Source organism: Serratia sp. Nf2 (assembly GCF_003028435.1).
Taxonomy (GTDB): domain Bacteria; phylum Pseudomonadota; class Gammaproteobacteria; order Enterobacterales; family Enterobacteriaceae; genus Serratia; species Serratia marcescens_L.
Map to the genome: position 1 here is coordinate 113,467 of NZ_PYTW01000003.1, position 55,465 is coordinate 168,931.

Below are 55,465 nucleotides of genomic sequence, written 5' to 3' on the forward strand. Positions count from 1 at the left end.
ATATCGAAACCCAGCTGGCGATCGTAGGGAAACAGCGGCACCACGCGCATATCGGCGTTGTCCTGATCGTACACCGGCAGATCGCCGTAGCGGTGCAGCGTCGCCTGCTGCTGCGCGGGGGAGGCTTCGAGAAAAGCGGAGAACGCCACGTTGAAACCGGTGGCGATCTTCCACAGCGTCGCCACCGTCGGGCTGGATTCGCCGCGTTCGATCTGCCCGAGCATCGCCTTGCTGACGCCGGTGTATTCCGCCGCCTGCGTCAGGCTCCAACCGCGCTGTGCGCGCAGCGTGCGAAGGGTGTGTGCCAAATGGCCGGCAAGTTCCTGCATCCAGTTCTCCTCTGCGTGTCGAGCCCAATTATACCCGCTTGTGCGCTATAGCGCACGGTGCTATGCTGATTTCTCAACGTGCGTTATAACGCACAACCACCGATTGGAGCTTCTCATGCGCCCAGCCCTCTCCCTGCGCCATCTGACCCTGCCCGCCGTCATGGCCGGCTTTGTCGCCGTTCTGGTAGGTTACACCAGCTCTGCCGCAATCATTTTCCAGGCCGCCGCCGCCGCGGGTGCCACGCCGGCGCAGATCGGCGGTTGGCTGAGCGCGCTGGGGATCGCGATGGGCGTCACCTCGCTGGGATTGTCGCTTTACTATCGCACGCCGATCCTCACCGCCTGGTCGACGCCCGGCGCGGCGTTGCTGGTCACCAGCCTGCCCAGCACGCCGATCAACGAGGCGATCGGCGTGTTTATCTTCGCTTCCGCTCTGATCCTGCTGTGCGGCATCACCGGGCTGTTCGCCCGCCTGATGGACTACATTCCGCAGGCGATTTCCGCCGCGATGCTGGCGGGGATCCTGCTGCGTTTCGGTCTGGACGCCTTCGCTTCGCTGCAGCTCAATTTCCCTCTTAGCGCCGGCATGGCGCTGGCCTATCTGCTCAGCCGCCGTTATCAACCGCGCTACGCTATCGTGCTGACGCTGGCGGCCGGGCTGGCGATCGCCGCGCTGCAGGGCAATATCCAGCTGACACAGCATGCGCCGGCGTTCGCCATGCCGGAATTTATCGCGCCGCACTTCAGCTGGCCGACACTGCTGGGCATCGGCGTACCCTTCTTCGTGGTGACCATGGCTTCGCAGAACGCCCCCGGCATCGCCACGCTGCAGGCGGCGGGCTACCGCGTGCCTACGTCACCGCTGATCGCCTGGACGGCGCTGACCGCGTTGCTGCTGGCGCCGTTCGGCGGCTTCTCGGTGTGCATCGCCGCGATCACCGCCGCCATCTGCATGGGGCCGGACGTGCATCCCGATCCGCAGCGGCGCTATATGGGCGCGGTGGCCGCCGGCGGTTTCTACCTGCTGGCCGGGCTGTTCGGCGGCGCCATCGGCCTGCTGTTCAGCGCGTTGCCGGTCGCCCTGATCCATACCATCGCCGGGCTGGCGCTGCTCGGCACCCTCGGCGGCAGCCTGCAGCGCGCGCTGCATGATGAGAAACAGCGCGACGCAGCGCTGATCGCCTTCCTCATCACCGCCTCCGGCGTCACGTTACTGGGCATCAGTTCGGCCTTCTGGGGCATTGTCGGCGGCGCCATCGCCCATCTGCTGCTGTCGCTGCCGCGGCGAGGAACGGCAGCATAAAATGCCAAACGCACGCCGCGCATTGACAAGCTCGGCGGCGACGCCTTCACTTTCTCTGTCGTCTGAATGTCAATTCACATAATAAGTGACATCGTCACCAAGGAAGCCTATGACTGAGAAAGCCGCGCTGTTAGCTCAGCGCTTGATACGCAATATCGAACGGGTAGATAAGCAACACGATCGGCGGCTGCCGCTGTATGACAGCGTTGGCGCTCGCCTCGGCACCGGCACCGCCGCCGACAAGCTGGGCGCCTCCTTCGATTGCGTGGCGCCGGGCATGCGTTCCTGCCCCTATCATTTTCACTACGCTCAGGAGGAAATGTTCATCATTCTGGAAGGCAGCGGTACGCTGCGGGTGGCCGGAGAAATGCTGCCGCTCGTCAGCGGGGATGTCATCTTCATTCCGCCGGGCCCGGAATATCCGCACCAGATCATCAACACCTCCGATGCGCCGCTGAAGTACCTGTCCGTCAGCACGCGCGAGCAGCCTGAGCTGGTGATGTATCCGGATTCCGGCAAATACCAGGCGATGGCGCGCAGCGCAGACGGTGAGCAGGTACGCTACCTGCAGCGCCCTTCAACCTCGCTCGATTACTGGCAGGATGAACCCTGAATCGCCGTCCGGCAGCGGGAGATCCAATGCGCGCGCCGCCAGCTCGGCCACGCGGAAGTCGATATCCGCCGCCTGCCCATCTTCCATAAACCAGGCGGCGGAGAGCCCCGACCAGGCCAGGATCCATTGCAGCAAGCGCCGGCGCTCCAGCCCGGCCAAGCGGCAGACCTGTTCCACGCGCCGCTGGAAAATGGCCGGATCGGTGGCGATGCCGTAGTTGGGATTACAGAAGATATTGGCGTAATCGAAGCCCCGTTCGCCGTACAAGCGTTTGGGATCGATCGCCAGCCAGCCGCGTTCGCCGAAGTCCAGCACGTTGTCATGGTGGATATCGCCGTGCAGCACACTCTCTTCTCGCGGGCTGCTCAGCAGCTCCGCTGCCGTCGTGGCGCTGAGACGCAGCATGCCGCCATGCGCCTGCGCCGCCGGCCACAGCGAGCTGAACCACTCCTGCAGCGGGATCAGCTCGGGCAACGGTTCCGCTCGCGGCGCATGCAAGGCGGCGATCGCCCGACAGAGGATCTGCGTGGCCTGTTCATCGTCGCCGTCTCGCACCAGCTGCGCCAACGAGCCTTCACCCTGCGCGCGCTCCAGCAGGATGCCGTCGTCGTGCCACGCCAGCACCTGCGCGGCGCCTTCCCCGCGCCACCAGCACATCAGCTGGCCGCCGAAGCGCTCTTCCTGCTCGCGGGCGATCTTCAGCATGGCCGCCTCGCCCCGGTAACGCACCGGCATCAGCAGACTGCTGTGGGTTTCGAAGGCTTTGCCGTCCTGTTCCAGTTGCCAGCGTTGCAGGTAGGGAGTAAAAAGCGGGTTCATCGTCTCATGCGTCCTTGTGGCCGATCTGCGCCGCACTGTCACATTCGCGTGAGAGACGACGTATAAAATAAAGAGGGATGATACTCTCAAATATCATCGGTGTGCGGCGTCTGGCCGCCGTTTCCCCAGTATCCTAACCAAGTTTGTCGATTTTATTAACCGGTCTTGCGCGGGGTTTGATCATGACATCATTAAAACGCACGAATTATCCGCAGTTGCCTACGCCGGGCGGCCCCTATGTACATGCGGTGCGCCACGCCGATCGCCTGTACGTGTCGGGATTGACGGCCTTCGCCACCGACGCGCAAGGCTTGAGCGCGCCGGAACAGACGCAGGAGATCCTCGAACAGCTGGCGACCATCGCCGCCAGCGAAGGCGTGAATCTCAAGGCATTGATTAAAATCAGCGTGTTCCTGACCGACATCGCCGATCTGGCGGGCGTGCGCCCGGTGCTGTTTGACTATTTCGATGGCGCGCTGCCGGCCTGTTCATTGGTGGCGGTCAGCGCGTTGTTCTCACCGCAGGTGTGCGTAGAGATAGAGGCGGTGATGGCGTTGCAATAATGCGCGGCTAGAGCGCACCCTCATCCGGCACGCAGGGGCCGATCTTGAACCAGGCTTTGGCGATCCGCCCCTGTTCCACTTCGTAGATGGCGATGACATCCATTTTGCCGCGCCCCTGCGGGAAGTTGCGCGTCACCACTTCCTGATCGACCACCATGTTCCCCACCGCCATGCGTTTTATCCGTTCGCCATACAGACTCGGCTCCTGGAAACGCACCAGATGCCGTTCGCGGATCGCCGCCTTGCCGCTGGCCAGCAGCGTGTCGGGATGCTCGAAATACTGCGCGTCGTCCGCCCAGCAGGCCATAAAAGCGTCGATGTCGCGGGCGTTATAGGCGTCAAGCTGTTGTTGAACCACATCCTGCGGGCGTGCCGTTCTATCGTTCATCACATCCTCCTGCCGAAGTTAACCGCCGCATGTATCGAACCCATCACGTTAACCGCCCAGTGCTGCAGCTTGATGACACGGCGAATATTGAATAAAAACCCAAAAATAGCGAATAAATAACCTACCACGCCCAATGGACAATTCAAGCACCCGCGCACAAATTTTCTGCGCCGCGCCAGGGGCGGGGAAAACCGCATGACGCCACGCGTTAATCTTTGCGACGGTGAGGGAAATTCTGCTAATTTAGCGTGAACAGCCTGATGATAACGAAACGCTATGCAGCAAAAACCGGTGTTGGACGAAGCCAGACAGTTAAAGCGACTCAATGCCGCCACGCGGCGTCAATCCCATATGTATAAATGGATCGCGCTGATTGCGGCGCTGGATGCGCTGCTGGTGTTTTGGTATGACCGGGATATGCGCAACGTCACCTTCTCGGGAGCGGTTGCGTTGGTGTGCGGCTATCTGTGGATCCGCGATCGCAACAAGGCTCGGGGTTACCGGCGCGAGTTCGACCGCAAATTCGGCAAGCGCGGCGGCGATTAAGGCTGCATCGCTTCCAGCACTTTAGCGCTGTCGACGATCTGCACGAACTTCACGATTTTGCCGGCGCGCAGCGTATAAATATGCGCAAAAGAGGCGCTGAAGGATTTGCCGGTGGCCCGGTAGGTGCCGTGATAAAAACCTTGCGCGATCACATTGTCGCCGGCGTCGTAAAAGTGATCGACGTCGGCGCGGTAACCTTGCCATTCGCTACCCAGGCGCTGATGCACGTTCTTGATGATGTTCTCCGGGCCGATATAGGTACCGGCGTAAGGGAAACCGGCAGCCTCGGTCCACTCGGCATCGGGGGCCAGCGCCGCCAGCAGATTACGGCCGTTTTCTTCGGAACTGCCTTCATAGGTTGCGCGCACTATCTCAAGAGGGGTTGGCATGTCTCTTCTCCAATGGCTGATGAGGATATTCCGGCCATCTCCGCGGACACAGGCTCTCACCAAGCGGAGACGGCGGAATGCGGCTATTCTAGGTTGCTTGTTTCGCTGCAAAAACCGCAGTTATGACAATAGTGGGTTGCACTTTAGTAAACAATAGCCGTTTTTCTGTCATTCTCCCGGCATCCGACGCGGCTATGCTGATTGACCGATTTCCCCAACAGGAGCTGAACGTGTCTTTACCCTCACTGACGCAAGAGCTGTTACAACCTTTCTCCCCCTACCAGGCGCTGGCGCAAACGCTGCTGCCGCTTACCCTCGAGTCGGACGACGGTTCGCATGACGTCGCACATCTGCACCGGGTCTGGAAGAACTGCCGTCGGATCAGCAAGCTGGAAGGCGGCGACCGTCGCATTCTCTGTGCGGCGGTGCTGCTGCACGACGCCGTCGCGGTGGAAAAAAACTCACCCCAGCGCCATCTGGCCTCGCGCATGGCGGCGGAGCAGGCCACGCTGACGCTGACCCGGCTGGAATGGGCGCCGGCAGATATCGCGGCGGTGGCTCACGCCATCGAAGCGCACAGTTTTTCCGCCGGCATCCCCCCGCAAACGCTGGAAGCGAAGATCCTGCAGGATGCCGATCGCCTCGACGCCATCGGCCTCATCGGCGTGGCGCGCTGCTTCTATATCGGCGGCCGCATGCGCAGCGCGCTGTATGATGCCGCCGACCCGCGGGCCGAACATCGTCAATATGACGACAAGCGTTTCAGCCTGGACCACTTCGAAACCAAGCTGTTCAAACTGCAAGACGGCTTCCAGACCGCCGCCGGGCGACACATGGCCGAGCTGCGCACCGAACGCATGCGGCGCTTTGTCGACGATCTGCTGGAAGAGGTGTAACGTGGGCTTAGCGGGCATTTTCGTTATGCCCGTAACATTTTCGGTCACATAACACCGTTAAACTGAAAGCCAACTTCACCGAACGGGCGGCACAGATGAAAAAGTTGACGTTGAAAGAGATGACGGAAAGCGAACAGCGGGAAGTGAAAACCGAACTGGACAAGGCGCGCAAAAGCCATGGCAGGCCGCTGACCAACGCCGAACAGCACAAGGTCAAGGATGAAGTGGTGGCGCGCATCATGGCCGCCAGAGCGAAGCTCGCCAAGGCGGAGCGTGCAGAACGCAAGGCCAACCGCTACCGGCCGAGCGGCGACACCTTCAGCTGGTCCGCCACCATCGGCTCCCGCCCGCCGCGCTGAGCCGGCCAAACCCTCCCCGCCGCTGCGGGGATTTTTATTTATTAGCCAAACTCATCCCCGCTGACGAATCATGAATAACAATGTTATCAATCTGTTGTAAATTGACAGCCTGATGAAGACTATTCATTATCACCCCACTTCCCCTTTTCACGAGACCGCCATGGCCTACCCACGCAACGCTGACATGCTGATGATACCTGCGTTGCCCGTTGGCGGTTTGGCGGCGGTTAAATCGAAGAAACAGACGCTCATTTGACCGGGGCGAGCTGTCCCGTCAGATGAGCTGACTGGATGGCACGCAACGCCCCGCCTTCAATTTTCTCATCTGGCTTCTCTGTCGGTCACACAGAAGGAATATTTTATGGCCTCATTTTCGGGTATTTGGGTGGCGATGGTTACCCCTTTCAATCAGGATGCCGTCGATCTGCCGGCGGTGAAACGCCTGGCGCGGCACCTGCTCGACGCCGGCATCGAGGGTCTGGTGGTCTGCGGCTCCACCGGTGAAGCCGCCGCGCTGAGCAAAGAAGAACAGCTGGCGGTGCTCGACGCCGTGCTGGACGTGGCGCCCGCCCATCAGGTGGTGATGGGCCTGTCCGGCAATAACATGGCCGCCACGCTGCAGATGCAGCAGGCCATTCAGCTGCGCGACATCGCCGGCGTACTGATCCCGGCGCCTTACTACATCCGCCCTTCGCAATGCGGCCTGATCGACTATTTCACCCAGTTGGCCGACGCCTCAACCGTCCCGGTTATCCTGTACAACATTCCGCAGCGCACCGGCATCGCCATGGAACTGGCCACGCTGCGCCGGCTGGCACGCCACCCGCGCATCACCGCCATCAAGGACTGCGGCGGCAACCCTGACGCCACCATGGCGCTGATCGCCGACGGCGAAATCGATGTGATGACCGGGGAAGACAATCTGATCCTCACCACGCTGTGTCTCGGCGGCACCGGCGCCATCTCCGCCGCCGCGCATGTTCACCCGGAACGTTTCGTCCAGTTGACGCAGCAGGTCGCCGCCGGCGATCTGGCCGCGGCGCGCAGCAACTTCTACGAGCTGCTGCCGATGATCCACCAGATGTTCAGCTTCCCCAATCCGGCGCCGGTCAAGACGGTGCTGGCCCAGCAGGGGCTGATCGCCAACGAGCTGCGCTCGCCGATGCAGGTGGCGCCGCAGGCGCTGCAACAGCAGATCGCCGCAACGCTGGCGCAGCTGCAGCCCGCCGAGGCGATCATCGGTTAAATATGTTAGCTAAGCCGCTGTAATTTTGGCGCTATGGGACTACGATGAGAGGTTAAGCATGCCCGTCATTCGTCATCAACAAGGAGCTTCCGATGAAACTGTTCTATAAAGCCGGCGCCTGTTCGCTGTCCCCGCATATCGTGCTGCGTGAGGCAGGGCTGGATTTTACGGCGGAGAAGGTCGACCTGGCGCAGAAGAAAACCGAGAGCGGCGCCGATTACCTCGCTATCAACCCCAAAGGACAGGTACCGGCGCTGCTGCTGGATGACGGCAGCCTGCTGACCGAGGGCGTGGCGATCGTGCAATACCTGGCGGACCGCGTGCCGGATCGCAACCTGATCCCGGCGGCAGGCACCCTGTCGCGCTACCACGCGATCGAATGGCTGAACTACATCGCCACCGAGCTGCACAAAGGGTTCAGCCCGCTGTTCAACCCGAAAACGCCGGAAGAATACAAAACCATCGCGCGTGCCAAGCTGGAGCAGCAGTTCAGCTATCTGGATTCGGTGCTGGCGAAGCAGCACTTCCTGTTGGGAAGCCGTTTCAGCGTGGCCGACGCCTACCTGTTCACCGTGTTGCGTTGGGCGTTCGCTTTGCAGTTTGACGTGCGCAAGCATGCCCATCTGGCGGCCTGGTTCGATCGCGTTGCGGCTCGCCCGGCAGTGGATGCGGCGCTGAACGCCGAGGGATTGAAGTAAACATCGGGCCCCGGCGGCTGTCGCCGGGGCCGAATGCCACTTACAGTTTGACCGCTTTGAACTCGCTGCGCGGCTGCACGATCCGATCCTGTGCCGCCACCACCTGCAGTTCGTACTCGCCCATCTCCTGCGTGGTCAGCATCACCTCATACACGGCGGCGGTGACGTGCTCCAGCGCTTTATCCAGCGCCTCGCCCTTCAGCAGATCCACCAGCAGCAGACCGCTGGTCAAATCGCCGACGCCGACCGGCTGACGCGCGCCGAAATCCACCAGCGGCCGGCTGATGTGCCAGGCCTCGTCCGCCGTCACCAGCAGCATTTCGAAACAGTCGGCGTGATAGCCGGCGCGGGCCAGGTGCTTGACCAGCACCAGCCGCGGCCCTTTGGCGATCAGCGCTCGGGCGGCCTGCACCGCATCGGCCACGTCGGCGACGGCCATCTGGCTCAGCATCTCCAACTCCAGCAGGTTCGGCGCCATCATGTCGCTGCACGGCAGCGCCTGGCGGCAGTGAAACTCGGCCACGCCCGGCGCCACGATGCAGCCCTTTTCCGGATGCCCCATCACCGGATCGCAGAAATACCAGGCATTCGGGTTCGCCTGCTTAACCTGACGCACGATCTCCAGAATATGGTCGCCCTGCTCCGGCGAACCGATATAGCCACTCAACACCGCATCACAGCGTTTCAGCTGATCGATATTGGCGATGCCCTGCGCGATCTCGGTCAGATGGCTGGCCGGCATGACGCAGCCGGTCCACTGGCCGTATTGCGTATGGTTGGAGAACTGCACCGTGTTCAGCGGCCAGACGTTGACGCCCATGCGGCGCATGGGGAACTCCGCCGCACTGTTGCCGGCGTGACCAAACACCACGTGCGACTGGATAGAAAGAATGTTTTTCATCGACAGAACTCGTTCGGAATACCGCAGCCTGGCGGCTGCGCAAAAATAAAGGGGCCGCCAGGGCCCCTTACCGTTATTATTCGCTTACTGCCAATCCACCAGGCAGTAATGTTTCTTGCCGCGGCGCAGCAGCGTGTAGCGGCCGAACAGACGGTCTGAATCGCTGAAGCGGTATTCGGCATCGGACTGTTTCTCGCCGTTGATGGTCACCGCGTTGGAACCGATCATGGTGCGCGCCTGGCCGCGTGACGGCACCAGCTCGGCATTCACCAGCGCCTGCTGCAGGTCGGCGTCGCGGTCCAGTTTGATGGTCGGCATGCCGTCCTGCGCCAGCTGGGCGAAGTCCGCTTCGGTCATGTCGTGCAGCGCGCCGGAGAACAGGCTCTGGGTGATGCGCTTGGCGGCCGCCAGGCCTTCCGCACCGTGCACCATGCCGGTCACTTCTTCCGCCAGCACGTACTGGGCGCGTGGCGCCTTGCCGCTGTTCTTGTCTTCTTCTTCCAGCGCGTTGATGTCTTCCAGGCTCATGAAAGTGAAGAACTTCAGGAAACGGTAGACGTCGGCATCGGCGGTGTTGATCCAGAACTGGTAGAACTTGTACGGGCTGGTTTTTTCCGGCGCCAGCCAGACCGCGCCGCCCTCGGTTTTACCGAATTTGGTGCCGTCTGCTTTGGTGATCAACGGCACGGTCAGGCCGAACACCTGCTTCTGGTGCTGACGACGCGTCAGATCGATACCCGAGGTGATGTTGCCCCACTGATCGGAACCGCCGATCTGCAGCTCCACCTGGTGGCGGTTGTACAGCTCGGAGAAATCGTAGCCCTGCAGCAGGTTATAGGAGAACTCGGTGAAGGAGATACCGGAGTCGTCGCGGTTCAGGCGCTGCTTGACCGCTTCCTTGTTGATCATCTGGTTGACGGAGAAGTGCTTGCCGATGTCACGCAGGAAGGTCAGCACGTTCATGCCGCCGAACCAGTCGTAGTTGTTGGCCGCGATGGCGCTGTTGCTGCCGCAGTCGAAATCGAGGAACGGAGAAACCTGCTTGCGGATCTTCTCGACCCACTCGTTCACCGTATCGGTGGTGTTCAGCTTGCGCTCCGCCGCTTTGAAGCTCGGATCGCCGATGAGGCCAGTGGCGCCGCCCACCAGTGCCACCGGCTTGTGGCCGGCCAGCTGGAAGCGCTTCAGGCACAACAGAGGAACCAGATGGCCCAAATGCAAGCTGTCAGCGGTCGGATCGAAACCGCAATACAGTGCAATTGGCCCTTGCGCCAGTCGCTCCGCTAACGCTTCCTCATCCGTGACCTGGGCAACGAGGCCCCGCTCTTGCAGTTGTTTAATCAAGTTGCTGCTTGCCATCAATGACTCCATGTATAAACGAATGCACCTTTGCCGGTACACGGCCTTTCGCCCAGTGGCGAAATAAAAATTCAGGGTAGCGCATAGAATAAAGCGCCGGCGGCGTCAGCACCAGCGCTTAGAGGGGATTTTCCGTCTTCAGGGTGCCAGTCGGTCAATTTTCCAGTCATTCCCGTCCCGCTGATACAGGAAACGGTCATGCAGGCGATGGGCGCCGCCCTGCCAGAACTCGACGGAGTCGAATTTCACGCGGAATCCGCCCCAGAAACTCGGCAACGGCACCTCGCCCTGCTGGAACTTCTGCTTCAGCTCGAGGAATTTGCTTTCCAGCACGCCACGTGCGGAAATGCGCGACGATTGCTGCGATACCCAGGCGCCGATCTGGCTGTCTTTCGGGCGACTGTTGAAATACTTCAGCACGTCGAGGGTCGACAGACGCTCCACCTGGCCAAGGAAAATCACCTGACGATCGAGCATGTGCCAGGGGAACAGCAGGCTGATATGCGGGTTGTGCGCCAGCTGCTGCGCCTTACGGCTGCCGAGGTTGGTGTAGAACACCAGCCCCTGCTCATCGAAATGCTTCAGCAGCACGATGCGTTGATAAGGCTGGCCGTGTTCGTCGACGGTCGCGACGCACATGGCGGTGGGATCGGCCAGGCGCGCGTCGCAGGCCTGTTTCAACCAACGCTCGAACAGTTCGAGCGGATTGGCGGTCAGATCGTTGCGGCGCAGGCCGCCTCGGGTGTATTCACGGCGCAGGTCCGCAACATCAAACTCATTCTTTTCAATCATCTGGGTTATCGACCAACTGAAAAATCCGTCGTTACATTCTGCGCCTGCGGCGTCAGGAACTCAATCGCTCCGACGCCGCCGCCGACCTTCACTCCGTCAACACGCAGTCGCTCATGACTACCTTGCCGTTGCGCTCAAGATAGGCGTTACGGTCTTTCGACCAAAAAGTGTATTTGCCGTCGCTGTATTTGGCACCGGTCAGCGCCAGCACCTGCTTAAGATGCAGCTGCTCGCCATCCATCAGCAGGCTGACTTCGCTCGCCTTGCCGTCGAGCGCCACCGTCAGCGGCGTAGTGCCGCACTGGTAGTGCATCGTCTGGCTGCTTTGCGGCAGGATATAGCTGCAGCCGGACAGCGCCAGCGCGCCGGCGACGAAAATGACTTTTTTCATGCTGTTGCTCCTTAGAAAAATCCTTCACAGGCTATCCTAACAGAGCTAACGGCCCCCCAATGGCAAAACCGGATAAATCCCACCCAGCACCGTTTCACGGCTGGCGCCGGTCACTGAAGGCAGATTGCCGGGCTGGCCGGACAAGGTGCGAAACGCCAGCCAGGCGAACGCCAGCGCCTCCATATCGTCGCCGCTGACGCCGAAATCGTCGGTCAGACCGACCTCCGTACCCGGCAGCAACGCAGACAGGCGCGCCATCAGCAGCGTGTTGCGCGCTCCGCCGCCGCACACCAACAGACGCTCGCACCCACCGGCCAGCAGCACCTGTTCGCTGATGCTGACGGCGGTCAGCTCCGTGAGCGTGGCCTGCACGTCGACCGGCGCCATCGCCGGCAATCCGGCCAGCTGCCGCTCCAGCCAGGCGATATTGAAATACTCGCGGCCGGTGCTTTTCGGCGCCGGCAGCGCGAAGTATGGATCCGCCAGCATCTGCTGCAACAGCGGTAAACAAACCCGCCCCTGCATGGCCCAGCCGCCGTCCTGATCATAAGGTTGCGCGCGGTGGCGCCACACCCAGGCGTCCATCAGCATGTTGCCCGGCCCGGTATCGAAACCGCGCACCGGCGTACCGGGCAACAGCAGAGAAAGGTTGGCGATGCCGCCGACGTTCAGCACCATGCGCCGCTCGACGGGATGCCCCAGCAGCGCCTGATGAAACGCCGGCACCAGCGGAGCGCCCTGCCCGCCGTAGGCCATGTCGCGCCGGCGGAAATCGCCGACGGTGGTGATATTGGTCAACGCGGCGATGCGGTTGTTATCGCCGAGCTGCATCGAGAAACGCGCGTCGCCTTCCGGCTCGTGCCACACCGTCTGGCCGTGGCAACCGATGGCGGTGATCTGTTCGGCGTCGATACCGGTTTGCTTCAGCAGGCCGAGTACCGCCTCGCCGAACAACGTGCCCAACTGCGCGTCCAACCGGCCGACGGCGGCCAGCGTGGTTTGCTGCCCCTGGCACATGCCCAGGATCTCTTTTTTCAACGTCATCGGCATCGGATGGCTATAGCTGGCCTGCTGCGCCACCATGCGATCGTCGATCGCGGCCAATACCACATCGATTCCGTCCAGACTGGTGCCGGACATGACACCTATATAGCGGCCTGACTTCATAGCAACATCCTCTAACCCGCGCGGTAAGCAAAATTTATCCTGACAAATAAACCAGAATTTCCGGATTAACGCCATGAATTATGATGCTTTTTTTACGCTCCGTGAGCCAGATGCCCCCTTGGCGCCGCTGTGGCACGGGTGATGTGTTAAACCGTGCCATAACAGGCGACGGAATGTCGCCAAGGCTGTCATAAAGGTAAACCGCGGTTTATTATTGGTTGAACAGAGAAAAGTTAAGCTGCATACAGCGATGAAGCATGGCGGTGCGTCAACTTTCAGCCATACTTTGTCTATCATTTTCACTGAATCTTGCCTGGAGAGCATTGCCAGGTTATGGACTACTACCATCAGGAGTTTTATATGATCAAGCGTCTTCTCGTCGTTGCCGTCGCCGCCGTTACGCTGGCTGGCTGTGCCAATGAATCCATGTCCGGCGATGTCTACTCGTCCTCGCAGGCCAAACAGGTGCAAACCGTCACCTACGGGACGCTGGTTTCCGTGCGTCCGGTTAAAATTCAGGGCGGCGAAGGCTCCAACGCCATGGGGATGATCGGCGGCGCGGTGATTGGCGGGCTGTTGGGCAACACCGTTGGCGGCGGCACCGGCCGTACGCTGGCTACCGCGGCGGGCGCTATCGCCGGCGGCGCGGCGGGCAACAGCATCGGTGAAGTAGCTGGCCGTACCTCCGGCTACGAGCTGGAGATCAAAACCGACCAGAAAGAGAACATCGTGGTGGTACAGAAAGCGGGCGACACCAAGTTCAGCCCAGGCCAGCGCGTGCGCATGGCGCGCATGGGCGACACCATCACCGTCTCTCCGCTGTAAGCCAGTCGGCGACAAACGACAAACCGGAGGCAATCGCCTCCGGTTTTATTTCTGATGCTGTGAAACTGTAATCGTAGAAAAATAAGAATATTATTATTTGTTCTGCAGTTCGGTGATATTTTGTTCTAACTTGCCAATCAGCCCTACCAACAGATGCACTTCATCGGCGGTAATGCCGCTTAAAATCTCACTGCGTGTAGACGTGATCACACTGTCCACTTCCCTGATGATCGGATCGGCCGCGTCGGTCAGCTTGATGCGCTTCGCGCGGCGATCGTTGGCACAGGTGTGGCGCGTGATCAGCCCTTTCTCCTCCAGTTGGTCCAGCGTACGAACCAGTGACGGCTGCTCGATACCGATCGCTTTGGCCAGCTGGATTTGCGACTGCTCCGGCGGCAAACGATTGATATTGTGCAAAGTGACCCAGTGCGTTTGGGTCAGCTCCAACGGCTTGAGCCGATGATCGATGAGCGCGCGCCAAACACGAACTAATCGTGCTAAATCTGAACCTAATGTTGACTCCACTTCCCCCTCCTTATAATTAGCATGCTAACATTACCTCCCAGAGTTTAGACTATTTTGGGTAACTCACATTAAAAACACAAATGTATATAATGTATATTGTGGAAATAGCCACTATTTTTAGCCGCTATTGTTTAATCGTTATGCAAATATTCAACATATTCACCCTTAGGGATTGTTAATGTGAATACATCATGGTTACACACCTCATCCCCCTTGCCCGATTTGGTCCTGGGGGCATCGCTTTATTTTCCACCTATATTTAAAGCTTTTTTACTAGGACTGGTCTTATGGCTGCTGATTCATCAGGTGCTGAGGGACTGGATGTATTCCGGTGAAATCTGGCATCCCATGTTGATGGACCTGTCCATTTTCGTTCTGACCGTCAGCGGTTCCTTATGGATTTTAGCGAGTTGGTAACCCATGCAGCGTAAAACATTAAAATACTTCTCTACGGTGATCGTCTGCGCCATTGCCGTCTGCGCCGGTTGGTGGCTCTGGAATTATTATATGCAATCCCCATGGACCCGTGATGGAAAAGTGCGCGCCGAACTCGTCAATATCACCCCTGAAGTCTCTGGAAGATTAGAGAAAATAAGCGCGAATGACAATCAGTTCGTACCTGCGGGAAGTCTGATTTTTACCCTCGACCCGGTGCCCTACCAGATTGCGCTGGACAATGCCGAGGCCGCGGTGGCAAAAGCGCAATCCGATCTGGCCAAAGCGGACCACGAGGCCGCCCGCCGTCGAGGTTTGCCGCGTAACGTTATTTCCGCTGAAGATTTGGACGCGTCGAATTTAGCCGCTCAGGCAATGAAGGCCGCCTATAAAGCCGCCCGGGCCAACCTGGAACAGGCCAAATGGAATTTGAGCAAAACCAAAATTTATGCGCCAACCGACGGTTATATCACCAACCTGCAAGCGCGAGTCGGAAACTACGCCAACGCCGGTACGCCCCTGGTGGCGTTGGTGGATGTGCATTCGTTTTATGTGCTCGGTTATTTCGAAGAAACCAAGCTGAAGCATATAAAAGAAGGCAATAAAGCGGACATCGTTTTATATAACGGCAACACGCCGCTGCAAGGGGAAGTAGAGAGCATCGGCCGCGCCATTTACGATCAGAGCGTCGACAGCAGCAACGATCTATTAATGGACGTTAAGCCTAATGTTCCCTGGGTGCGTTTGGCTCAGCGCGTGCCGGTACGGATAAAATTGCTCAACGTGCCCGCCGATTTGACGCTGGTCGCCGGCACCACCTGCACCATTTCGATTCATCAGCGGAACTAAAGTGTGAACCTGCCTTTTCTGGAGTGGAGCCGCACCCCCTGGGGTAAGGCGACCGGCGGCCAATGGCGCTATGCGCTGCGCAACTCGCTGGCGATGTGTCTCGCGCTGTGGGTGGCGTTCGTGCTCGAGCTCGACGAACCCTATTGGGCGCTCACCTCCGCGGCGGTGGTGAGCTTCCCCACCATCGGCGGCGTGATCAGCAAAAGCATCGGCCGCATCTTCGGCAGCCTGATGGGTGCCGCCGCGTCGATGGCAATCGCCGGCCACTGCCTGAACGATCCCTGGCTGTTTACGCTGTTCATCGCCGCCTGGATCGGGCTGTGTACCTATATCTCCAACCATTACCAAAACAACGTCTCTTACGCATTCGCGCTGGCGGGCTATACCGCCGCCATCATCGCCTTCGGCACGGTCAACGTCACCGATACCCAGCAGATCTTCGACATCGCGCAGGCGCGGGTTTGCGAAGTGATCACCGGCATTCTGTGCGGCGGATTGATGATGATGATTCTGCCCAGCACCTCGGACGGCGAAGCCCTGCTGACCTCGCTGCGGCGTATGCAGCTACGCCTGCTGGAGCACGCCGCCATGCTGTGGCAGCCGGAGATCACCGCGCAGATGCGCACCTCGCACGAGGGGGTCATCGGCCAGATCCTGACCATGAACCTGCTACGCATTCAGGCATTCTGGAGCCACTACCGGCTGCGGCGGCAAAACAACCTGCTCAACTACCTGCTGCACCAGCAGCTGCGCATTACCAGCGTCATTTCCAGCCTGCGCCGCATGCTGCTGAACTGGCCGGATCACCCCGCCAATCTGATGCCGGTGCTGACACAACTGCTGGACGAGCTGCGCGATCCCGCCACCGATAAATACCGTTTGGCGCGGCTGCTCCAGCAGATCGCGCCGCAAGATGCTGCGGACTACCGCCATCGCGCCTTCTGGCTGCGGCTGCGCGATTTCTGCTGGCTTTACCTGCGCTGCAACCGCTGGCTGCTGCGATTGGAAAGCGCCACGGCGGTCAGCGATCTCCAGCCGCCGCGCGTCACCTCGCTGGCGCGCCATACCGACAGCTACGAAGCCGCTTATAACGGCCTGCGCACCTTTTTATGCATCGTGATCGGCTGCGCCTACTGGATCAACACGCAGTGGGACGCCGGCAGCGCGGCACTGACGCTCACCGCCATCAGCTGCGTGCTCTACTCCTCCACGCCTTCGCCGATCAACAGCGTCAGCACCTTGCTCAAGGCGGTGCTGCTGCTCTCGGTCGCCTGCTTTGTGGTGAAATTCGGTTTGATGATCCAGATTGACGACTTCTGGGTGTTCTGCGCCTTCCTGTTCCCTATCCTGGTGACCATGCAAATGCTCAAGCTGCAGAATCCGCCTTATGCCGCGCTCTGGGGGCAGCTGATCGTTTTTATGGGATCGTTCCTGACCGTCAGCAATCCGCCGAGCTATGACTACCAGTCCTTCATCAATGACAACATCGGTAAAATCGTCGGCGTACTGCTGGCCGGGTTGGCGTTTCAGATCCTGCGCCCCAGTTCGGACAAGCGCAAAAGCCGCCGCATTATCCGCGCGCTGCGGCGCGATTTTATCGATCAACTGAGCAAACGGCCGCAGCAGAGCGAAAGCCAGTTCGAATCGCTGATCTATCATCGCATCAGCCAGCTCAATCAGAGTCAGGATCAGGAGGCCCGCACCTGGCTGCTGCGCTGGGGCGTGGTGCTGCTCAACTGCAGCCATATCGTCTGGCAGCTGCGCGACTGGCAGACCCGTTCCGATCCGCTGTCGGCGGTGCGCGACGTCTGTATCCACTGCCTGCGCGGCATCATGACGGAGAAAGGCGTGCAGCACAGTTCGCTGGACGCCACGCTGCAGGAGCTGCTGCGCATGAGCAACGCGTTGGCGCACCACCCGGAACTGGCGGCGCGCGATCTGGCCGGCCTGATCTGGCGGCTCTACTGCTCGCTGCAGCAGTTGCAGCAGGCGATGGGCCAGCCCGCCGCCGTACCGGCCGTTAGCGGCGGATGATCACTTGATCACCCCGCAGGCGAAACGCTCACCGCCGCCGCCAAGCGGCTGTGGATGATCCGAATGGTTATCGCCGCCGGCGTGCACCATCAGCGCCTTGCCCTCAATGTCGCTGATTTTTTTCAGCCGCGGCGCCAGCACCGGATAGTTTGCCATGCCGTCGGCGGCCACATAGATGGCCGGCAAATCGCCCAGGTGCCCGTCGGCATACGGCCCGAGGTGTTTCCCGGTCTTTTGCGGATCAAAATGCCCGCCGGCCGCCAGCGCCGCCACCGCTTTGCCGTCCTTCATGCCCGGTTCACAGCTGCCTTTCTCATGCACGTGGAAACCGTGTACCCCGGCCGGTAACGCTTTCAGGCTCGGCGTGAACAGCAGGCCGTAGGGCGTTTCGCTGATGACCACCTTGCCGATATCCTGACCGATCCCCTGCCCGGTCACCAGGTGCATCTCGACGTCGGTTGTCGCCGCCTGAGCCGCGCCACACGCCATCAGGCCGAGCGCTGCATACCAATAACGTTTCATCAATCAGTCTCCTTAATGACTATGTTGAGTTTTCAGTATAGAAGCCCCAACAGCGGCGCTGTTAGTCAACGCACAATCTCGTCAATTTGATTCGCATTATTAATACTTGGTGCTAATAATAATTTTACCGATGTTGGTCCTCTGACCAGCTGTCGTTCGGCTAACGTTGTTTCCCTGTTTCCACCGCCGACGCATGAGAGTTCACTTCCAGGCCAGGCGGCATACGTCATAAGGAACTGATATGGGCATCTTTAGCTATAAGGATCTGGACGAAAATGCGTCGAAGGCGCTGTTTTCCGACGCCTTGGCCATCTCTACCTACGCTTACCACAATATCGATAACGGCTTCGATGAGGGCTATCACCAGACCGGTTTCGGACTGGGCCTGCCGCTGACGCTGGTCACCGCGCTGATCGGCAGCACTCAGTCGCAGGGCGGCCTGCCCGGCATTCCCTGGAACCCCGATTCCGAACAGGCCGCGCAGGAGGCAGTGAATAACGCCGGCTGGTCGGTGATCAGCGCCGCGCAGCTGGGTTACGCCGGCAAAACCGATGCGCGCGGCACCTACTACGGCGAGACCGCCGGTTACACCACCGCTCAGGCCGAGGTGCTGGGCAAATATGACAGCGAAGGCAATCTCACCGCCATTGGCATCTCATTTCGCGGCACCAGCGGCCCGCGCGAGTTGTTGATCGGCGATACCATCGGCGATGTGATTAACGATCTGCTGGCCGGTTTCGGGCCAAAAGGCTACGCCGACGGCTACACGCTTAAAGCCTTCGGCAATCTGCTGGGCGACGTGGCGAAGTTCGCGCAGGCGCACGGGCTGAGCGGCGAGGACGTGGTGGTCAGCGGCCATAGCCTCGGCGGGCTGGCGGTCAACAGCATGGCGGCGCAGAGCGACGCCAATTGGGGGGGCTTCTACGCGCAGTCCAACTATGTCGCCTTCGCCTCGCCGACCCAGTACGAAGCCGGCGGCAAGGTGATCAACATCGGCTACGAGAACGATCCGGTGTTCCGCGCGCTCGACGGCACCACGCTGACCGGGGCGTCGTTAGGCGTACACGATGCGCCCCATACCTCCGCCACCAACAATATCGTCAACTTCAACGACCACTACGCATCGGACGCCTGGAACCTGCTGCCGTTTTCCATTCTCAACATTCCGACCTGGCTGTCGCACCTGCCGTTCTTCTATCAGGACGGTCTGATGCGGGTGCTGAACTCCGAGTTTTATTCGCTGACCGACAAAGACTCGACCCTCATCGTCTCCAACCTGTCGAACGTGACACGCGGCAATACCTGGGTGGAAGACCTGAACCGCAACGCGGAAACGCACAGCGGGCCGACGTTTATCATCGGCAGCGACGGCAATGACCTGATCAAGGGTGGTAAAGGCAACGACTATCTCGAGGGCCGCGACGGCGACGATATCTTCCGCGACACAGGCGGCTATAACCTGATCGCCGGCGGCAAAGGGCACAATATCTTCGATACCCAACAGGCGTTGAAAAACACCGAGGTCGCCTACGACGGCAGCACGCTTTATCTGCGCGACGCCAAGGGTGGCATTACGCTGGCGGACGACATTGCTACCCTGCGCAGCAAAGAAACCTCCTGGCTTATCTTCAACAAAGAGGTGGACCATCAGGTGACCGCCGCCGGATTGAAATCGGACTCTGGCCTCAAAGCTTATGCCGCCGCCACCGCCGGCGGCGACGGCGATGACGTCCTGCAGGCCCGTAGCCACGACGCCTGGCTGTTCGGCAACGCCGGCAACGACACGCTGATCGGCCATGCCGGCGGCAACCTGACCTTCGTCGGCGGCAGCGGCGATGACATCCTGAAGGGCGTCGGCAACGGCAATACCTTCCTGTTCAGCGGTGACTTTGGCCGCGATCAGCTGTATGGCTTCAACGCCACCGATAAGCTGGTGTTTATCGGCACCGAAGGCGCCAGCGGGAATATCCGCGACTACGCCACGCAGCAAAACGACGATCTGGTGCTGGCCTTCGGCCACAGCCAGGTCACGCTGATCGGCGTCTCGCTCGAACACTTCAGCACCGATCAGGTGGTGTTGGCCTAAAGATCGGCGTAAAAAAAGCCGGGCGCTTTCGCCGCCCGGCTTTCCTCTTTTCTGCTCCGCCTTAAGGCACGTCATACCCCAGCGCCGCCTTGCGAATGCGGAACCACTGCTGGCGAGTCAGCCCCAGTTTCTGCGCCTTCAGCGCCGAACGCACCCGCTCAATCTTGCCGGAGCCGATAATCGGCAGCGGCGACGACGGCAGGCGCATCACCCAGGCGTACACCACCTGCTCGATGGTCTCGGCGCCGATCTCTTGCGCCACCCGCTGCAGCTCGTCGCGCAGCGGCTGGAACTCGGCATCGTTGAACAGACGCCCGCCGCCCAGGCAGGACCAGGCCATCGGCTTGATGCGCAGTTGCTGGCACTGATCGAGCGTGCCGTCGAGAATGGCCGGTTGATGAATCGGCGAGATCTCCACCTGGTTGGTCGCCAGCGAGAACGGCAGACGCGACTGAAGCAGCTGGAATTGCGCAGGCGTAAAGTTGGAAACGCCGAAATGGCGCACCTTACCGCTTTTATGCAGCGCGACGAAGGCTTCGGCCACGTCGTCAGCGTCCATCAACGGATCCGGCCGGTGAATCAGCAGCAGATCGAGGTAGTCGGTATGCAGATGGCGCAGCGACTGTTCCGCACTCTGCACGATATGATCGCGGTCGGTGATGTAATGCCCGATCGGGTTGCCGGGCTTGGCGGTGGTGGCGATGCCGCATTTGCTCACCAGCTCCAGCGACTGGCGCAGCGCCGGCTTCAGACGCAGCGCGTCGCCGAACGCCTGTTCGCAGGCATAGCCGCCGTAGATATCAGCGTGGTCGGCGGTGGTGACGCCCAGTTCGACATGCTGTTCGATGAACGTCAGCAGCTGCTGCGGCGACATGCCCCATTCCATCAACCGCCAGTAACCGCAAATCATGCGGGAAAATTCAGGCCCCTGCGGCGCGAGACGAATACGTTCTACCATTGCGAAAACCTCATGACATTAGTTGTCAGCCAGCATACACAAGCCGGTGAGGCACAGGGAAGCGGTAAGCCACACGAACGTGCGGCAGATCAGGAAAGGTTAAAACAGCGACGGCTGTTCCGGCAGCGGCTCGTCGGGCGCTTTATTGGCGCGTTGCAGGCGCAGGAAACGTTGACGGCACAGGCGCAGCACCTCGCGCTTCTGCGCGTCGCTCATGCTCATCCAGCCGAAGCGCTCCTCGCGGCTGCGCAGGCAGCCACGGCAGAATCCGCGATCGTCGGCCTGGCAAATGCCGCGACACGGGCTGGGGATGTCGAAAAATTCAAGCTGCTGCGCCACGGGGCCTCCTGCATTCTCTTGCTAATTGAAGACGCCATCGCCGCCGCTGGCAAGTCCCTTTTCGCCATTGCGGCGAAAATAGTCGCGCAAATAGCGCAGCGCCTGGCGACTTTTCTCCGGCACGTTGCGCTCGAGCGTCAGCGCGTGCAGCCGCAGCGCCGCCGGCCGCCACTCTGGCAACAGCAGCAACAGCTCGCCGCGCTGCAGCTCGTCGCCAATTTCATACAGCGGCTGAATGGAAATGCCCAGCCCGGCGCGGGTAAAGGCGCGCATCACGTTCATGCTCTCGCTGACGATCTGCCCTTCCGCCAGCCGCAGCTTAACCTGCTGACCGGACTGGTGCAGCAAGTCCAGATGGGACCCGCTGTAGCCACTGGAGATCCAGCGGTGCTGCACCAAATCCTGCGGTTTTTCCGGCACCCCATGCTGGCTGAGATAACGCGGCGCGGCGCACAGCACCATCGGCCACGCCGTCAGCGGGTGCGCGATCATATTGGCGTCCGCCAGCTGCCGGTTGGCCCGCAGCGCAATGTCGACCCGCTGCTCTATCATATCGACGATGCGATCGTCCGCCAGCACCCGCAGCGTCAGCTTGGGGTGCGCCTGCAACAGCGGCGCCAGCGCCTCCGCAAGCGATCGGCCGCCGATGCCGACCGGGGTGGCGATGCGCAGCTCGCCCACCAGCGTATCCCGCAGCTCCGCCAGCCGCTGCTCCGCCTGCTGTGCCTGCTGCAGCATCGCCTCGCAGCCGGGGTAAAACGCCGCCCCCGCCTCGGTCAGCGCCAGACGGCGGGTGGAACGGTGCAGCAGCGGCACCCCGAGCGCCTTCTCCAGCGAACGCATGTGCTGGCTGACCGCCGACGGCGTCATGCCCAGCCGCCGCGCCGCGCCGGCCAACGACCCCTCCGCCACCACGGTGGCGAACACCGCCATTCGATTGAGTTTATCCACAATTATGAAGTTTTACTTAATCAAGAAAGCATGAATATGGCACTAATCACGGCTATTGTTAAGGACTAGAGTAGATCCTACGCAGCAGGCACATCGGCCTGCATGACGAGACTGACCCATTCCTGAAGGAGCATACAGATGAAAGTAGCCATTATTGGAGCAACCGGTTTTGTTGGCCGCCGCGTGGTGGATGAAGCGCTGGCTCGCGGCATTCAGGTGACGGCGATCGCCCGCCAGAAAAAAGATTTGCCGGAGCACGCCAATCTGACCGTCGCACTGGGCGACGTTGCCGATACCGCCTGGCTGGCGGGGCAATTGCGCGGTCAGGATGCGGTGATCAGCGCCTACAACCCCGGCTGGGGCGAAGACAACCTGTATGAGAAAACCACCCGCGGCGCCCAACAGATCCTCACCGCGGTCGAACAGGCCGGCGTCAAGCGCCTGCTGGTGGTCGGCGGCGCCGGCAGCCTGGAAGTGGCGCCGGGCGTTGAACTGGTGGATACGCCGCAGTTCCCGGACAATATCCGCCCCGGCGCGCAGGCGGTGCGCGATCTGCGCAACACATTGCGCAACGAATCGGCGCTCGACTGGACCTATCTCTCGCCGGCTGCCCTGCTGGAGCCGGGCAAACGCACCGGCCAGTTCCGCCTCGGCACCACACAACTGCTGATGAACGGCGAAGCGCCGGCCAGCATTTCGGTGGAAGACCTGGCGGTCGCCATCGTTGATGAGATTGAAAAACCTCAATTTATTCGCGCGCAATTCACCGCTGCCTACTAAACCGTCCCACCGCCAGGCCGCCCGGCCTGGCGGTTTTCGCGTATTCTCCGCCGCCAGTATTCTGAATTTCTAAGGTTTTCTTAAGTTTCATCCGGTAGATTTCACGACATTATCTACTTTCAGGATCCCGATTTGGCAATGTGGTTACGTCAACGCTTACAGTGCAACAGCCTCGGTTTTACCCTCGCCACCGCCCTGTTCTTCACTCTGTTTCAGAACGCGTTATTCCTGCATCGCGCCTGGTCGTATATCACCTTCGATAGCGTCCACAGCGTGATTTTCGCCGCCAGCATGCCGGTGGTGATCTTCTGTGCGCTGAATATCATCTTCAGCGTGTTGACTGTGCCCTACCTGCGCAAGCCGCTGATCATCTTTTTCTTGCTCGGCAGCGCCGCAGCCAACTATTTCATGTTCAGCTATGGTGTAGTGATCGACGGCAACATGATGCAAAACGCCTTCGAGACTAATCCTCAGGAAGCGACGGCGCTGCTGACGCCGCGTATGGGATTATGGCTGGCACTGCTTGGCATTCTGCCGGCGGTGGCGGTCTGCTTCACCCAAATTCGCCAGACTCGCCCCTGGTGGTACATGGTCGGACTGCGCGCCGCCAACGTCATGCTGTCGTTGGTGGTGATCCTGATCGTCGCCGCGCTGTTTTACAAAGACTACGCTTCGCTGATCCGCAACAATAAAAGCGTGGTGAAGATGTTGACGCCTTCCAACTTCGTGGCCGGCACCATCAAGTTTACCGAACAGCGTTATTTCACCCGCAATCTGCCGTTGGTAAAAATCGGTGAGGACGCGCGCAAAGGGCCGCTGATCGCCGGGCAGGCCAAGAAAACGCTGGTGATCCTGGTGGTAGGCGAAACCGCCCGCGCCGAAAACTTCTCCCTCGGGGGCTATGAACGCGAAACCAACCCGCGCCTGAAGCAGGATGACGTGGTCTACTTCAAGAACGCCAGCTCTTGCGGCACCGAAACGGCGATCTCCGTGCCCTGCATGTTCTCCAACATGCCGCGCAAGGAGTACGACGCGACTCAGGCAACGCATCAGGAAGGTGTGCTCGACGTGCTGGCGCATGCCGGCGTCAGCGTGCTGTGGCGCGATAACGACGGCGGCTGCAAAGGCGCCTGCGACCGGGTACCGCACATCGATATGACCAAGCTGAAACTGCCGCAGGACTGTGACGGCGAGGTTTGTATGGATAACGTGCTGCTGTACAAGCTGAACGACTATATCAATAGCCTGAAAGACGACGGCGTGATCGTGCTGCACCAGATGGGTAGCCACGGTCCGGCTTACTACCGCCGCAGCACCCCGGCGTTCCAGGCGTTTTCGCCGACCTGCAACAGCAATCAGATCCAGGATTGCAGCCATGAACAGCTGGTGAACACCTACGACAACTCCATCCTGTATACTGACGCGATGCTCGATGCCACTATCAAGCTGCTGCGGCAGTATGACGACCGGTTCAATACCGCGCTGGTCTATTTGTCCGATCACGGCGAATCGCTGGGGGAAAACGGCATGTATCTGCACGGCACGCCTTATGTCTTCGCGCCAAGCCAACAAACGCACGTGCCTTTCCTGATGTGGATGTCGGCCGACTATCAGCGCAACTTCGGCGTCGATCGCCAGTGCCTGAATACGCTGGCGGAAAAGGACGACGTGTCGCAGGACAACCTGTTCCACACCCTGCTGGGTATGCTGAACGTGCAGAGCCGCGAATATCAATCCCAGCTGGATATCCTGCAGCGTTGTCGCAACGCGGCGTAAGCGCTTAACTTCCGCGTGCCGCTGGGGCACAATAGTTTGTAGACCACCGGCGTTTTGTGCGCCGGTTTTTTTATTCCCATTGACCTAGACCAATCGGTCTATTATGCTCGGCACCATGATGACCAAATCAACGCATTGCAACGTGGACACACGTGAACATCTGCTCGCCACCGGCGAAACCCTCAGCCTGCGTCTGGGCTTTACCGGCATGGGGCTGAGCGAACTGCTGGCCACTGCGGGCGTGCCGAAAGGCTCGTTCTACCACTATTTTCGCTCGAAGGAAGTCTTCGGCGAAGCGATGCTGCAACGCTATTTCGCCCATTATGATGCAGAAATGCAGGCGCTATTTGCCGACAGACGCGGCGATGCCCGCCACCAGCTGCTCGGCTATTACGCTCAGGCCATCAGCTACCACTGCCGCAGCGAATGCCACAACGCCTGCCTGGCGGTGAAGCTTTCCGCCGAGGTGAGCGATCTGTCGGAACCGATGCGCCATGCGCTGGAAACGGGCACCGCTCGCGTGATCGGCCACCTGCAGGAGGCCATCGAGCGCGGTATCGCCGAGGGCTCGCTGTCGGTGGCCATGAGCCCCGCGGCGACCGCAGAAACGCTGTATTCACTGTGGCTCGGTGCCTCGCTGCGCGCCAAGATACGTCACTCGTTGGCACCGCTGACCAGCGCGCTGGAAAGCATCGAGTTGCTGCTGCGCCCGCCGCAACCGTAACGGTAACAATTTCTTTTTATTGAAAAATGCAGTTCGTGGTTTTTTATCGCCCATTACTAGACGACCGGTCTATTAAATACAGGATGCACTATGAAGACTGAAAAATTGCTCTCTCCGCTGAAGGTTGGCGCCATCACCCTGCCCAACCGCGTGTTTATGGCTCCGCTGACGCGTCTGCGCAGCATCGAGCCGGGCGACATTCCTACGCCGCTGATGGCGGAATATTACGCACAGCGCGCCGGCGCCGGCCTGATTGTGACCGAAGCGACCCAGGTTTCCTTCCAGGCGAAAGGCTACGCCGGCGCACCGGGGTTGCATACCCCGGAGCAGATCGCCGCATGGAAAAACATCACGCAGGCAGTGCATGATAAAAACGGCCATATCGCCGTACAGCTGTGGCACGTAGGCCGCATCTCCCACGCCAGTCTGCAGCCGGGCGGGCAAGCACCGGTCGCGCCTTCGGCAATCAACGCCGAAACTCGTACCACCGTGCGTGATGAAACCGGCGCCTGGGTGCGCGTACCGACCTCCACGCCGCGTGCACTCGAAACCAGCGAGATCCCGGGCATCGTCAACGATTTCCGCCAGGCGACCGCCAACGCACGGGAAGCCGGCTTCGACTTCATCGAACTGCATGCGGCCCACGGCTATCTGCTGCACCAGTTCATGTCACCCGCTTCCAACCAGCGTACCGATCAATACGGTGGCAGCATTGAGAACCGCACCCGCCTGACGCTGGAAGTGGTCGACGCCACCATCGCCGAATGGGGTTCCGAGCACATCGGTATTCGTATCTCGCCGCTGGGGCCATTCAATGGGCTGGACAACGGTGAAGATCAGGAAGAAGCGGCGCTGTATCTGGTGGAAGAGTTGAATAAGCGCAACATCGCCTACTTGCACATCTCCGAACCGGACTGGGCCGGCGGCAAACCGTATTCCGACGCCTTCCGCGATTCGGTACGCGCCCACTTTAAAGGGGTGATCGTCGGCGCCGGCGCCTACACCGCCGAAAAAGCCGAAGCGTTGATCGAAAAAGGCTTCATCGACGCGGTGGCCTTCGGCCGCAGCTACATCGCCAACCCGGATCTGGTCGAGCGCTTCCGCCAGCATGCGCCGCTGAACGAGCCTAAGCCGGAAAGCTTCTACGGCGGCGGCGCCGAAGGCTATACCGACTATCCGTTTCTGGCGAAGTAACCCGTTCTGACCCCCAACGGCCACGCAACCGCATGGCCGTTTTTTATGCGCCGCGCACAAAAAGGCCCGCACAAGGCGGGCCGGGGTTCCCTGGTGTTGATCTCTATTGCCGTTCGATTTTTACACGATTGCCGCTGGAATAGATAATTGATTGTGCAGATCAATTACTCTGTATCGATCGGTACGCTCGATCAATATTTAGACACCACCGTCGCGAGATCGGCAAGTGACATCGTCACTTACTCGTCACGTTGAATTCCCTTGCGGGACAAGGCTATACTCGCTTGTGCTTCAATCCACCCGCCGTCTGCCACGGCACAGTCAATTCAGAGGAATTATGCGCTTACTCCATACCATGATCCGCGTCGGTGACCTGCAACGCGCCATCGACTTCTACACCAAGGTATTAGGCATGCGCCTGCTGCGCACCAGCGAAAACCCAGAGTACAAATACTCGCTGGCTTTCGTCGGCTATACGGAAGAGAGCGAAGGCGCGGTTATCGAACTGACCTATAACTGGGGCACCGACAGCTACGACATGGGCACCGCCTTTGGCCACCTGGCGCTGGGCGTGGACGACGTTGCCGCCACCTGCGACAGCATCCGCCGCGCAGGCGGCAAGGTCACCCGCGAAGCCGGCCCGGTGAAAGGCGGCACCACGGTCATCGCCTTCGTCGAAGATCCGGACGGCTACAAAATCGAGCTGATCGAAAACAAACACGCCGGTCAGGGCCTCGGCCACTAACCCCCCCCTTCAGGGCGCGCTGCGCCCTGCTGATTCTCCGCGCGATAGCGCCTGCAACCGGGCGCAAAATTTGCCATAATGCGCGCTGCATTCGATGAAGATAAGAAACTGATGGCCGAAAAAAGTGATCTTAACGCCCTGAGTGGTCGTTTTCGTGGGTTTTATCCCGTAGTAATAGATGTTGAAACCGCCGGCTTCAACGCCAATACCGATGCGTTGCTGGAGATCGCCGCCGTCACGCTGAAAATGGATGAAGATGGCTGGCTGCAGCGGGACGAGACCCTGCACTTCCACGTGGAGCCTTTCGAGGGCGCCAACCTGCAGCCGGAAGCGCTGGCGTTTAACGGCATCGATCCGCACAATCCGCTGCGCGGCGCGGTCAGCGAATATGACGCGCTGCACGCCATTTTCAAAGCGGTGCGCAAAGGGCTCAAGGATCGCGGTTGCAACCGGGCCATTATCGTGGCACACAACGCCAACTTCGATCACAGCTTCCTGATGGCCGCAGCCGAACGCGCCGGCCTGAAGCGCAACCCGTTCCATCCGTTCGCCACCTTCGACACCGCCGCGCTGAGCGGCCTGGTGCTGGGACAAACGGTGTTGGCGAAAGCCTGTATCGCCGCCGGCATGCCGTTCGACAGCAGCCAGGCGCACTCTGCGCTGTACGACACCGAGCAAACCGCCCTGCTGTTTTGCGAGCTGGTTAACCGCTGGAAACGTCTCGGCGGCTGGCCGCTGCCCGTCGCCGATCTCGCCGAGTAAACCAACAAAAAAGGCGGCCCAGTTTGCACTGGCGCCGCCCGTTACGCGATAACCGCAAGCCTGTCGATTAAGACTGCTGGTCTTCCTGCGCTTTATACTTTTCTGCCGTTTCTTTGATCAGCTGCTGCAGTTCGCCGCGCTGATACATCTCGATGATGATATCGCAACCGCCGACCAGCTCACCGTCTACCCACAGCTGCGGGAACGTTGGCCAGTTGGCGTATTTTGGCAGCTCGGCGCGAATGTCCGGGTTTTGCAGAATGTCCACGTAGGCGAAACGTTCGCCGCAGGCGGACAGCGCTTGCACAGCCTGTGCGGAGAAGCCGCAGCTCGGCAGCTTTGGCGAACCTTTCATGTACAGCAGAATCGGGTTTTCAGCGATCTGGTGCTGAATTTTTTCAAGTGTCGTCGTCATTTATTGCTTCCTCAAGCCACATTTCATGGCTACAACATGCATCACGCGGGCTATTGTAGCGGCTGGAACAGTCGCAAGAAAACGCCATCTTTTGAAAGGATATTCGCCCGCTACCGATCGCGTTTCACCGGCCACGTCATTCCGGTCAAAACATACGTTGAGAATAACATTTTTAATCCGACCATTTCACTAATATATTGCTTGGCGATGACGACGGGGATTAATTATATCCAAAGCCACCCGGCGGTGCTTTTTTATACACCAACAGACTGATTTTGAACCAAAAAAAATGTCATTAACGTTTTCTCACAATATGGATTATTATTTATGAGTTCTTCGCTGTTTTATATGGCGAAATTCGGGAATACTGTAACTCTTTCGATATCCGCTTCGGGGCCAAGGTTGGTGACGTCGACATGCGTTTAATTCTTACGCTCTTTGCGCTGCTGTTTACGCAGCTCTTCTTCAATTTGGCGCACGCTGCGCCACAGGCGCGTGTTGCCGCCGAGCAGCGTAAAAGCCATGCTAATGAAGCGCGGCCCGATGACCGCAGAAAAAAGAAAGCGGACAAAGCCGCTAAAAAAGCCAAAGTGACGGCCCCTGCGAAAAAAACCAAGACCGCCAAGGCGAAAAGCGAGAAAAGCGCGAAAAAGATCGCCAGCGCCAAACCCAAGGCCAAAGCACAGAAAACCGCCAAGATTAAAGTCACCCCGCCGAAAAAGGGCTATAAAAAAGGCTATGGTCGCCACCGCGAAGCCGGTATGGCCACCGCCAAACTGGCGCGTGACGAAAAGCCGTTAAAACTCAGCCCGGCGCACAAAAAACGCTACCAGCATGCCAAGCAGACCGCGATGGCCAAGCTGATGGATCAGATGGGCAAGCCTTATCGCTGGGGCGGCAGTTCGCCGCGCACCGGTTTCGACTGCAGCGGCCTTATCTATTACGCCTATAAAGACGTGGTGAAAATCAAAATGCCGCGCACCGCCAACGAAATGTATCACCTGCGCGACGCGGCGCCGATCAAGAAAAGCGAACTGGAAAGCGGCGATCTGGTGTTCTTCCGCATCAACAACCGCGGCGTGGCGGACCATGTTGGCGTCTACCTGGGCAACGGCAAATTCATCCAGTCGCCGCGCACCGGCGAAGAGATCCGCATCAGCCAGCTCGACAATGACTATTGGCAGAACCACTACATCGGCGCACGCCGCGTAGTGACGCCGAAAACCATTCGTTAATGCCCTGCTCTGCGCGGTTGCGGCCTGGGTCGCAACCGCCTGTTCAAGCTCTCGCCCATCGCACCACCCCACGCGCATTTCTCGCTTTTCTTCCTGTTTTTTATGATGAAAATTGTTAAGATTGAAAGACCACAATAAAAAACGGCCCATATGACTCTCGCCCCGGCGGGAAGCGAATGGCGCTGTAAAGGAGGAAGCAATGTCGTTTGAATTACCTGCATTACCGTATGAGAAAAACGCGCTCGAGCCGCACATCTCCGCCGAGACCCTGGAATACCACTACGGCAAACACCACAACACCTACGTGGTTAACCTGAACAACCTGGTGAAAGGCAGCGAATTCGAGGGCAAATCGCTCGAAGAGATCATCAAGACCTCTGACGGCGGCGTCTTCAACAACGCCGCGCAGGTGTGGAACCACACCTTCTACTGGCACTGCCTGTCGCCACAGGGCGGCGGTGAACCGCAGGGCGAACTGGCGGTGGCGATCGTCAAATCCTTCGGCTCCTTCGCTGCGTTCAAAGAGCAGTTCACCGATGCCGCAGTGAAAAACTTCGGTGCCGGCTGGACCTGGCTGGTGAAAAAACCGGACGGCGCGCTGGCGATCGTCAACACCTCCAACGCGGCCACCCCGCTGACCGGTGAAGACAAACCGCTGCTGACCGTTGACGTGTGGGAACACGCGTATTACATCGATTACCGCAATGCGCGTCCAAAATACCTGGAAAACTTCTGGGCGTTGGTCAACTGGACCTTCGCCGCGGAAAACCTAGCGTAAGCGCAGGTTCTGAGGTGATGAGGCGCAGCCAGGCTGCGCCTTTTTTATAACCGGGGGTAAATCAGTTCAACGCGGCAACGAAGCTGAAAGCGATAATGACCGCCAACGCGCAGACGGTGGTGAACAGCGACATCTTCAATTCGGTATCCATGACAACTCCTTTAAAATGGGCTTTCCTAAGGATAAAAGGCGCACAATTAGTACGTCAAATCATTTTCCCACAGTTCGCCGATAAAATCTTGTTATCATTTCCCGGTTTATAATCTCGATTACCTCTTCCACTTTTGTTCAATATGCGACAAAATTCGCAGTTCACAACTGCGTACCGGCATCCATGCCCCTCCTGATTAAGCGCTGAAGACTTCAACACACTAAAAACTCAGTTTTCGCTTCTCTGGAGAAGGATCTACGTAGGCAAACGATTAACATCACACTTACATGCTGTAAACATGTGAGTTCAGGAGTCATTCCTTACATGGCAACGATTAAAGATGTGGCCAAACGCGCGGGCGTTTCCACCACCACCGTTTCGCACGTCATCAATAAGACTCGTTTCGTCGCCGAAGAGACCAAAGCGGCCGTGTGGGCCGCCATCAAAGAACTGCACTACTCGCCGAGCGCCGTGGCGCGCAGCCTGAAAGTCAATCACACCAAGTCGATCGGCCTGCTGGCCACCTCGAGCGAAGCGCCCTACTTTGCCGAAGTGATCGAGGCGGTGGAAAACAGCTGCTACAGCAAGGGCTACACCCTGATCCTGTGCAACTCACACAATAATATGGATAAGCAGCGCGCCTATCTGGCGATGCTGGCGCAAAAACGCGTCGACGGCCTGCTGGTCATGTGCTCCGAGTACCCCGATCAGCTGCTGGGCATGCTGGAAGACTACCGTAATATCCCGATGGTGGTGATGGACTGGGGCGCTGCGCGCGGCGACTTCACCGATACCATCATCGATAACGCGTTCGAAGGCGGCTATCTGGCCGGCCGTTACCTGATCGAGCGCGGCCACCGCGATATCGGCGCCATTCCGGGCCAGCTGTCGCGCAACACCGGCGGCGGCCGTCATCAGGGCTTTATGAAGGCGCTGCAGGAAGCGCATATCGACATCCGCGAAGAGTGGATCGTCCAGGGTGACTTTGAGCCGGAGTCCGGCTACAAGGCGATGCACCAAATCCTGTCGCAAAAACAGCGGCCGACCGCGGTATTCTGCGGCGGCGACATCATGGCGATGGGCGCCATCTGCGCGGCCGACGAGCTGGGGCTGCGGGTGCCACAGGATATTTCTGTGATCGGCTATGACAACGTGCGCAACGCCCGCTACTTCACCCCGGCGCTGACTACCATTCACCAGCCGAAAGAGCGTCTGGGCGAAATGGCCTTCACCATGCTGCTGGATCGCATTATCAGCAAACGCGAAGAGTCGCAGGTGATCGAAGTGCATCCGAAGCTGATCGAACGCCGCTCGGTCGCCGACGGCCCGTTCATCGACTACCGCCGCTAATCCCCCGCGCCGGAAGCCTGCGCGGCTTCCGGTTCCACCTCGCTCAGCCACTCCTGATTCAGCGTTTCCCCATCGCCCAGATACGCCAGCAGCCAGCTCATCGCCGGTGACGGTTTATCCTGCTGCCAGGTCAGGCAGCAAGGGCTGGCAGGAAACGGCTGCTGCAGCTGCAACGCCTTCAACTCACCGCGCTGCACCCGCGGCAGCGCCCGATGCGCCGGCATCATGCCGACGCACAGCCCGGCGCACAAACAGTCGAGCGCCGAAGTCCAGTCCGGCACCACCAGCCGCCGCTGGTTATCCAGCGTCCAGGTGACGCGCTTGGGCAGATTGCGCGAGGTGTCCTCCAGGCAAAGCGAAGGATACGGCCGCAGCTGATCGTCATTCAGCGGCCCCGTCAACTGCGCCAGCGGATGTTGCGGGCTGACCACGCACAGCCAGTTCATATAGCCCATGTCGCGGAAGGCGAAGCCGCCGCCGACCGGCACCGCACGGGTGGCACCGATCGCCATATCCGCCCTGCCGTCCACCAAGGCATCCCACACGCCGTTGAACACCTCGGGTTGCAGCATCAATTCGACGTCGGGGAAATGACGGTAGAAATCCAGCACCAGTTGGCGGCTGCGCTGCGGTTTGACGATGATGTCGACCGCGATATTCAGCTGGCCGCGCCACCCGTTAGCCACCTGCTGACAGTGGCGGCGAGTGTCGAGCATTTTTTTGATAACAACTCGCGCATCCTTGATAAACAACGCGCCGGCCGGCGTCAACTCCACGTCGCGGTGACGCCGCTCAAACAGCGGCACCGCCAGCCATTGCTCCAGCTGCCGTACGGTATAGCTCACCGCCGACGGCACCCGGTGCAGCTCCTGCGCCGCCGCGCTGAAACTGCCGGTACGCGCCACTGCGTCGACCACTTCAAGAGAATATTCAGACCACATCGCTTTGCCTTCAATTTTTTTAACAGCACTTTGCAAATATTACCGTTTCACAAGCAGAGATCCAGCCGGATACACTGGCCGGCGCTAAAAACCTGCGACACTAAAATATTAACGAGAAATACCATGCGAAATTCCTTTGGCTTTATGTTCTACCTCGCCGGCCTGAGCATGCTGGGTTATCTGGCGACCGATATGTACCTCCCCGCCTTCGGCGCCATGCGGGAGGAACTGCAAATTTCCGCCGGCGCGGTGAGCGCCAGCCTGAGCATCTTCCTGGCCGGCTTCGCCTTCGCGCAGCTGCTGTGGGGGCCGCTCTCCGACCGCCTGGGCCGCAAACCGGTATTATTGATCGGCCTGACGCTGTTCGCCCTCGGCTGCCTGGGCATGCTGTGGGTAGAGAACGCCGTGCAGCTCTGGATCCTGCGCTTTATTCAGGCCGTCGGCGTCTGTTCCGCCGCCGCCATCTGGCAAGCGCTGGTGGTCGACCGCTATCGCGAAGGCCAGGCCAACCGCGTATTCGCCACCATCATGCCGCTGGTCGCGCTGTCGCCGGCGCTGGCGCCGCTGCTGGGCGCCTGGCTGTTGAACCACGCCAGCTGGCGCGCGATCTTCGCCGTGCTGCTGGCCATCACCGTACTGCTGCTGCTACCGACGCTGATGCTCAAAGAGCGCGCCAAAACGCAGCCCACCGCCGAGGCGCCAAAAAACGGCGTCAGCTTCTGGCGACTGTTGAAATCCCCGGTGTTCAGCGGCAACGTCGCCATGTATGCCGCCTGCTCGGCAGGCTTCTTCGCCTGGCTGACCGGCTCGCCGTTCATCCTCGGTGATATGGGCTATGGCCCGAGCGACATCGGTCTGAGCTATGTGCCGCAGACGCTGGCTTTCCTGCTGGGGGGCTATGGCTGCCGTGCCGCGCTCAAGCGCATCAATGGCAAAACCCTGCTGCCGTGGCTGCTGGTAGCTTATGGTGTCAGCATGGTGGCGCTGTATCTGGTGGCGACCCTGACCGCACCGACGCTCACCACGCTGCTGATCCCGTTCTGCGTGATGGCGCTGGTCAACGGCGCCGGCTACCCGATAATGGTGGCGAATGCGCTGATGCCGTTCCCGGAAAGCAGTGGCAAGGCCGCCGCGCTGCAAAATACGCTGCAGCTGGGGCTGTGCTTTGTGGCGAGCATGCTGGTGTCGGCGTTCATTGCCCAGCCGCTGTTGGCGACGGTGACGGTAATGGTATCGACGGTGATCCTGGCCGCGCTGGGGTATTTCCTGCAGCGGGGAAAAGCGGCTGACGCGCAGCAAAAAGCGCAGCGGGAACATGCTAACTCAGCGTCATAATTACCAAGTTTAATAATCACTTAAAGAATATGTGTGCCGAGTGCGATTTACAGTTGAGTCAACGCCTCGGCACGCCTATACTCAAAAACAACCTTGTAAAGTAACACCTTATAATCTCTATATCTCAATTAGCACTTGTGTACGCGCTTTGCGTCACACTCTTTTTTTAAGGATGCGTTTATCCCGCGCCGTTCGCGCCGGGTCGTTTCTTTAAATTTCCTCTGTTCATAGTCGGATATCAGACGCCGCGGGCCTATTTTCCGCCGGTAAACGTATGCACCCGCAGAAATTGTCTAAGCTGTTTCCTAACGGGTCATCAGTCAGAAGAAGGTGATGGAGAAGCTATGAGTTCATCGTGTATAGAAGATCTGAGCATCCAGGACAATCAGTGGTACCGTATCGCGCACGAAATGCTCGGTCTGGCCGGCATTGAAATCAACGGATCGCGCCCTTTCGATATTCAGGTTAAAAACCCCGATTTCTTTAAACGCGTCCTGCAGCAAGGGTCGCTGGGCCTGGGCGAAAGCTACATGGACGGTTGGTGGGAGTGCGAACGGCTGGATATGTTCTTCCAGCGCGTGGTCAGCGCCGGGCTGGAGAAGAAACTCCCCCACCACCTGAAAGATACCCTGCGTATCGCCGCCGCGCGCCTGACCAACCTGCAATCGAAAAAGCGCGCCTGGATCGTCGGCAAAGAACATTACGATCTCGGCAACGATCTGTTTACCCTGATGCTCGATCCTTACATGCAATATTCCTGCGGCTACTGGAAAGACGCCACCACGCTGGAGGAAGCGCAGGAAGCGAAGCTGCGGATGATCTGCGAAAAACTGCAGCTGCAGCCAGGTATGCGCCTGCTGGACATCGGCTGCGGCTGGGGCGGTCTTTCCGCCTATGCGGCGAAGCATTACGGCGTGTCAGTGGTCGGCGTAACCATTTCTGCCGAACAGCAGAAGCTGGCTCAGGCGCGCTGCGCCGGGCTGGATGTGCAGATCCTGCTGCAGGATTACCGCGATCTGCATCAGCAGTTCGATCGCATCGTCTCGGTCGGCATGTTCGAGCACGTCGGGCCGAAAAACTACCGCACCTATTTCAACGTGGTAGAGCGCAATCTGGCGCCGCACGGCCTGTTCCTGCTGCACACTATCGGCTCCAACAAAACCGACATGAACGTCGATCCGTGGATCAACAAGTACATTTTCCCGAACGGCTGTCTGCCTTCAGTGAGCCATATCGCCGAAGCCAGCGAAGGCCATTTCGTGATGGAAGACTGGCACAACATCGGTGCCGACTACGATCGCACACTGATGGCCTGGTTCGAACGCTTCAAGCAGGCGTGGCCGCAGCTTGCCCCGCGCTATTCCGAACGCTTCGAGCGGATGTTCAGCTACTACCTGAATGCCTGCGCCGGCGCGTTCCGGGCGCGCGATCTGCAGCTGTGGCAGGTGGTGTTCAGCCCGAAAGGCGTTGAAGGCGGCATCCGCGTCGCCCGTTGAATGCTTTCCCGATAAAAAAGCCCCGGCAACATCATCGTCGGGGCTTTTTTTTGCTCTTTCGGACCCTGCGGGTTAACCGCAATAAACGCGAATGATTTTATCGTTGCTATCGCCAAGGAAGTTCAGACGGCGCAGGTTGAAATCCATGGTGACGGCAGAGTTGTACGGAATGGCGCGCACCTTGGCGTCGATCCGCACGCCTTCCAGCGAGGTCATCGGCTTACCGACGAAGTTTTGATACTGCGAAGCACCGCAGGTATCGTCCGCATCGGCCATTTGCGCGCCGGCGCCCTGCTCAGGTGAGCTGCTGCAGGCGCTCAGCGCCAGCAACGCGGTTAACAACAACGTTTTCCCATAAAACTTCACGCGTTTCTCCTCTCTGCTTATGATTCGATACCGGCGGCAACGCCAGAATCGCTGTCAGTCTTTATGCGCCGGCGCCATCGCCGCCGCCAGCGTCGCTTCCCGGTTGGCCAGCACGCGCTCGACGGTGTCCACCACCGCCTGCGTTTGCGGATCGATTTCGATGTTCACCTTATCACCCAGACGTTTCTGACCCAGCGTGGTGCGATCCAGCGTTTCCGGGATCAGGTGCACGCAGAAACGGTTATTCACCACTTCGCCGATGGTCAGGCTAATGCCGTCAATGCCGATGAAACCTTTGTGCAGCACATATTTCATCAATTCCGCATTCGGCATGCGCAGCCAGACCTGGCGATTATTTTCCGAGGTATAAATCTTGGCCACTTCCGCCGTGCAGATAATATGGCCGGACATCAAATGGCCGCCAATTTCGTCATTGAACTTTGCCGCGCGCTCGATATTGACGATGTCGCCGAGCGCCAGGTCGCCGAGGTTGGTCAGGCGCAACGTTTCCTTGATCAAATCGAAGCTGACACGGTTGCCTTCCACCGCGGTCACGGTCAGGCAGCAGCCGTTATGGGCCACCGACGCGCCCAGCTCCAGCCCCGGCAACAGCTCGGCAGGCATCTCGATCACGTGGGTGCGGAAATTGGGTTTCTCATCAATGGCGACCAGCGGCGCGGTGCCTTGTACGATACCGGTGAACATATGTGCCTCTTCTTGCTAAATAGGTTAAAACGCTCCCGGCAGTTTGCCCCAGTTGGCGCTGAAAACCAAATCCGCGTAGGCAAAAAACGCGGGCCTGCGCATTTAATAACTATTTATCTGCGGCGTTTGCTTAACGACGCCGAGCAGGTACAATCTTTTTGACAAAATTCCGCTATTTTAATTGTTGTCCTCTCGCGACAGCCCTCCCTCCCACATATATAAATAGAAAAGGTGTATGCGTGCAGAAGTACTTAATTGAAGCGCGTAGTTTATTGGCTCTCGCTATCCCGGTCATCATCGCGCAAATATCGCAAACCGCCATGGGCGTGGTGGATACCATCATGGCCGGCGCATATAGTGCCACCGACATGGCAGCGGTTGCGGTCGGCACCTCCATCTGGCTGCCGGCCATCCTGTTCGGCCACGGCCTGCTGCTGGCGCTGACCCCGGTTATCGCTCAGCTTAACGGCGCCGGGCGACGCGATCGCATCGGTCATCAGGTGCGTCAGGGTTTTTGGCTGGCTTCCGGCGTGTCCGTGCTGCTGATCGTGGTGTTGTATAACTGCAAGTTCGTCATCGATATGATGCACAACATCGATCCGCAGCTGGCAGATAAAGCCGTCGGCTATCTGCACGCCATCATGTGGGGCGCGCCGGGTTACCTGTTCTTCCAGGTGATGCGCAACCAGTGCGAGGGGCTGTCCAAAACCAAGCCCGGCATGGTGATCGGCTTCCTCGGCCTGCTGGTGAATATTCCGATCAACTACATCTTCATCTACGGCAAGTTCGGCATGCCGGAGCTGGGCGGCGTCGGCTGCGGCGTCGCCACCGGCAGCGTCTACTGGATCATGTTCCTGATGATGCGCTGGTACGTGAAGCGTGCGCCCTCGCAGCGCGACATCAAACGCCAGGCAGGCGATCTCGGCGGCCCGGACTGGGCGGCGCTGAAGCGCCTGATCGGCATCGGCATGCCGGTGGCGCTGGCGCTGTTCTTCGAAGTCACCCTGTTCGCCGTGGTGGCGCTGCTGGTTTCGCCGCTCGGGATCGTTGCGGTCGCCGGCCACCAGATCGCGCTTAACTTCAGCGCGCTGATGTTCGTGCTGCCGCTGTCGCTGGGCGTCGGCGCCACCATCCGCGTCGGTTACCGTCTGGGGGAAGGTTCGGTCGAAGGCGCGCGCGTCGCCGCCTACTCCGCCATCGGCGTCGGCGTCACCATGGCCGTCTGCACCGCGCTGTTTACCGCCACCTTGCGCGAACCGATCGCCCTGCTGTACAACGACAGCCCGGCAGTGGTGGCGATGGCCTCGCAGCTGATGCTGTTGGCGGCGCTGTACCAGATTTCGGATTCGGTCCAGGTGATCGGCAGCGGCGTGCTGCGTGGTTATAAAGATACCCGCGCGATCTTCTTCATCACCTTTATCGCTTATTGGGTGTTGGGCCTGCCGAGCGGCTATCTGCTGGCGTTAACCGACGTGGTGGTGCCGGCGATGGGGCCGAGCGGTTTCTGGATCGGTTTTATCATCGGCCTGACCTTCGCCGCCATCATGATGGCGCTGCGCATGCGTTGGCTGCAGAAACAGCCGACCGCCGTCATCCTGCAGCGATCCACGCGCTGAGCCCACGCCCGGCCGGTTTCCTCCCCGGCCGGGCCGCGGTTTGCGGAAAAAAACGCCGGACTGCGCACAACCTCAGCAATCGCGTGAAATACCGAATAAAATTGCGCTTTTCCCCTTGCCAGCACGCGGGTAGCTCGTTAATATTCGTCCCCGCTGTCAGCCATGACAGACAGGAAAAGATGCGTCCGTAGCTCAGTTGGTTAGAGCACCACCTTGACATGGTGGGGGTCGGTGGTTCGAGTCCACTCGGACGCACCAAACTCCTGAAGCAGTACAGTGCGTCCGTAGCTCAGTTGGTTAGAGCACCACCTTGACATGGTGGGGGTCGGTGGTTCGAGTCCACTCGGACGCACCAAATTTCAGAAGCAGCCCAGTGCGTCCGTAGCTCAGTTGGTTAGAGCACCACCTTGACATGGTGGGGGTCGGTGGTTCGAGTCCACTCGGACGCACCATATTGCTGATTCATCTCACCTTGTCGCTTTATACTTCCCGTTGTATCGTCTCTGCCGACCGCCCAATTATGATGCCGTTCGCGCCGTGCTACCGCCACCAACCATCAGGAACGCCACATGACCAGCTTTACCGCCAAAACCGCCTTTTTACCGCTCGGCAATGGCCCTGCCCGCCGTGAAGGCGTGATGAGCGACGGTTCACCGGCGGCGGAAGTGCGTTTCGAGACCGGCGACTTCGGCCAACTGCAAAAACTCCCACACGCATTGCAAACCCGGGTGATCTCCGGTGAATTCGAGTTTACCCTCGGCGGCGACACCCGGGTGGTACGGGCCGGCGAGAGCCTGATATTGCCGGCCAACGTCGCCAGCGGTTGCTTCTGCCTGAGCGCCGGCGTGCTGCTGGAAATCCCCCAAACACGCTAACCCATAGGTACAAAAAGGTTATTTGCGCAACAAGCAACCCACAACGCGTTGCATTTGCGCCACATTTAGCCCCGTTTTGCTATATCCGCCGCACCGCCGCGGTTTTTTATTTTGTTTCCCGCCGCTTAGCCTTTATAATGCGCAACGTCTATCAGTTGAATGGTTTCAGCCCTTGATCTGCGAAAACGCAATAACAACACGATGTGATCTTACCCCGTTGCGCAGCATCCCCGCGCCCCCGCGCGGGCTGAATTTTTCCGCCCCGCTTCAACTGTCGTCACCTATCCTTAATTATGTTTTTCACCGCCAGGCACGACCCAAATTCCCAACCGGCGTAAGCCGCGCCGGTCAAATTCGTTTTTTTATCCATCACAACTTATAGAAAACTCCGCCATGAAAAAGACCAAAATTGTTTGTACCATCGGTCCAAAAACCGAATCGGAAGAAATGCTGACCAACCTGCTCAATGCAGGCATGAACGTGATGCGTCTCAACTTCTCTCACGGCGACTATGAAGAGCACGGCAACCGCATCAAGAACATGCGCGCCGTGATGGCGAAAACCGGTATCAACGCCGGCATCCTGCTGGATACCAAAGGCCCGGAAATTCGCACCATGAAACTGGAAGGCGGTAAAGACGCCTCGCTGGTCGCCGGCCAAACCTTCACTTTCACCACCGACCAGAGCGTGATCGGCAACAGCGATCGCGTAGCGGTCACCTACGCCGGCTTCGCCGCCGACCTGAAGATCGGCAACACCGTGCTGGTTGACGACGGCCTGATCGGCATGGAAGTCACCAATGTGACCGAAAACGAAGTCATTTGTAAGGTGCTGAACAACGGCGACCTGGGCGAGAACAAGGGCGTCAACCTGCCGGGCGTTTCCATCCAGTTGCCTGCGCTGGCCGAAAAAGACAAACGCGACCTGATCTTCGGTTGCGAACAAGGCGTCGACTTCGTGGCGGCGTCCTTCATCCGTAAACGCTCTGACGTGCTGGAGATCCGCGAACACCTGAAAGCCCACGGCGGCGAGCAGATCCAGATCATCTCCAAGATCGAAAACCAGGAAGGCCTGAACAACTTCGACGAGATCCTCGAAGCGTCCGACGGCATCATGGTTGCCCGTGGCGACTTGGGCGTCGAGATCCCGGTCGAAGAAGTGATCTTTGCCCAGAAGATGATGATTGAGAAATGCAACCGCGCGCGTAAAGTGGTGATCACCGCCACCCAGATGCTCGACTCCATGATCAAGAACCCGCGCCCTACCCGCGCGGAAGCCGGCGACGTCGCCAACGCCATCCTGGACGGCACCGATGCCGTCATGCTGTCCGGCGAAAGCGCCAAGGGCAAATACCCGCTGGAAGCCGTCAACATCATGGCGACCATCTGCGAGCGTACCGATCGCGTGATGCCAAGCCGCATCGACGCTCTGAACGATCGTCGCAAGCTGCGCATCACCGAAGCAGTATGCCGCGGCGCGGTTGAAACCGCCGAGAAACTGGACGCGCCGCTGATCGTGGTCGCCACCAGCGGCGGCAAGTCGGCGAAATCCGTGCGTAAATACTTCCCGAACGCGGTGATCCTGGCGCTGACCACCAATGAGACTACCGCGCATCAGCTGGTGCTGAGCAAGGGCGTCATCCCACAGATGGTCAAGGAAATCGCCTCTACCGACGACTTCTACCGCATCGGTAAAGAAGCCGCGCTGGCCAGCGGCCTGGCGCAGAAAGGCGACGTCGTGGTGATGGTTTCCGGCGCGCTGGTGCCGAGCGGCACCACCAACACGGCCTCGGTACACGTGCTGTAATATAAAACGTGACATAATTGCCTTGATCAAAACGCCGCTTTGCGGCGTTTTTTTTATCGGCAGTAAACTATTTTTCTCAAAACGCAACCGCGATCCGCTCATTATTTAGCTAATAAAGAATCGGAGTAGTCCCATGGAAGCCGGCTGTTTTCCCTCGTTTTTTTAACTAATTTGTAAAACCAGATGCAAGTTTGAGCGAACGATCAAAATAAAGCACCTCAACACTAAAAAATTATTCTCTTTCGAAAAAAGTTTGTGTAATACTTGTAACGCTACATGGAGATTAACTCAATCTAGAGGGTGTTATAATGAATCGTACTAAACTGGTACTGGGCGCGGTAATCCTGGGTTCCACTCTGCTGGCTGGCTGCTCTAGCAACGCTAAAATCGATCAACTGTCTTCTGACGTTCAGACTCTGAACGCTAAAGTTGATCAGCTGAGCAACGACGTGAACGCAATGCGTTCTGACGTTCAAGCTGCTAAAGACGACGCAGCACGCGCTAACCAGCGTCTGGACAACCAAGCTCACGCTTACAAAAAGTAAGATAGCTTTGGTTATTGAAAACGGCGCACAGTGTGCGCCGTTTTTTTTGCCTGCTCATCAGCCCTGGGGCTCTCCTTCGGCAGATAAAAAAAGAGGCTCAGCACGCTGAACCCCTCTTCGACCGCTCAATCCTGCAAACTCAGTTCACGGAACTGATTGGCGCTGCCTTGAATGGGCTCTTATTCGTCGCAGGCGCCGCTACAGGCGTCAAACTCACCGCCGACGGGCTCTCCCCTACATTGACCAGTACCGGCATGCCAGAACGGCGTACAACCGCGCTATCGAACACGGCGCGATCGGTCTGACCATCCGCAGCAAAGGCTTTCTCCGCTTTAGACAACGCGATCGGCATGGTCTGCGGATCGTCGCTTTCCACCCGCGACAGTGGCTGGTGTACTTCCACATAGCGTTTGCCGTCCGGCTCAACCGAAATCTTCACCGGATCGTTGATCACCTGCACCCGCGTACCGCGCGGCACCATATTGAACAGCGCTTCAATGTCCGTCGGACGCAGACGAATACAGCCGGAGCTGACGCGCATGCCGATACCGAAGTTGGCGTTGGTGCCGTGGATCAGGTATTCACCGCGCCCCATCGCCAGACGCAGGGCGAACAACCCCATAGGGTTCTCAGGGCCGGCCGGCACTACCGCAGGCAGCGTCACGCCCTGGGACTGATAGCGTTTGCGGATGTTGGCGGTAGGCGTCCAGGTCGGGTTGGGGATCTTCTGGCTGACAGAGGTCACCTCCAGCGGCGTGTGCATCCCGGTCTGGCCGATACCGATCGGATAGACGATCACTTTATTCTCGCCTTTCGGGTAGTAGTAAAGGCGCAGCTCGGCCAGGTTGACGACGATCCCTTCACGCTTGGTGTCGGGCAGCAGCATTTGGGTCGGAATGGTCAGCACCGTACCCGGCTTGGGCAGGAACGGGTCGGTGCCGGGGTTGGCTTCCAACATGCCCAGCAGGCCAATCTTGTAGTCGGCGGCGATCGCCTCCAGCGGACGGCCGTCGTTTGGCACGGTATAAGTGGTGTTTTCACCGATCAGACGGCTGTCCGGCGGCGGCAGCGGGTATTCGGTCGCACTGGCGGCCTGCGTGCCGGCCAATACAGTGGCGAAGACCATGCCCATTAAACTCAACGCACGTTTCATTATCATCCCTATATTTTTTATGACGGTTCGCCCCCAAGGCTAACGAGCGCCTGGCGGTGGGTAAATCAGACAATACCTGATTAATACTAGCAATGCTGGTATCAAAGGCAATAAGTCCTCTAAAAATCAACACGTTATAACGTAATCGTTGCCGCTGATTGTCAACGAAACGTCAACAGGTAAGCTGCTGAAATATCACTGAATAGAGGGCGTTGTCCGGGGGAAAACTGCGGATTGTAAAGACTCATTGACAAAGCGGAGGTATCAATGAGCCTTGAGGATGCGGGCGTTATGGGTCAGGCCAGCTGCGCCGCTTTGCTGCGAATGGCGCGGATCATCGCCTCCAACCCCTGTGAGCGTGAAGGCGTCAGGTGCTGGCTGAGCGCCAGCTCGGCGAAAAACGGCCGCACGTCGAGCTCGACAATCTGCTGCGGCGTCAATTGGCGATACAGAATAAACACCACCGCCAGCAGCCCTTTGACGATCGCCGCGTCGCTGTCGCCGTGAAACTCGACCTGCCCCTGCTCATCGCGGCGCATCACGATCCACACCTGGCTCTGACAGCCGGAGATCAGGTTGCCGGCCTGCCGCTCGGCCTCTTCCAGCGGCGGCAATTTGGCGCCGAGTTCAATCACGTACAGGTATTTCTCCTCCCAGTTCAAACAGCGGGAGAAATTACGCACCAATTTATCTTTGTCCGGCAAATTCGCCATGGGGATCCTTTTGTACCGCCGGGGACGCGCCCCGGCCTAGCCTAATAGCTGATGAATGCGTTGCAGCCCGGCCACCAGCCGGTCCACCTCTTCGCGGGTATTATATAACGCCAGCGAAGCGCGGCACATGCTCGGCACCTGATAAAACGCCATCAGCGGCATGGCGCAGTGATGGCCGGTGCGAATGGCGATGCCGTACTGATCGAGGAAGCTGCCGACGTCATAGGCATGGTGTTCACCTAGATTGAAGGCGATCACCCCGGCGCGATGGGCCGGGCCATAGACTTTCAGCGTCGGCACCTGGCTGAGCGCCTTCAGCGCGTAGTGCATCAGCGACTGTTCATAATCGTGGATCGCATTCAGGCCCAGGGCTTCGACGTAATCGAACGCCGCCCCCAGCCCCATGATGCCGGCGGTGTTCGGCGAACCGGCCTCAAAGCGCCACGGCGGATCGGCAAAGGTGGTGCCCGCCGTCAGGCTGACCTGGCGGATCATCGAGCCGCCCCCTTCCCACGGCGGCATCTGCTGCAGCAGCGCCTGACGGCCATACAGCATGCCGATGCCGGAAGGGCCGTACAGCTTGTGGCCGGAAAACACGTAAAAATCGCAGTCCAGCGCCTGGACATCGACGCGCTGGTGCATCACCGCCTGCGCGCCGTCCACCAGCACCGTCAAATCCGGCGCCAGGGCTCTGGCGCGGGCGATGATGTCACGCACCGGGTTGACGGTGCCCAGCACGTTGGAGACCTCGGTCAGCGCCAGCAGTTTACAGGACGAGTCGACCAGCTCCGGCAGCAGCGCCAGATCCAGCGTACCGTCCGGCTGCAGCGGCCACACCCGCAGCTGCAGCCCGCGCTCCTGCGCCAGCATCTGCCACGGCACGATGTTGGCGTGGTGCTCCATCTCGGTGATGAGAATCGCATCGCCCGGCTGCAGCAGGTGGCGGCCAAAGCTGTTGGCCACCAGATTGATGCCTTCGGTGGTGCCCTTGACGAACACCATCTCTTCCGCCGAGGCGGCGTTGATAAAGCGCGCCGCCTGTTCCCGCACCGCTTCCATCTGCTGAGTCGCTTCGGCGCTCAGGGTGTGAATGCCGCGATGCACCGCCGCATAACCGTGGCGGTAGAACGCCAGCTCGCGGTCGATCACCGCCTGCGGTTTCTGCGCGCTGGCGGCGCTGTCGAGATAGGCCAGCGGTTGGCCGTTCACCTCACGCGCCAGCAGCGGGAAATCGCCGCGCACGCGTTCAATCGGATAACTCATGCAGCCTCCCCCGGCAGGCGCTGGGCGATGCGCGCCAGCACCCGTTCCCGGATGGTGTCATTGGCGATGCCTTCGGTCAGCTCGGCGGCGAAGGCAAAGATGATCATCTGCTGCGCCGCGTGTTTGTCGATGCCGCGCGACTGCAGATAGAACAGCTGCTCTTCATCGATGCGCCCCACGGTGGCGCCGTGGCTGCATTTGACGTCGTCGGCGTAGATCTCCAGCTGCGGCTTGGTATCCACTTCCGCCACCTTACCCAACAGCAGGTTGTGGTTGGTCATCTGGCCGTCGGTTTTGATCGCGTGCTTGGCCACTTTGATCATGCCGTTGAACACCGCCTTGCCGCGATCGCTGACCACGGTTTTATGCAGCTGGCGGCTTTCGCAATAGCCTTTGTTATGCTCCAGATAGGTGCGGGTATCACAGATCTCTTTGCCCACCGGCAGCACCAGGCTGTTGATCACCAGATTTGCGCCTTCGCCGTTCAGCTGTGCGCTGGTGTTGTGCCGCGTCAGGCCGGCGCCCAGCAGGAAGCTGTCGCTTTTCACCCGCGCGTCGCGGCCGATAACCAGATCGTTGTGGGCAAAGTGGTAGCTTGGCTGGCTCTCAAACGCCAGCTTGCAGTGCAACAGCCCGGCGTTGTCCGCCACGTTGGCGGTCAGGCGCGCGCCGGTGAAGTGCGCGGCCTCGCCTAGGCTGACATAGTGTTCGATCACTTCCGCCTCGGCCCCGCGCCCGATCTCCAGATGATGGCGGTGATGCACGGTGTTCACTTCCCCGGTGGCACCGCGTCCGCTGCTAATATGCAGCAGGTACAGCGGGCGTGCCGGAGCTTTGCCGGCCGGCAAGCGAATCAGGCTGGTTTCCTGCGCCAGGCTTTCGGTCAGGTGCAGGAAAACCTCCGGCTGGATCGGCTCCGGCAGCGCCTGCGGCGTGCCGTAGGCGGTCAAATCGAACTGGTAGTCGCCCAGATCGCCATCGCTCAGCGCGGCGCTGTAGCGGCCGTCGATAAACACCAGCCGGCAGGCATCAATGCCAAGCGCCAGCGCCTCGAGCTGTTCTGCGCTCACCAATGCGGGCTGCGGCTCGAGGAACTGCTGCTCCAGCAAGCTCTCCAGCGGCGTGTATTTCCAGTTCTCATGCTTGCGCGTCGGCCAGCCGAGGCGCAACGCCTGCTGCCAGTGGGCCAGCGCATGCGGCGAACGCTCGCCGCCGCGGCCTTCGAACAGGCGATACAGCTGCTGCAGCGCGTTTGAATTACTGTTGGTCGGTAAGCCAGCCATAGCCCTGCTCCTCCAACTGTTTCACCAGCGAGAAATCGCCGGATTTGACGATGCGCCCCTGGGACAGCACGTGTACATAATCCGGTTTGATGTAGTCCAGAATGCGCTGATAGTGGGTCACGATGATAAAGGCGCGCTTGCCGTCCCGCAGCGAGTTGACGCCGTTGGCGACGATCTTGAGCGCGTCGATGTCCAGGCCCGAATCGGTTTCATCGAGAATGCACAGATCCGGCTCCAGCGCCGCCATCTGCAGAATGTCGTTGCGTTTTTTCTCGCCGCCGGAGAAGCCGACGTTGACCGAACGGGTCAGCAGATCGGCCGGCATATCCAGCAGCGCGATTTTCTCTTCGATGAAATCGGCGAAGTCAAAGCGATCCAGCGGCTCCTGCTCGCGGTATTTACGCACCGCGTTGACCGACGTCTGCAGGAAGAAGTGGTTGCTGACGCCGGGGATCTCCACCGGGTACTGGAAGGCCAGGAACACGCCTTCACCGGCGCGATCTTCCGGATCCAGCTCCAGCAGATCCTTGCCCTTGAAGGTAACTTCCCCTTCGGTCACTTCGTACTCTTCACGCCCGGCCAGCGTGGCGGACAGCGTGCTCTTGCCCGAGCCGTTCGGCCCCATGATGGCGTGCACTTCGCCCGGTTTGATCTCCAGATCCAATCCCTTGAGGATCTCGTTGCCTTCCACGCTGACTTTCAAATTCTTGATGCTTAACATGCTGTGTCCTCAGATAGCGCCGGCGGCGCTAAAAATGCGGCGATTAACCCACGCTGTGTTCCAGGCTGATGGCCAGAAGTTTCTGCGCCTCGACGGCGAACTCCAGCGGCAGCTCGGAGAAAACGTCCTTGCAGAAACCGTTGACGATCATCGAAATGGCGTCATCCTCGCTGATGCCGCGCTGCAGGCAGTAGAACAGCTGGTCATCGCCGATCTTCGAGGTGGTGGCTTCGTGCTCCAGCTGAGCGCTGTTGTTGCGCGCTTCAACGTAAGGGAACGTGTGGGCACCGCTGTCCGGCCCGATCAGCATCGAGTCGCACTGGGTAAAGTTACGGGCGTTTTCCGCCCCCGGCAGGATTTTCACCAGGCCGCGATAAGTGTTCTCGCTGTGGCCGGCGGAGATGCCTTTGGCGATGATGGTCGACTTGGTGTTTTTGCCGATGTGGATCATCTTGGTGCCGGTGTCCGCCTGTTGATGGCCGCTGGTCAGCGCCACCGAGAAGAATTCGCCGATCGAATTGTCGCCCTGCAGGATCACGCTTGGGTATTTCCAGGTGATGGCCGAGCCGGTTTCCGACTGGGTCCAGGACATTTTCGAGCCAGCGCCTTCGCACAGCGCGCGCTTGGTGACGAAGTTGAGGATGCCGCCCTTGCTCTCGCCGCCGGAGAACCAGTTCTGCACCGTCGAGTATTTCACTTCGGCGTCTTTATGCAGGATCACTTCCACCACCGCCGCGTGCAGCTGGTAGCTGTCGCGCACCGGGGCGGAGCAGCCTTCGATGTAGCTGACATAGCTGCCTTCGTCGGCGATCAGGATGGTGCGTTCGAACTGGCCGGTTTTCGCGGCGTTGATGCGGAAATAGGTCGACAGCTCCATCGGGCAGCGCACGCCTTTCGGCACATAGACGAAGGTGCCGTCGGAGGCCACCGCGGCGTTCAGCGCGGCGAAGAAATTATCGTTGGAGGGCACCACGCGCCCCAGGTACTGACGCACCAGATCCGGGTATTCCTGGATCGCTTCGCCGAACGAGCAGAAGATCACCCCGCTTTCCGCCAGTTTTTCACGGTAAGTGGTAGCGACCGAGACCGAGTCGAAGATGGCGTCCACCGCCACCTCGCTGCCCTCGCGCACCGGCACGCCGAGCTGATTGAACGCCAGCTCCACTTCGCTGGTCAGGTAATCTTTTTCCGTCGCCGCGCCCGGTTGCTGCTCGGCGCCGGGTTGCGAACCGCAGGCGTCGTCGCAGCTGCCGCAGGACGGCGCCGAATAGTAACTGTAGTCCTGGTAGTTCAGGCGATCATAATTGGCCTTCAGCCAGTGCGGCTCTTCCATCTGCAGCCAGGCGCGGTAGGCCTCAAGGCGGAATTCCAGCATCCACTCGGGTTCGTTGCGCTTGGCCGAGATGGCGCGCACCACCTCTTCGTTGATGCCTTTGGCCAACTCATCGGTTGCCAGCTGGGTGAAGAAACCTTCTTTGTAGCGACCTTCGCTGACCCAAGCCTGCACTTCATTAGGCATTTCTACATTGCTTCGTGTCATGTTGATTGCATCGCTCAAACGCCAAAGCTCTCGCCGCACCCGCAGGCATGCTGAGCTTTAGGGTTGTTGAATTTGAATATCTGATTCAGCCCTTCGCGGACGTAATCTACCGTGGTGCCATCGATGAACGGCATGGCTTTCAGCGGCACATAGAGTTTGGCGCCGTCGCGCTCAAACAGCAGATCGTCATCGGCGGGTTCGCGGGTCAGATCCAGCACATAGGCAAAGCCGGCGCAGCCGGATTGTTTCACCCCTAGCTGCAGCCCTTTCACCTGCGGATCCTGCTGCATCAGTTTCGTTATTTGTCGTACGGCGCTGTCGCTGAGCGAAATGCCTTGCCAGACATTTTCATCCAGAGAAAAAGTGCCGACATTTTCCGTTTGCATAGGGTCTACCTCACACTCGTGTTTGGCCACAGCCAATCTGGGTTGCTTATATGTTAGTGATAACGATTATCACTTCAACCGTTTGTTTTGCGGGGGTATCCGCCGCGAGCGCGGTTTTTCGCTGCGGCGCGCGGCAAGCCAACGGGACACCCGTGGCCGCTTGCGGCGTCAGGCGGCAAGGTGTGCATGCTATCCCTATGAATTCGTTATCTATCCTGCATCACCGTACCGCACTCCCCGGTGGCCCGTCAGCGTTACAGCGCTGCGGTGCGTTGCCGATCTAAACATTCATAGAAAATACCTATTTCTGCATTCTGTCTGTCGTAAATGTGCGTTTATCGGCATTTCGCGGCGCAACGCGCGCGCGCGCCCTCAGATTAAAGTTTAGTCGCTCAGGATTAAGTTGGGTCGTCGGCGGCCTTTTACACCCCGCGCGATGAAAAAACGCCACGCCGGGGATTGATCGGCAACGCGGCAGTTTATATGATAATGATTATCATTCAATTGTAATTTGAGCGCGAAGCCAATGACTCTTTCGATCAACGCATGGTTGCTGGGCAAGATTGATGACTACAAATTCAGCGTGCGCGACGCCACGGTGGACTTTTACATGGCCGAAGCGGCGCTGCGGCGCCCGGAATGCAATATCGACCACCTGAAGCGGTACAACAGCGTCAGCCTCACCATGGCCAATCTGTGCCTGGAAAACGGCGACGACGACAGCTATCTGCACGCGCTCAGCAAGCTGCATAACCGGCTGATCGTCGAAATCAACAACCCGCAGCGCTGCCAGCTGTTTCGGGTGCAAAGCTACCACTTCGCCCGCCACACGCTGACGCTGATCTGCCAAAAATATGCAATGGAAGGCACCTGGGAGAAGGCGAACGCGTTTCAGAAGGACTTCGTCAAACGCGTGCCGTTTCAGCTGTAAAGCGAAAGGCTCCGCAGGCCGATCGCCTGCGGAAACCGGCGGGAATCAGTCGATGACCGCCGTGGTCAGACGCGAGGTGCAGCACAACCGATCGCGCGCGTCGAAGATCTCGATTTGCCACACCTGATGGCGACGGCCGACGTGCAGTGCGCGACACACCCCGCGCACCTGGCCATCGAATACCGCGCGCAGGTGGTTGGCGTTGATCTCCAGCCCCACCACTTTCTGCTCGCCTTCGCTGCACAGGTAACCGGCCATCGATCCCATCGATTCCGCCAGCACCACCGACGCCCCGCCGTGCAACAGCCCGAACGGCTGCCGGGTGCGGCCGTCGACCGGCATGGTGGCCTCGAGGAAATCCTCTCCCAGTTGGGTAAACTCGATGCCCACATGGCTGACCATGCAGCCGTCGCCGGCGCGGTTCAGCTGCTCCAGCGATGTTTCACGTTTCCACAATTTCACTCAATCATCTCCAGAAGTGCCTGTAATGGGTGACGCACGCCATTGCCCTCGATGCGTTTCACCTGGCTGCGGCAGGAATAACCGGTCGCCAGGCAGCGCTGCCGCGGCAAACGCTGCAGCGTCGGATGCCATGATAGCTCATAAATGCCGAGCGAGTTTTGCAGGTTCTTGGCTTCATGCCCGTAAGTGCCCGCCATGCCGCAGCAGCCAACGCTGACGTTCTCCAGTTTGGCGCCGAAGCGGGCGAAGATCGCCGCCCACTGTTGGCCGCTCGCCGGCAGCGCGGTGGTTTCGGTGCAGTGACCGAACAGATACCACGGCTCGCCGGTCGCCGGCTGTTCGGCGCGATCCGCGATCCGCTGTTGCAACCATTCATGCACCAGCTGCACCTGAAAATCGCCGCGTTCGGCGCCGAGGATCTCGCGGTATTCGTCGCGGTAGCACAGCACCAGCGCCGGATCGACGCCCACCAGCGGCATATCGAGCTGCGCCACGCGGTTGAGAAAATCGGCGGTTTTGCGCGCGGTGCGGGCGAACCGCGTCAGGAAACCTTTCACATGCTGCGCCTTGCCGTTTGGCGAGAACGGCAGCAGCACCGGTTTATAGCCAAGCTTCTCCACCAGCCGGACAAAGTCCGCCACCACTTTGGCGTCGTAATAGCTGGTAAACGGATCCTGGACGATCAGCACGTGCTCTGCGCGCTGCTCGGCGCTAAGCCCTTCCAACTGCTCCAGCGTCAGCGTGGTCGCGCGGTGGCCGGACAGTTGCTGGCGCAGCGTCGGGCTGGACAGCAGCGGCAGATCGACCATGCCGATGGCGTTGCGGCTCATCTCCCGCAGCCACGGCTGGCGGAAGAAGAAGTTGAACACCTTCGGCGCGCGGGCCATCAACGGGGTATAGCTCTCTACGCCGGCGACCATGTAGTCGCTCACCGGGCGCAAATAGCGAGTGTGGTAGAGCTGCAGGAAGCGCGAACGGAATCCCGGCACGTCAATCTTGATCGGGCACTGGGTGGAGCAGGCCTTACAGGCCAGGCAGCCGGACATCGCCTCTTTCACTTCGTGCGAGAAGTCGTACTCGCCCTTGCCGGCATGCCAGCTGTTGCGGGTCTTTTCGATCAGGCCGCGCAAGCTGAGGCGCTGCTGCGGCAACTGTTTTTCCAGCGCCAAAGGATCGACGCCCTGCTCGGCCAACAGACGCAGCCACTCGCGCACCAGCGTCGCCCGCCCTTTCGGTGAATGAATGCGGTTGCCGCTGATTTTCATCGACGGGCACATCGGGCTGCGCACGTCGAAGTTGAAGCACAGGCCGTTGCCGTTACACTCCAGCGCGCCGCGGAACGAGGTGCGCACCTCGACCGGGATCTGGCGATCGAAGGTGCCGCGTTTGACTGCGTCCACCTGCATCATCGGCGCATCCACCGCCAGCGGCGAACAGATCTTGCCCGGATTCAGGCGGTTATCCGGATCGAACGCCGCCTTGATGCGGCACAGCTCCTCATACAGCGTTTCCCCGAAGAATTCAGGGCTGTATTGCGCGCGGAAACCCTTGCCGTGTTCACCCCACAGCAGGCCGCCGTATTTGGCGGTCAGCGCCACCACCTGATCGGAGATCTGCTTCATCAGCACCTCCTGCTGCGGGTCGCACATGTCGAGCGCCGGGCGCACGTGCAGCACCCCGGCGTCGACGTGGCCGAACATGCCGTAGCTCAGGTTGTGATCGTCGAGCAGTTGACGGAATTCAACGATATAGTCCGCCAGGTGTTGCGGCGGCACGCAGGTGTCCTCGGCGAACGGAATCGGCTTGGCGCGCCCTTTGGCGTTGCCCAGCAGCCCAACCGCCTTCTTGCGCATGTTGTAAATACGCTCGATGCCCACCAGATCGCCGCAGATTTGGTAACCGATCACGCCGCCCTGCCGCTGCGCGATCAATTCGTCCAGCCGTTGACACAGGGTTTCCATCTGGCCGTCGATCAGCACCCGATCGTCGCCGGCGAACTCGACGATGTTCAGCCCGAGCATCTCTTTATCCGGCACGTCGGCGATCAGTTCGTTCACCGAGTGCCAAACGATGTCTTCACGCGCCAGGTTCAGCACCTTGGAATCGATGGTTTCCACCGACAGCGCCTTGGCTTCGACCATAAAGGGCGCATTGCGCAGCGCCGAGTCGAAGGAGTCGTATTTCACGTTGACCAGGCGGCGCACTTTCGGCAGCGGCGTGATGTCCAGCCGCGCTTCGGTAATAAACGCCAGCGTGCCTTCGGCGCCGGTCAGGATGCGCGTCAAATCGAAGGTTTGCAGATCGTCGCTCAGCACGTGGCGCAGATCGTAACCGGTGAGGAAGCGGTTGAGCTTGGGGAATTTCTCCAGGATCAGCGCGCGCTGCTCGCGGCAGCGGTTCAGCACCGTGCGGTAGATGCGCCCTTCGACGGTCTCTTCCAGAGCAATCGTTTCCGCCAGCGCCGTCGGCATGGCGCGGGTATCGATCATCTCACCGCCCAGCAGCACCGCCCGCAGGCCCAACACGTGATCGGAGGTTTTGCCGTACACCAGCGAGCCCTGGCCGGAGGCGTCGGTGTTGATCATGCCGCCCAGCGTGGCACGGTTGCTGGTGGACAGTTCCGGCGAGAAGAAGTAGCCGAACGGCCGCAGGTATTGATTCAGCTGATCCTTGATCACCCCGGCTTCGACTTTTACCCAGCCTTGTTCGACGTTGATCTCCAGAATGCGGTTCATATGTCGCGACATATCGACCACGATACCGGTATTGAGCGACTGGCCGTTGGTGCCGGTGCCGCCGCCGCGCGGGCTGAAGGTCAGCGTATTGAATCGCTCTTCCCCGGCCAGACGGGCGATCAGCGCCACGTCGGCGGTGGAACGGGGGAACACCACCGCATCGGGCAACAACTGATAAATGCTGTTGTCGGTGGCCATCGTCAGCCGGTCGGCATAGCTGGTGGCGGTATCGCCGTTGAATCCGTTTTGCTTCAGTGCTTCCAAAAAGTCGAGCACCCGTTGAACGAGGCCGGGCGCCTGAGAAATCTGTGGGATCATTCGCTTTTTTGACCCTGTCCGTCTATTTTTTATGCGCTGATGTACGCTGAATCGGGCCTTTAATTCAGACCCACCCTATTTTTTAGTGATACTAAAAACTAACATACTCGTTTAGTGAAGGCATTCACATTATTACCGCCCCGCGAGCGCCGCCACAGGCGGCCGACCGGCGGTGATAAACCGACCGACAGGCACCCGATTCGCCGGTGCCAGGGATTTAATTGACCAGGATGAGAAGCCACTGATGCCACTCCCGCAATCGCGTTACGACTTACCGCGAATTATTTTCGGCGTGCTGTTTATCGCCATCATGATCGTCGCCTGTTTTTGGGTGATCCAACCGTTTATTCTCGGCTTCGCCTGGGCGGGCATGGTGGTGATCGCCACTTGGCCGCTGCTGCTCAAACTGCAAAAACTGCTGTGGGGCCGCCGCTCGCTGGCGGTGTTGGTCATGACCCTGCTGCTGATCCTGCTGTTCATTCTGCCGATTTCCCTGCTGATCAGCAGCGTGGTGGATAACAGCGCGCCGCTGATCGCCTGGGCCAGTTCGCCAGGCAAGCTGCATATTCCCGATCTCGCCTGGCTACAGTCCGTGCCGATGATCGGTGACAGGCTCTATACCAGCTACCACACGCTGGTGAACGCCGGCGGCGCCGCACTGCTGGCGAAGGTGCAACCGTACTTCGGCCAGACCGCCACCTGGTTCGTGGCGCAGGCGGCGCATATCGGCCGTCTGCTGCTGCACTGCGCGCTGATGCTGCTGTTCAGCGCCTTGTTGTATGCGCGCGGCGAGCAGGTGGCGCTGGGTATCCGTCACTTTGCGGTGCGCCTCGGCTCCAAACGCGGCGATGCGGCGGTGCTGCTGGGCGGCCAGGCGATCCGCGCCGTCGCGCTGGGCGTGGTGGTGACGGCGTTGGTGCAGTCGGTGCTGGGCGGCATCGGTCTGGCGGTGAGCGGCATTCCGGCCGCCACTCTGCTGACGATGCTGATCTTTATCTGCTGCGTGGCGCAATTGGGGCCGCTGTTGGTGCTGGTGCCGGCCATCATCTGGCTGTACTGGCACGGCGACACCACCTGGGGCACCGTGCTGCTGGTCTGGAGCTGCGTGGTAGCCACGCTGGATAACGTGCTGCGCCCGGTGCTGATCCGCATGGGCGCCGATCTGCCGCTGCTGCTGATCCTGTCCGGCGTTATCGGCGGTTTGCTGGCCTTCGGCATGATTGGCCTGTTCATCGGCCCGGTGGTATTGGCGGTATCTTATCGCCTGCTGACCGCCTGGATGGATGAAGCGCCGGAGCCGACCACCGCGCCGGAGCAAGTCATCGAAGATCTGGAAAAACGCTGATTCCCCTCTTCCGCCCGCACCGCCGGGCGGAACATTTCACTCCGGTCATTATTCCTACCTCATTCGAGTAATATCTCCGCCAAATATAATGCCGCCATATATTGATTACGGTACAGCGAATGAAAGGTGCAATGTAAATCCCTGTTTGTTGCAAACGGCAAAAAGAGATAACTCCCGCAAATAAAATGTGATGCCGCTATCGATTAGGATGATTCTTAATGACTAGTCGCGTTCAAAAATCTAGTATTATGGCCATCTATTGCTTCAAATCACTGATTTTAAAGCAACCTTTCTGAACAATGTAATGCCATACATGTGAATTGCTGTGTGTAGTCTTTGCCCATCTCCTACGGTGGGCTTTTTTTTATTCTTTTTTCGCCGAATTGATTACTTTACGCGCCGTTATTTACATTCAGAAATAAAAAGGCCGCAGCGTTAACTGCGGCCCGACGTTAATGCCTCAGCGAAGACGAGACATTATTTCTTTTTCGACAAATTGATCCAGGTCTGCACCACGGTGTCCGGATTGAGCGACAGGCTGTCGATGCCCTGCTCCATCAGCCACTCGGCGAAGTCTTCGTGGTCGGATGGGCCCTGGCCGCAGATGCCGACGTATTTGCCGTGGCGCTTGGCCGCCTGAATCGCCATCGACAGCAGCGCTTTCACCGCCTCGTTGCGTTCGTCGAACAGCTCCGACACCACGCCGGAATCGCGATCCAGCCCCAATGCCAGCTGGG

General features: G+C 59.5%; 59 protein-coding genes, 3 tRNA genes and 1 other RNA gene (2 of these 63 running past the window's edge). 34 read left to right on the forward strand and 29 right to left on the reverse strand.

The window, feature by feature from the left end; translation table 11 throughout:
* Positions 1-329: the 5' portion of a helix-turn-helix domain-containing protein gene (locus C9411_RS08285; RefSeq protein ID WP_033638405.1), read on the reverse strand. It extends 235 nt beyond the left edge of the window; the window shows 329 of its 564 coding nt (coding positions 1-329); its start codon is at positions 327-329; its stop codon lies off the left edge, out of view.
* A gap of 115 nt (positions 330-444) precedes the next feature.
* Here C9411_RS08285 and C9411_RS08290 point away from each other — a divergent pair, with 115 nt between their 5' ends.
* Together C9411_RS08290 and C9411_RS08295 are read left to right on the forward strand one after the other, a co-directional pair.
* Positions 445-1,632 (forward strand): benzoate/H(+) symporter BenE family transporter, encoded by a 1,188-nt coding sequence (locus C9411_RS08290; RefSeq protein ID WP_107226859.1) that lies wholly within the window; start codon positions 445-447, stop codon positions 1,630-1,632.
* Between the two features lie 109 nt (positions 1,633-1,741).
* On the forward strand, positions 1,742-2,245 hold the full coding sequence (locus C9411_RS08295; RefSeq protein ID WP_107226860.1) for a cupin domain-containing protein: 504 nt from the start codon (positions 1,742-1,744) through the stop codon (positions 2,243-2,245).
* Here C9411_RS08295 and C9411_RS08300 read toward each other — a convergent pair.
* The gene (locus C9411_RS08300; RefSeq protein WP_063989730.1) at positions 2,210-3,064 is read right to left on the reverse strand and encodes an aminoglycoside phosphotransferase family protein; all 855 of its coding nucleotides are present in this window, start codon (positions 3,062-3,064) and stop codon (positions 2,210-2,212) included. The genes C9411_RS08295 and C9411_RS08300 overlap by 36 nt on opposite strands.
* 182 nt (positions 3,065-3,246) lie before the next feature.
* Here C9411_RS08300 and C9411_RS08305 point away from each other — a divergent pair, with 182 nt between their 5' ends.
* Positions 3,247-3,627 (forward strand): RidA family protein, encoded by a 381-nt coding sequence (locus C9411_RS08305; RefSeq protein WP_107226995.1) that lies wholly within the window; start codon positions 3,247-3,249, stop codon positions 3,625-3,627.
* A 7-nt stretch (positions 3,628-3,634) separates the two neighbouring features.
* Here the strand turns inward: C9411_RS08305 and C9411_RS08310 are convergent, their stop codons facing one another.
* Entirely contained in the window at positions 3,635-4,015 is a 381-nt protein-coding gene (locus C9411_RS08310) for a nuclear transport factor 2 family protein (RefSeq protein WP_063989729.1), read from the reverse strand.
* A gap of 276 nt (positions 4,016-4,291) precedes the next feature.
* Here C9411_RS08310 and C9411_RS08315 point away from each other — a divergent pair, with 276 nt between their 5' ends.
* Positions 4,292-4,561, forward strand: coding sequence for a hypothetical protein (locus C9411_RS08315; protein WP_107226861.1), 270 nt, complete (start codon positions 4,292-4,294; stop codon positions 4,559-4,561).
* On the opposite strand, the gene C9411_RS08320 is transcribed toward C9411_RS08315, so the two are convergent.
* Entirely contained in the window at positions 4,558-4,950 is a 393-nt protein-coding gene (locus C9411_RS08320) for a nuclear transport factor 2 family protein (RefSeq protein WP_004938379.1), read from the reverse strand. The genes C9411_RS08315 and C9411_RS08320 overlap by 4 nt on opposite strands.
* A gap of 194 nt (positions 4,951-5,144) precedes the next feature.
* Between C9411_RS08320 and C9411_RS08325 the strand changes: the two genes are divergently transcribed.
* From C9411_RS08325 to gstA, 4 genes are all read left to right on the forward strand, one after another.
* Positions 5,145-5,846 carry an HD domain-containing protein gene (locus C9411_RS08325; RefSeq protein WP_063989728.1) on the forward strand — a complete coding sequence of 234 codons (702 nt, stop codon included), beginning with the start codon at positions 5,145-5,147 and terminating at the stop codon, positions 5,844-5,846.
* A 95-nt stretch (positions 5,847-5,941) separates the two neighbouring features.
* On the forward strand, positions 5,942-6,205 hold the full coding sequence (locus C9411_RS08330) for a DUF3811 domain-containing protein (protein ID WP_004938373.1): 264 nt from the start codon (positions 5,942-5,944) through the stop codon (positions 6,203-6,205).
* A gap of 361 nt (positions 6,206-6,566) precedes the next feature.
* On the forward strand, positions 6,567-7,451 hold the full coding sequence (gene dapA / locus C9411_RS08335) for a 4-hydroxy-tetrahydrodipicolinate synthase (RefSeq protein WP_107226862.1): 885 nt from the start codon (positions 6,567-6,569) through the stop codon (positions 7,449-7,451).
* Positions 7,452-7,543: 92 nt separating this feature from the next.
* A complete protein-coding gene (gene gstA, locus C9411_RS08340) occupies positions 7,544-8,149 on the forward strand; it encodes a glutathione transferase GstA (protein WP_016927904.1) in 606 nt (201 codons plus the stop codon).
* A 40-nt stretch (positions 8,150-8,189) separates the two neighbouring features.
* Here gstA and pdxY read toward each other — a convergent pair whose 3' ends face one another.
* The 5 genes from pdxY to anmK form a co-directional block, all read right to left on the reverse strand.
* On the reverse strand, positions 8,190-9,050 hold the full coding sequence (gene pdxY / locus C9411_RS08345; protein ID WP_049201956.1) for a pyridoxal kinase PdxY: 861 nt from the start codon (positions 9,048-9,050) through the stop codon (positions 8,190-8,192).
* Positions 9,051-9,134: 84 nt separating this feature from the next.
* Complete coding sequence (tyrS, locus tag C9411_RS08350; RefSeq protein ID WP_048323245.1) at positions 9,135-10,409, reverse strand: tyrosine--tRNA ligase; 1,275 nt, start codon at positions 10,407-10,409, stop codon at positions 9,135-9,137.
* A gap of 138 nt (positions 10,410-10,547) precedes the next feature.
* Positions 10,548-11,201, reverse strand: coding sequence for a pyridoxamine 5'-phosphate oxidase (pdxH, locus tag C9411_RS08355; RefSeq protein WP_049201958.1), 654 nt, complete (start codon positions 11,199-11,201; stop codon positions 10,548-10,550).
* 88 nt (positions 11,202-11,289) lie between these two features.
* On the reverse strand, positions 11,290-11,592 hold the full coding sequence (locus C9411_RS08360) for an MliC family protein (RefSeq protein WP_004931294.1): 303 nt from the start codon (positions 11,590-11,592) through the stop codon (positions 11,290-11,292).
* Positions 11,593-11,637: 45 nt separating this feature from the next.
* Positions 11,638-12,759, reverse strand: coding sequence for an anhydro-N-acetylmuramic acid kinase (gene anmK, locus C9411_RS08365; protein ID WP_063989726.1), 1,122 nt, complete (start codon positions 12,757-12,759; stop codon positions 11,638-11,640).
* Between the two features lie 360 nt (positions 12,760-13,119).
* Between anmK and C9411_RS08370 the strand changes: the two genes are divergently transcribed.
* Complete coding sequence (locus tag C9411_RS08370) at positions 13,120-13,584, forward strand: glycine zipper 2TM domain-containing protein (protein WP_028128178.1); 465 nt, start codon at positions 13,120-13,122, stop codon at positions 13,582-13,584.
* Positions 13,585-13,677: 93 nt separating this feature from the next.
* Here C9411_RS08370 and slyA read toward each other — a convergent pair whose 3' ends face one another.
* Complete coding sequence (gene slyA / locus C9411_RS08375) at positions 13,678-14,109, reverse strand: transcriptional regulator SlyA (protein WP_038874827.1); 432 nt, start codon at positions 14,107-14,109, stop codon at positions 13,678-13,680.
* A gap of 180 nt (positions 14,110-14,289) precedes the next feature.
* Between slyA and C9411_RS08380 the strand changes: the two genes are divergently transcribed.
* From C9411_RS08380 to C9411_RS08390, 3 genes are read left to right on the forward strand one after another with little or no spacing between them, the layout of a single operon-like run.
* Positions 14,290-14,526, forward strand: coding sequence for a DUF1656 domain-containing protein (locus C9411_RS08380; protein WP_074181202.1), 237 nt, complete (start codon positions 14,290-14,292; stop codon positions 14,524-14,526).
* A 3-nt stretch (positions 14,527-14,529) separates the two neighbouring features.
* The gene (locus tag C9411_RS08385; RefSeq protein WP_107226863.1) at positions 14,530-15,393 is read left to right on the forward strand and encodes an HlyD family secretion protein; all 864 of its coding nucleotides are present in this window, start codon (positions 14,530-14,532) and stop codon (positions 15,391-15,393) included.
* 3 nt (positions 15,394-15,396) lie between these two features.
* Positions 15,397-17,427, forward strand: coding sequence for an FUSC family protein (locus C9411_RS08390; protein WP_107226864.1), 2,031 nt, complete (start codon positions 15,397-15,399; stop codon positions 17,425-17,427).
* On the opposite strand, the gene sodC is transcribed toward C9411_RS08390, so the two are convergent.
* Positions 17,428-17,949 carry a superoxide dismutase family protein gene (gene sodC / locus C9411_RS08395; protein WP_063989723.1) on the reverse strand — a complete coding sequence of 174 codons (522 nt, stop codon included), beginning with the start codon at positions 17,947-17,949 and terminating at the stop codon, positions 17,428-17,430.
* Positions 17,950-18,190: 241 nt separating this feature from the next.
* Here sodC and C9411_RS08400 point away from each other — a divergent pair, with 241 nt between their 5' ends.
* Positions 18,191-20,035: a hypothetical protein gene (locus tag C9411_RS08400; protein WP_063989722.1), complete on the forward strand. Its 1,845-nt coding sequence runs from the start codon at positions 18,191-18,193 to the stop codon at positions 20,033-20,035.
* A gap of 61 nt (positions 20,036-20,096) precedes the next feature.
* On the opposite strand, the gene C9411_RS08405 is transcribed toward C9411_RS08400, so the two are convergent.
* The 3 genes from C9411_RS08405 to C9411_RS08415 form a co-directional block, all read right to left on the reverse strand.
* On the reverse strand, positions 20,097-20,993 hold the full coding sequence (locus tag C9411_RS08405) for an aldo/keto reductase family oxidoreductase (RefSeq protein WP_063989721.1): 897 nt from the start codon (positions 20,991-20,993) through the stop codon (positions 20,097-20,099).
* Positions 20,994-21,092: 99 nt separating this feature from the next.
* Positions 21,093-21,332 (reverse strand): DUF1289 domain-containing protein, encoded by a 240-nt coding sequence (locus C9411_RS08410; protein ID WP_019455980.1) that lies wholly within the window; start codon positions 21,330-21,332, stop codon positions 21,093-21,095.
* Between the two features lie 21 nt (positions 21,333-21,353).
* Positions 21,354-22,283, reverse strand: coding sequence for a LysR substrate-binding domain-containing protein (locus C9411_RS08415; RefSeq protein WP_197816717.1), 930 nt, complete (start codon positions 22,281-22,283; stop codon positions 21,354-21,356).
* A gap of 138 nt (positions 22,284-22,421) precedes the next feature.
* Here C9411_RS08415 and C9411_RS08420 point away from each other — a divergent pair, with 138 nt between their 5' ends.
* The 6 genes from C9411_RS08420 to rnt all read left to right on the forward strand — a co-directional run bounded on the left by C9411_RS08420 (position 22,422) and on the right by rnt (position 28,264).
* Complete coding sequence (locus C9411_RS08420) at positions 22,422-23,063, forward strand: NAD(P)-dependent oxidoreductase (RefSeq protein WP_063989719.1); 642 nt, start codon at positions 22,422-22,424, stop codon at positions 23,061-23,063.
* 138 nt (positions 23,064-23,201) lie between these two features.
* Positions 23,202-24,839, forward strand: a complete 1,638-nt coding sequence (gene eptA / locus C9411_RS08425) for a phosphoethanolamine transferase EptA (protein ID WP_107226865.1) — start codon at positions 23,202-23,204, stop codon at positions 24,837-24,839.
* Between the two features lie 103 nt (positions 24,840-24,942).
* Entirely contained in the window at positions 24,943-25,563 is a 621-nt protein-coding gene (locus C9411_RS08430) for a TetR/AcrR family transcriptional regulator (protein WP_063989717.1), read from the forward strand.
* Between the two features lie 90 nt (positions 25,564-25,653).
* On the forward strand, positions 25,654-26,757 hold the full coding sequence (locus C9411_RS08435; protein ID WP_063989716.1) for an alkene reductase: 1,104 nt from the start codon (positions 25,654-25,656) through the stop codon (positions 26,755-26,757).
* Between the two features lie 337 nt (positions 26,758-27,094).
* Positions 27,095-27,502 carry a lactoylglutathione lyase gene (gene gloA, locus C9411_RS08440; RefSeq protein ID WP_004931325.1) on the forward strand — a complete coding sequence of 136 codons (408 nt, stop codon included), beginning with the start codon at positions 27,095-27,097 and terminating at the stop codon, positions 27,500-27,502.
* Between the two features lie 78 nt (positions 27,503-27,580).
* Positions 27,581-28,264, forward strand: coding sequence for a ribonuclease T (gene rnt / locus C9411_RS08445; RefSeq protein WP_063989715.1), 684 nt, complete (start codon positions 27,581-27,583; stop codon positions 28,262-28,264).
* Between the two features lie 67 nt (positions 28,265-28,331).
* Here rnt and C9411_RS08450 read toward each other — a convergent pair whose 3' ends face one another.
* A complete protein-coding gene (locus C9411_RS08450; RefSeq protein WP_004931329.1) occupies positions 28,332-28,679 on the reverse strand; it encodes a Grx4 family monothiol glutaredoxin in 348 nt (115 codons plus the stop codon).
* 416 nt (positions 28,680-29,095) lie between these two features.
* Between C9411_RS08450 and C9411_RS08455 the strand changes: the two genes are divergently transcribed.
* A complete protein-coding gene (locus tag C9411_RS08455; protein ID WP_025302657.1) occupies positions 29,096-29,914 on the forward strand; it encodes a C40 family peptidase in 819 nt (272 codons plus the stop codon).
* Between the two features lie 199 nt (positions 29,915-30,113).
* Positions 30,114-30,692 carry a superoxide dismutase [Fe] gene (gene sodB, locus C9411_RS08460; protein WP_107226866.1) on the forward strand — a complete coding sequence of 193 codons (579 nt, stop codon included), beginning with the start codon at positions 30,114-30,116 and terminating at the stop codon, positions 30,690-30,692.
* A 61-nt stretch (positions 30,693-30,753) separates the two neighbouring features.
* Here the strand turns inward: sodB and C9411_RS08465 are convergent, their stop codons facing one another.
* A complete protein-coding gene (locus tag C9411_RS08465; RefSeq protein WP_019455989.1) occupies positions 30,754-30,843 on the reverse strand; it encodes a YnhF family membrane protein in 90 nt (29 codons plus the stop codon).
* 324 nt (positions 30,844-31,167) lie between these two features.
* Between C9411_RS08465 and purR the strand changes: the two genes are divergently transcribed.
* Positions 31,168-32,193: an HTH-type transcriptional repressor PurR gene (gene purR, locus C9411_RS08470; RefSeq protein ID WP_107226867.1), complete on the forward strand. Its 1,026-nt coding sequence runs from the start codon at positions 31,168-31,170 to the stop codon at positions 32,191-32,193.
* Here purR and punR read toward each other — a convergent pair.
* Complete coding sequence (punR, locus tag C9411_RS08475; protein ID WP_107226868.1) at positions 32,190-33,134, reverse strand: DNA-binding transcriptional activator PunR; 945 nt, start codon at positions 33,132-33,134, stop codon at positions 32,190-32,192. The two genes, purR and punR, sit on opposite strands and share 4 nt — an antisense overlap.
* A gap of 123 nt (positions 33,135-33,257) precedes the next feature.
* On the opposite strand from punR, the gene punC reads away from it, so the two are divergent.
* Together punC and cfa are read left to right on the forward strand one after the other, a co-directional pair.
* Positions 33,258-34,469 carry a purine nucleoside transporter PunC gene (gene punC, locus C9411_RS08480; RefSeq protein ID WP_107226869.1) on the forward strand — a complete coding sequence of 404 codons (1,212 nt, stop codon included), beginning with the start codon at positions 33,258-33,260 and terminating at the stop codon, positions 34,467-34,469.
* 344 nt (positions 34,470-34,813) lie between these two features.
* Positions 34,814-35,965 (forward strand): cyclopropane fatty acyl phospholipid synthase, encoded by a 1,152-nt coding sequence (gene cfa / locus C9411_RS08485; protein ID WP_038874787.1) that lies wholly within the window; start codon positions 34,814-34,816, stop codon positions 35,963-35,965.
* Positions 35,966-36,037: 72 nt separating this feature from the next.
* Here the strand turns inward: cfa and C9411_RS08490 are convergent, their stop codons facing one another.
* The gene (locus C9411_RS08490) at positions 36,038-36,331 is read right to left on the reverse strand and encodes an I78 family peptidase inhibitor (protein WP_038874785.1); all 294 of its coding nucleotides are present in this window, start codon (positions 36,329-36,331) and stop codon (positions 36,038-36,040) included.
* Positions 36,332-36,385: 54 nt separating this feature from the next.
* A complete protein-coding gene (locus C9411_RS08495) occupies positions 36,386-37,036 on the reverse strand; it encodes a riboflavin synthase subunit alpha (RefSeq protein WP_107226870.1) in 651 nt (216 codons plus the stop codon).
* A 239-nt stretch (positions 37,037-37,275) separates the two neighbouring features.
* Here C9411_RS08495 and C9411_RS08500 point away from each other — a divergent pair, with 239 nt between their 5' ends.
* The 7 genes from C9411_RS08500 (at position 37,276) to C9411_RS08530 (ending at position 41,878) form a co-directional block, all read left to right on the forward strand.
* Positions 37,276-38,652: an MATE family efflux transporter gene (locus tag C9411_RS08500; protein WP_063989710.1), complete on the forward strand. Its 1,377-nt coding sequence runs from the start codon at positions 37,276-37,278 to the stop codon at positions 38,650-38,652.
* A gap of 181 nt (positions 38,653-38,833) precedes the next feature.
* Positions 38,834-38,910: transfer RNA gene (locus C9411_RS08505), tRNA-Val, on the forward strand.
* A 20-nt stretch (positions 38,911-38,930) separates the two neighbouring features.
* A tRNA-Val gene (locus tag C9411_RS08510) sits at positions 38,931-39,007 on the forward strand.
* Positions 39,008-39,027: 20 nt separating this feature from the next.
* Positions 39,028-39,104, forward strand: a tRNA-Val gene (locus tag C9411_RS08515).
* A 117-nt stretch (positions 39,105-39,221) separates the two neighbouring features.
* The gene (locus C9411_RS08520; RefSeq protein WP_063989709.1) at positions 39,222-39,527 is read left to right on the forward strand and encodes a hypothetical protein; all 306 of its coding nucleotides are present in this window, start codon (positions 39,222-39,224) and stop codon (positions 39,525-39,527) included.
* A gap of 393 nt (positions 39,528-39,920) precedes the next feature.
* Positions 39,921-41,333 carry a pyruvate kinase PykF gene (gene pykF, locus C9411_RS08525; RefSeq protein ID WP_063989708.1) on the forward strand — a complete coding sequence of 471 codons (1,413 nt, stop codon included), beginning with the start codon at positions 39,921-39,923 and terminating at the stop codon, positions 41,331-41,333.
* A gap of 308 nt (positions 41,334-41,641) precedes the next feature.
* The gene (locus C9411_RS08530; protein ID WP_004931354.1) at positions 41,642-41,878 is read left to right on the forward strand and encodes a major outer membrane lipoprotein; all 237 of its coding nucleotides are present in this window, start codon (positions 41,642-41,644) and stop codon (positions 41,876-41,878) included.
* A 139-nt stretch (positions 41,879-42,017) separates the two neighbouring features.
* On the opposite strand, the gene C9411_RS08535 is transcribed toward C9411_RS08530, so the two are convergent.
* The 7 genes from C9411_RS08535 to sufA all read right to left on the reverse strand — a co-directional run bounded on the left by C9411_RS08535 (position 42,018) and on the right by sufA (position 48,937).
* Complete coding sequence (locus C9411_RS08535; RefSeq protein WP_063989707.1) at positions 42,018-43,031, reverse strand: L,D-transpeptidase family protein; 1,014 nt, start codon at positions 43,029-43,031, stop codon at positions 42,018-42,020.
* Positions 43,032-43,327: 296 nt separating this feature from the next.
* Positions 43,328-43,744 carry a cysteine desulfuration protein SufE gene (gene sufE, locus C9411_RS08540; RefSeq protein ID WP_107226871.1) on the reverse strand — a complete coding sequence of 139 codons (417 nt, stop codon included), beginning with the start codon at positions 43,742-43,744 and terminating at the stop codon, positions 43,328-43,330.
* Between the two features lie 36 nt (positions 43,745-43,780).
* Complete coding sequence (sufS, locus tag C9411_RS08545) at positions 43,781-45,007, reverse strand: cysteine desulfurase SufS (RefSeq protein ID WP_107226872.1); 1,227 nt, start codon at positions 45,005-45,007, stop codon at positions 43,781-43,783.
* On the reverse strand, positions 45,004-46,290 hold the full coding sequence (gene sufD / locus C9411_RS08550) for a Fe-S cluster assembly protein SufD (protein WP_107226873.1): 1,287 nt from the start codon (positions 46,288-46,290) through the stop codon (positions 45,004-45,006). Before sufD ends, sufS begins: the two co-directional genes overlap by 4 nt.
* Entirely contained in the window at positions 46,265-47,011 is a 747-nt protein-coding gene (sufC, locus tag C9411_RS08555; protein WP_004931365.1) for a Fe-S cluster assembly ATPase SufC, read from the reverse strand. Before sufC ends, sufD begins: the two co-directional genes overlap by 26 nt.
* Positions 47,012-47,054: 43 nt before the next feature.
* Positions 47,055-48,551, reverse strand: a complete 1,497-nt coding sequence (gene sufB / locus C9411_RS08560) for a Fe-S cluster assembly protein SufB (protein ID WP_033638360.1) — start codon at positions 48,549-48,551, stop codon at positions 47,055-47,057.
* Between the two features lie 14 nt (positions 48,552-48,565).
* Entirely contained in the window at positions 48,566-48,937 is a 372-nt protein-coding gene (gene sufA / locus C9411_RS08565) for a Fe-S cluster assembly scaffold SufA (protein WP_004931368.1), read from the reverse strand.
* Between the two features lie 526 nt (positions 48,938-49,463).
* Here sufA and C9411_RS08570 point away from each other — a divergent pair.
* Positions 49,464-49,868, forward strand: a complete 405-nt coding sequence (locus C9411_RS08570) for a hypothetical protein (RefSeq protein WP_004931369.1) — start codon at positions 49,464-49,466, stop codon at positions 49,866-49,868.
* A gap of 45 nt (positions 49,869-49,913) precedes the next feature.
* Here the strand turns inward: C9411_RS08570 and menI are convergent, their stop codons facing one another.
* Positions 49,914-50,330 carry a 1,4-dihydroxy-2-naphthoyl-CoA hydrolase gene (menI, locus tag C9411_RS08575; RefSeq protein ID WP_016927938.1) on the reverse strand — a complete coding sequence of 139 codons (417 nt, stop codon included), beginning with the start codon at positions 50,328-50,330 and terminating at the stop codon, positions 49,914-49,916.
* Positions 50,327-53,383: an FAD-binding and (Fe-S)-binding domain-containing protein gene (locus tag C9411_RS08580; protein WP_107226874.1), complete on the reverse strand. Its 3,057-nt coding sequence runs from the start codon at positions 53,381-53,383 to the stop codon at positions 50,327-50,329. Before C9411_RS08580 ends, menI begins: the two co-directional genes overlap by 4 nt.
* 244 nt (positions 53,384-53,627) lie before the next feature.
* Here C9411_RS08580 and ydiK point away from each other — a divergent pair, with 244 nt between their 5' ends.
* A complete protein-coding gene (ydiK, locus tag C9411_RS08585) occupies positions 53,628-54,728 on the forward strand; it encodes an AI-2E family transporter YdiK (RefSeq protein WP_025302642.1) in 1,101 nt (366 codons plus the stop codon).
* Positions 54,729-54,984: 256 nt separating this feature from the next.
* Positions 54,985-55,096, forward strand: an RNA gene (rprA, locus tag C9411_RS08590) — antisense sRNA RprA.
* A 109-nt stretch (positions 55,097-55,205) separates the two neighbouring features.
* Here rprA and ppsA read toward each other — a convergent pair.
* Positions 55,206-55,465 carry the 3' portion of a phosphoenolpyruvate synthase gene (gene ppsA / locus C9411_RS08595; RefSeq protein WP_107226875.1) on the reverse strand. 2,119 nt of this gene lie beyond the right edge of the window, so only the last 260 of its 2,379 coding nucleotides appear in the window; its start codon lies beyond the right edge, outside the window — the gene reads right to left on this strand; it ends in the stop codon at positions 55,206-55,208.

Excerpts from the sequence above, each read along its gene's own strand:
- pdxY (WP_049201956.1), bottom strand. The coding sequence starts at position 9,050 with ATGAAAAACATTCTTTCTATCCAGTCGCACGTGGTGTTTGGTCACGCC.
- cfa (WP_038874787.1), top strand. The coding sequence starts at position 34,814 with ATGAGTTCATCGTGTATAGAAGATCTGAGCATCCAGGACAATCAGTGG.
- pdxH (WP_049201958.1), bottom strand. The coding sequence starts at position 11,201 with ATGATTGAAAAGAATGAGTTTGATGTTGCGGACCTGCGCCGTGAATAC.
- sufS (WP_107226872.1), bottom strand. The coding sequence starts at position 45,007 with ATGAGTTATCCGATTGAACGCGTGCGCGGCGATTTCCCGCTGCTGGCG.
- C9411_RS08450 (WP_004931329.1), bottom strand. The coding sequence starts at position 28,679 with ATGACGACGACACTTGAAAAAATTCAGCACCAGATCGCTGAAAACCCG.
- sodC (WP_063989723.1), bottom strand. The coding sequence starts at position 17,949 with ATGAAACGTTATTGGTATGCAGCGCTCGGCCTGATGGCGTGTGGCGCG.
- C9411_RS08580 (WP_107226874.1), bottom strand. The coding sequence starts at position 53,383 with ATGATCCCACAGATTTCTCAGGCGCCCGGCCTCGTTCAACGGGTGCTC.
- C9411_RS08385 (WP_107226863.1), top strand. The coding sequence starts at position 14,530 with ATGCAGCGTAAAACATTAAAATACTTCTCTACGGTGATCGTCTGCGCC.
- purR (WP_107226867.1), top strand. The coding sequence starts at position 31,168 with ATGGCAACGATTAAAGATGTGGCCAAACGCGCGGGCGTTTCCACCACC.
- sufE (WP_107226871.1), bottom strand. The coding sequence starts at position 43,744 with ATGGCGAATTTGCCGGACAAAGATAAATTGGTGCGTAATTTCTCCCGC.
- C9411_RS08315 (WP_107226861.1), top strand. The coding sequence starts at position 4,292 with ATGCAGCAAAAACCGGTGTTGGACGAAGCCAGACAGTTAAAGCGACTC.
- sufB (WP_033638360.1), bottom strand. The coding sequence starts at position 48,551 with ATGACACGAAGCAATGTAGAAATGCCTAATGAAGTGCAGGCTTGGGTC.
- C9411_RS08325 (WP_063989728.1), top strand. The coding sequence starts at position 5,145 with ATGCTGATTGACCGATTTCCCCAACAGGAGCTGAACGTGTCTTTACCC.
- anmK (WP_063989726.1), bottom strand. The coding sequence starts at position 12,759 with ATGAAGTCAGGCCGCTATATAGGTGTCATGTCCGGCACCAGTCTGGAC.
- eptA (WP_107226865.1), top strand. The coding sequence starts at position 23,202 with ATGTGGTTACGTCAACGCTTACAGTGCAACAGCCTCGGTTTTACCCTC.
- punR (WP_107226868.1), bottom strand. The coding sequence starts at position 33,134 with ATGTGGTCTGAATATTCTCTTGAAGTGGTCGACGCAGTGGCGCGTACC.
- C9411_RS08290 (WP_107226859.1), top strand. The coding sequence starts at position 445 with ATGCGCCCAGCCCTCTCCCTGCGCCATCTGACCCTGCCCGCCGTCATG.
- C9411_RS08400 (WP_063989722.1), top strand. The coding sequence starts at position 18,191 with ATGGGCATCTTTAGCTATAAGGATCTGGACGAAAATGCGTCGAAGGCG.
- ydiK (WP_025302642.1), top strand. The coding sequence starts at position 53,628 with ATGCCACTCCCGCAATCGCGTTACGACTTACCGCGAATTATTTTCGGC.
- C9411_RS08420 (WP_063989719.1), top strand. The coding sequence starts at position 22,422 with ATGAAAGTAGCCATTATTGGAGCAACCGGTTTTGTTGGCCGCCGCGTG.
- rnt (WP_063989715.1), top strand. The coding sequence starts at position 27,581 with ATGCGCGCTGCATTCGATGAAGATAAGAAACTGATGGCCGAAAAAAGT.
- C9411_RS08495 (WP_107226870.1), bottom strand. The coding sequence starts at position 37,036 with ATGTTCACCGGTATCGTACAAGGCACCGCGCCGCTGGTCGCCATTGAT.
- C9411_RS08320 (WP_004938379.1), bottom strand. The coding sequence starts at position 4,950 with ATGCCAACCCCTCTTGAGATAGTGCGCGCAACCTATGAAGGCAGTTCC.
- gstA (WP_016927904.1), top strand. The coding sequence starts at position 7,544 with ATGAAACTGTTCTATAAAGCCGGCGCCTGTTCGCTGTCCCCGCATATC.
- C9411_RS08570 (WP_004931369.1), top strand. The coding sequence starts at position 49,464 with ATGACTCTTTCGATCAACGCATGGTTGCTGGGCAAGATTGATGACTAC.
- pykF (WP_063989708.1), top strand. The coding sequence starts at position 39,921 with ATGAAAAAGACCAAAATTGTTTGTACCATCGGTCCAAAAACCGAATCG.
- C9411_RS08370 (WP_028128178.1), top strand. The coding sequence starts at position 13,120 with ATGATCAAGCGTCTTCTCGTCGTTGCCGTCGCCGCCGTTACGCTGGCT.
- sufC (WP_004931365.1), bottom strand. The coding sequence starts at position 47,011 with ATGTTAAGCATCAAGAATTTGAAAGTCAGCGTGGAAGGCAACGAGATC.
- C9411_RS08435 (WP_063989716.1), top strand. The coding sequence starts at position 25,654 with ATGAAGACTGAAAAATTGCTCTCTCCGCTGAAGGTTGGCGCCATCACC.
- C9411_RS08405 (WP_063989721.1), bottom strand. The coding sequence starts at position 20,993 with ATGGTAGAACGTATTCGTCTCGCGCCGCAGGGGCCTGAATTTTCCCGC.
- punC (WP_107226869.1), top strand. The coding sequence starts at position 33,258 with ATGCGAAATTCCTTTGGCTTTATGTTCTACCTCGCCGGCCTGAGCATG.
- C9411_RS08330 (WP_004938373.1), top strand. The coding sequence starts at position 5,942 with ATGAAAAAGTTGACGTTGAAAGAGATGACGGAAAGCGAACAGCGGGAA.
- C9411_RS08465 (WP_019455989.1), bottom strand. The coding sequence starts at position 30,843 with ATGGATACCGAATTGAAGATGTCGCTGTTCACCACCGTCTGCGCGTTG.
- dapA (WP_107226862.1), top strand. The coding sequence starts at position 6,567 with ATGGCCTCATTTTCGGGTATTTGGGTGGCGATGGTTACCCCTTTCAAT.
- C9411_RS08530 (WP_004931354.1), top strand. The coding sequence starts at position 41,642 with ATGAATCGTACTAAACTGGTACTGGGCGCGGTAATCCTGGGTTCCACT.
- C9411_RS08360 (WP_004931294.1), bottom strand. The coding sequence starts at position 11,592 with ATGAAAAAAGTCATTTTCGTCGCCGGCGCGCTGGCGCTGTCCGGCTGC.
- C9411_RS08535 (WP_063989707.1), bottom strand. The coding sequence starts at position 43,031 with ATGAAACGTGCGTTGAGTTTAATGGGCATGGTCTTCGCCACTGTATTG.
- C9411_RS08430 (WP_063989717.1), top strand. The coding sequence starts at position 24,943 with ATGCTCGGCACCATGATGACCAAATCAACGCATTGCAACGTGGACACA.
- sufD (WP_107226873.1), bottom strand. The coding sequence starts at position 46,290 with ATGGCTGGCTTACCGACCAACAGTAATTCAAACGCGCTGCAGCAGCTG.
- tyrS (WP_048323245.1), bottom strand. The coding sequence starts at position 10,409 with ATGGCAAGCAGCAACTTGATTAAACAACTGCAAGAGCGGGGCCTCGTT.
- C9411_RS08300 (WP_063989730.1), bottom strand. The coding sequence starts at position 3,064 with ATGAACCCGCTTTTTACTCCCTACCTGCAACGCTGGCAACTGGAACAG.
- C9411_RS08455 (WP_025302657.1), top strand. The coding sequence starts at position 29,096 with ATGCGTTTAATTCTTACGCTCTTTGCGCTGCTGTTTACGCAGCTCTTC.
- C9411_RS08310 (WP_063989729.1), bottom strand. The coding sequence starts at position 4,015 with ATGAACGATAGAACGGCACGCCCGCAGGATGTGGTTCAACAACAGCTT.
- gloA (WP_004931325.1), top strand. The coding sequence starts at position 27,095 with ATGCGCTTACTCCATACCATGATCCGCGTCGGTGACCTGCAACGCGCC.
- sodB (WP_107226866.1), top strand. The coding sequence starts at position 30,114 with ATGTCGTTTGAATTACCTGCATTACCGTATGAGAAAAACGCGCTCGAG.
- C9411_RS08305 (WP_107226995.1), top strand. The coding sequence starts at position 3,247 with ATGACATCATTAAAACGCACGAATTATCCGCAGTTGCCTACGCCGGGC.
- sufA (WP_004931368.1), bottom strand. The coding sequence starts at position 48,937 with ATGCAAACGGAAAATGTCGGCACTTTTTCTCTGGATGAAAATGTCTGG.
- C9411_RS08295 (WP_107226860.1), top strand. The coding sequence starts at position 1,742 with ATGACTGAGAAAGCCGCGCTGTTAGCTCAGCGCTTGATACGCAATATC.
- C9411_RS08520 (WP_063989709.1), top strand. The coding sequence starts at position 39,222 with ATGACCAGCTTTACCGCCAAAACCGCCTTTTTACCGCTCGGCAATGGC.